A 57,671-nucleotide genomic window follows, 5' to 3' on the forward strand; every position below is an offset into this window, starting at 1 on the left:
TCAGCGACGTAATCAAGCTAAAAAAGATTGTCGGAGTTACTATCGGTAACGTAATCTTAAAAAACTTTTGCAAGGAACCAGCCCCATCTATTTCTGCCGCTTCATAGAAAGATCTCGATATTCCTTGTAATCCAGCTAAGAATATAACTATTGAAGTACCAAGGGAACTCCATATACCTACAATAATTAAAGAAATCATGGCTGTGTTTGAGCTTGTCAGCCAAGCTGGTCCCTGAATACCAACCTGAGCAAGGATTTGATTTATAATTCCGTAGTCTGAGTTATACATCCATTTCCAAATCATAGCGACTGCAGATGTCATCGTAACAGCCGGAAGAAAGTAGATAACCCGGTAAAAAGATACACCCTTTATTTTGTTATTTAAAAGAGTTGCGATTAATAATGAAATGACCATCGAAATAGGTACAGTAAATATAGAATAGATTATGGTGTTTTTCAAAGCTGATAATACTTCTCCATCTCCAATTAGCTTCTTATAATTAGCAAGTCCGGTGAAAGTATTTCCACCGAACATGCCCCATTTTGTAAATGAATAGAAAACGCTTTGAATCATCGGAAAAAGATAGAAAACGAACAATCCAAGAAATAGAGGGCCGATAAAAAATATAGCTGCCAATATATCTCTTCTCTTATATTTCGATCTTTTATAAGGGATTACGTTACCGTCGTTTTTTGCCAAATCAATCATTCCCTACTCGATTATTTTTTCAATAGTTCATCCGCTTGCTTGGCCAATTCTAAACACGCTTCTTCCACTGTTATTTCACCTGTCCATGCTTTTGTTAGTATATCAGCCTCAATTGCAATGGCAGCTGAGTTATTTTTCTTATTCGGAAGCGGTACTGCATACTCGACAGCATCTATGAATACTTTTAGGTTTTTATCTGGATAAGCATTCATCCATCCCTCTTGTGAGCCTTCATAGGCTGATAGAACCTTTCCTGAGTTAGCGGTATGCTCATTCGCTTCTTTAGTAGAAAGGTAAGCAACCCATTTTTTAGCAGCTTCTTCATTTTCTGTTTTGGCAGAAATAGCATTCGCTAAGGCATTTGACGTTGTAGCTCGGATTTCACCTTTTGGCATAGGTGCAACATCAATATTCTCTATCCCGTATTCATCAGTAAAATACGTTGGTACCATATAAGAACCATCCAGAGTCATAGCAATACGTCCATTTAAAAACAATTCGGATACTGTCGTACTAGCCATTTCTTCAACTGTTGGACTGGATCCTTCTTTAACAAAGTCATACCAAAATTGTACGCCAGCTATCGTTTTTGAATCAGAAAAACCAGACTTTGTCCCATCCTCAGCAAACGGAGCTCCTCCACTCTGTAATAACGTTTCATAATATCCACCCTGCCACGTTACTGGCGCAGCCATGCCATAAATATTCTTGTCTTTATTTGTAAGCTTCTTGGCTACTTCTCTCCATGTATCCCAAGTCCATGTGTCATCCGGATAGGCAATGTTTGCTTCATCGAAAATCTTTTTATTATAGTAAAGTGCATGTGAATCGAAATCCTTTGGAATTGCATATAGCTTCCCATTTCTTGTATAGGAATCCAAATATTGTTGAGGGAACTTATCTTTATCAAATTCAATGTCATCTAAGGGAAGGACAACCTCATTATCAATATAATCAGGTACACGCGGGAAATTAATCCAAAAAACATCTGGGGCATTATTTCCTGTTATGGCTGTTTCTAATTTTGTCCAATATTGCGCCCACGGTGTGATTTCAAACTTTACTTTAATACCTGTTTCCTCTTCAAATTCTTTTGCGAGCTCTTCATAAATTGGCGCTTGCTCCTTATCCCATAAAGCATAAGTAATTTCTTTTCCGTCCCCTTTAGCATCGGACTTAGAATCATTCGAACAACCAACCAACATTGCACTGATAATCAAGAAAAAGACTGCTAACCACTTTACTTCCTTTTTCATAAATATCCCCCTTTAATTTGGTCTTACTTGCTTAATATATATTTCATAGCATTGCTGGTGTCATATGCTAGTTGTATCGAGTTTTCTTTGTAAGGACTTAACTCACAAATCACATCCCCGTTGTATCCTATTTCTCTTAGAGCCTCCATAAGAGACGACCATTTCATATCTCCGCTTAAAAGACCCGTAAATCCACGTATATTCCCTATATCCTGGCGAAAATCTTTAATGTGTACCTTCGTGATTCGTTCACCTAAAATGCGCACCCACTGCTCTGGAAAGCCAAATTGCAACACATTTCCTGCGTCAAAATAAGCCTTTACCGAAGGATGATTGATTTCATCAAGGAAACGACGCATCTCAAGTGGGCTAAGTAAAAATTTATTCCAAACATTCTCCACACCTATAACAATTCCGAGTGGTTCTGCATATATAGCTAATTCTTTTAGAGCCGATTGAGCCAAGTCATAGCAGTCATCATAACTATTTGTTTCCGTTACAACACCAGGGACGATTAATACAGTATCTCCACCAAGGACAGCACATACCTCAATCATTTTCTTAGCGATTTCTAATCCCTTTACCCTTACTTTCTCGTCGTATGAGGTCAGAGGGTATGTCCAATGTAAGCTTGTCGCAATACTACTGATTGGTAACTGATAAGTCACTGATAAATTTTTGATTGTCTCAAGCTCTAACTCTGTAGTTTCAAGGGTTAAAGCTGGGTTATCTATTAACCCTAATTCAGAAGTAATGGAATCCTGAGGCATACTTTCAGACATATTCAGTTCAATTGAATCGAATCCAGCTTCCTTTGTTACTTTAAAAGTAGTTTCCAATGATAAATCAGGTGAAAAACACCAGCTATTTATACCTTTTCTCACTTTCCCAACCTCCTTTTAATTAATTACTCTGTATCCTTTTTCAATCGATTGATAGGCCATTCTCGCCATCTTTACAGTGAATAGGCCATCTTCACCTGATACTGGTGAAGGCATATTTTGATCAATGGTGTCTTTAAAAGCTTTTATCATGGCCATATCCATATCTTCTTCGTAATATGTAAAAGCCGGACTTGCTTTTTGATTGTAGAGTAATGCCTTTCTCCCAAATCCATCGGCGTGAATCCACCCTTTATCTGTGACCAATGTAAGTGAGGCATCACCCCATACTGGATACTCTTTAGGTCTGTTCCATGATGTATCCAGACTCATAAATGTCCCATCCGTAAATGTCACATGCAAGAGCCCTGTATCCTCCACAAATGACTCACCGAGTAAATTCTCCCCTCTAGCAAATACGGAATCTATTTGAGGAGCAAAAAACCAATTTACTAGATCTGCCATATGAATCGTATGATCAATGATAGCTCCTCCGCCAGAGAGTTTTTGCTCTACAAACCAACCACCAGGTGATTTTCCATGATTCGTGGCATTAATTGCAATTAGCTTTCCGCATGTCCCTTCGTCTATCAATTGTTTTAAGGACTGCATAGGTTGAGAAAAGCGAACTGGATGAGCAATCATCAATTTAACACCAGCGGCGTAGCAATCCGAAATCATCTTTTCGGCATCTTCAACCGTAAGTGCCATCGGTTTTTCGACAATCACATGCCTCTTATAAGAAGCGGCTGAAACAGTATATTCACAATGAAACGCATTCTCTGAACAGATCAGAACCGTATCAATATCTGTTTGCAAAAGGTCATCCAATTGTTCATATGGGGCAATCCCATACTTTTCACTAAATTGAAACATTTTCTCCTTATCCCGATCATAAATACCGACAATTTCAATTCCAAGTGTCTTTAAACATAATGTGTAGCTATACACGTGCATATGAGCACAACCAATGATTCCTACTTTCATGAAGATCCTCCTTTCTCTACCAAAGCCACTTGCCCTGTCTGAAGACTTTGGATTGCTTTACCCCACCATTTCTCAACACGATCATCCTTCATATATTCAGGATTAATCTCAAGCACTTGCAGAAAATCTGATTGTAAAGCTTGTTCAACTGACGAATCAAACACATACAACCCAGTTGTTCCGGCTATCTCCATTTGTTTTATGTAGATTGATCGACTTAGTGAAAAATCAAAAAAAAGGTTAGCTACCGTCCTATCTGTAAATTGACAAGTGATTAGCCAAACATTTTTTTCATGGTTTGCAGAAGTATTAATATCTTTTAAATCTTGCTTTATATGAATATTGGATATCCAATATAAAGCTTCCTTTATATGCTGGGTGATGATTTCTAATGGTTTTTCTGGAGCATGGAAGTTATATCGAATAAAGGTAACGTTTCCTACATTTCCTTCCCGGACTTCTCTTAGGGCAGCTTGATCTTCTAACTTCACAGAGAACCCTCCATTACAATATATTTGTCCTCTTCAATTGATTGTTGTGCAGCAATGACTAGCTCAGAAACGGTGAAACTACTTTCCAGATTAGAACGCGGTTGAGCCCCTGTTTGAATACAATGAAGAAAATCCAAAATCATTTCAGCATCTCCTCCACCATGGCCAACTGTATTCTCTATTTCGTAGACTAACTTTTCTTTTTTCAAACGATCATGAACTATGATTCTATTGTTCTCATCATCAAAGTATAGCTCACCCTTCGTACCAAAAAACTGAAATTCCCTCCGATAATAAGCTGCAAATTGGCATAATGTATACGTAACTTTCGCTCGATTTTGGTATTGAATTAGCAGAGCCTGATGATCATCTACATTTACCTCAGAATCAAACACACAGTGATCTGGCCAACTTTCTTGCCACTCAATTCCTTTATGCTTCTTGATATTAATTAGGCTCTCCTCACATGTCCATTTATGCTGACATGTTCGACAGTGCAGTTCTTCCTTTAAAGGAGATCCAAATTTTTTGATGGACCCAGGTTCACCAAACACTTCTAAACCTCCAAATGCTGCCACCTTTACCGGCTTGGCTCCAATCATCCAAGATAAAATATCCAGACTATGTGTAGCCTTTTGAAGTAATAAACTGTAGGATTTAGATTTAAGCCTATGCCAATCATGAAAGAATGCGTAACCACCATAGTTAATGTGGTCTGTTCCATTTGCAAGGAATATATCGCCGATAATTCCACTGCTTATTAAGCTTTTTGCTTTAAAATATAATGGTGCGTATCGCAGGACATAACCAACCTGAAAAACTTTTTTATAATCTTTTAAGGCGGAACGAATCATAGAGATTTTTTGCAATGAAATATCTAGAGGTTTTTCGCATAAAATATGTTTGCTAAATTTTATCGCTTCTAAAATAATTTCAGCATGGGTATCATCCGGAGTAGCGATAAAAACTGCATCCACCTCCGTGCTCTTTAGCAAGTTTCGATAATCAGTGGTTGATCGAATTTGTTTTTCTTCAAATAAGTTAAAATTTGTGCCTTGTTGATCACATACATAGACTACTTCTATTTCTGGATGAGGAATTAGGGACTGAAGAGCGAATTTACTGCCTCGATTGCCTAATCCTATAACTCCGAACCTAATCAACTGCTTTCTCCCCTTCTTCTTTCAGCCTCAATTTATGTTCAAATGCTTGAATCGACCTGGCATATTCACTCGGACTTAATCCAGTTTGTTGTTTAAAGCAATTCGAAAAATAATGAACTGAATCAAACCCTAGATTTTGAGCAATAAGTGTAAAGCTCAAGTTATTTTCTCTGATTAAGACTTTTGCCTCTTCCATTCGAAGCGCCTTAAAGAAGGACATCACGGTATATCCCGTTTCTTCTTTAAATATTTTCTTCAAATATGTCTTACTAAGAAAAAAATGGGTACATATATCATCTAAAAATAATTGCTTATGTAATCGTTCATTCATGAAATCGATAATGTCATTCACAATCTTTTTTTCAAACTTTTTCTTAGTTGCTCCGCTGACACGTTGCTGATTGATTTCCGAAGTCTCATCTCTTATCAATCGTATTAAAAACTCACTTAAGTACAAATACATCATCTGTTCCGCTCCAACCCTAGGGTTTGGCAGGCGTATATCGTCTCGATATATCCTTCCTAGACTTGGCTGAAATACATCTTTTGCTTCTTTTAAAACTTTAGCCAACAATTCTCTTTCTCCAGTTGCGACCCTCATGATTTTATTTTCGAAAAAAGACATGATTGGAGATTTACAAACAAAGCTAATGACTAAGACATTAGGAGCACAAATTCCATTCGCCCACAAATTATGAAATTCGTTCGGTTTATGGAAAATAATATCTCCTTCTTTTAATTCGTAGCCTTCTTGATCAGCAGAAACCTCTAACTTCCCCTTATCTACATAGACAAATTCCCAAAAATCATGTTTTTCACCCGTATACCGATAATCCTTAGAGAACTCAAAATAATATAATGTTAAAATCTTCTCAATTTCAATTAGATATTGCGGTGGATAAATATTCTTAAAAAAATCAGCCCTCAGAAGAATCGCCACCTTTATCGGAAATTTCAGAATACTTATTTCCAATTATTACAGTATTTCCCTAATATAGGTACTACTTTTTACTAATTCAGTCCTTTTTTACAAGAAATGGGGCTTTAATTCTAAATATCAAAAGACTTCTTGATAGTTAAGGTTAAAGAAGATTTATATCTTAAATAAAATACTTTTGAAACCGACTGAGGAGGTTGCCCATGTTAAAAGTAGGAATTGTAGGATTAGGTTTTATGGGAAATGCTCATTTACAGAAGTATTTGAGACTGGAAAAGGAAGGATACCCCATTAAATTAGTATCTATTTGTGATGTGGATGAAAAAAAGCGGCATGGTAAAGTAGTGGAGGGGAATTTGGAGACTGGTAAAGAGCAGGTAGATTTCAGACGGTTCACCTTCTATGAAAAAATGGAAGACATGATTAAGGAAGAAAAACTAGATTATGTAGACTTATGCCTTCCAACGTACCTACATGCTCCACTGGCCGTTCAAGCAATGGAATTAGGTGTCCATGTCTTGTGTGAAAAACCGATGGCAATCTCAACAAAGGACTGCTCCTTAATGATTGAAGCCTCTAAGAAATATGACCGGCAATTAATGATAGGCCAGACTCTTCGTTTTTTCCCAAGTTATCAGTACTTAAAAGAAACAATTGATACAAATAGATATGGTCCTGTAATAAGTGCTTCATTCTTCCGAGGCGGTTCAACACCTATATGGTCTTGGGAAAACTGGCTCCTGCAAAAGGAGAAATCAGGTGGATGCTTACTCGATCAACATATCCATGATGTGGACACTATCAATTGGTTATTCGGTAAACCTGTAGCTGTATCTACAAGCGGAAAAGTGATTTTTGAAGGTAATGGATATGACATTGTCTCTACCAACTATCACTATCTCGATGGCAAAGTAGTAAATGCCCAGGATGACTGGACAATTAAAGGTGATTTTGGATTTGAAATGCGCTACAGAGTGAACTTTGAAAAAGGAACCATTATTTTAGAAAACAATGTACTAACTGACTATCCTGCCGAGGGTAAAAAATTTGTGCCTGATATATCAAAAGAAGACGGCTATTATCTCGAAATTAAACATTTCGCTGAAGCAATAAGGCTGAATACCAGTGCCCAAGATGCAATTCCGTTAGAAAGCACAAAAGAAACCATATATATAGCAGAAAAAGAGCAAGAATCCGCAAACCAATATGGAAAATTGCTATATTTATAGGAGGACAAAAGCCATCCCATATAATTACAATATAGAAAGAAGCCATACAGAGTTATTAAAACCTGTGTGGCTTCTATTTACTACTATTAACATACATCATTTTGTATACTTATTTAAAGCTGCCATTTTGGCCGCAATCTTGATTTGCTCTTCCATTAGGCTTTTTAATTGCATAAAGCTTGGGTAAAAGTATGGCCTTGCCAATATAAAGGGCAAACGCTCTTCCACATTAACCGGTTTCCCCTTTAATTCCTTTAGACATGCAGGGAAGCCGCATAAATTTACAGGTACTTGATTCGACCAATACATAAACGAAACATATAGTACAATTCCTTTTAACATATATGGTTTAATTTCCTGCTTTTCTCTGTTAGCGAACATTATTTCCAACTGTCGAACGATTTCCGCCCATTCATTCGTCAGCTGCTCCCTTATAACAGAGAAATCCTCCCAGGGCCTGTACAGATCATTGCCTTTATAATAATAATAATCATATGGAAAACCAAGATTAAAAATATCTTTATTCCATCTCAAAAAATCATTTTTATCAAGTTGATTGTACTCAAAATTAAAAGGTTTAAGATTTAATTCTGGAATATTCATTTTCCTTTTCCTGCTGCTTTCATTCTTTTTTTCCCTTCACGGCACAGTAGAAGCATAGGACACTCCTCACATTTTGGCGATTGAGCTTTGCAATGGTATCTACCAAAGAAAATTAATCGGTGATGGGTAATCGACCATTCTTCCTCTGGGATTCTTCTCATCAGCGTTTTTTCAACCTCTAAGACGGAGTCCTTCCACCTGCATATACCAAGCCTTTTACTTACTCTCTCCACGTGTGTATCCACAGCGATTGCAGGTGTTCCATACGCTACTGAAACAACCACATTCGCTGTCTTTCTCCCTACTCCGGGAAGCTCAACTAATAAATCCCGGTCATTCGGAACTACCCCATTGTATTTTTCCAGAATAATCTGCGATAACTTCTGAATATTTTTCGCTTTATTTCTGTATAAACCAATTGAACGAATATCATTTTCCAATTCACTAAGCGGTACTGAAAGGAAATCCTCTGGTTTTTTATATTTTTGAAAGAGATTTTTCGTTACTTTATTCACCAAAGCATCCGTACATTGTGCCGATAATACTACCGCCACGGTTAATTCGAATGGATTGGAATGATTTAATTCGCAATGGGCCTCAGGAAACATTCTTGCCATTTCGTCGAGACAATATCGAATTTGTGTATTGGTAAGCATCTAAATCCCCCTCCCTTTATTCTTTATTTTTCGCGAATAAAAAGACCGGATAAAAGGATCTATCCTGGTCTATCGATTAAAGTCTATTCTAGCCAATTATATAATGGCAACTCTTTAGCAACGGGAACAGTTTTAGCAGGACTTTTTTTCGTGTAGCTTCTGAAGCGTTCACTATACGCCTTGGCTTGTTCCAACGTTTTGATACTGTGTTTCTTCCAATCGAACAAAATACGATCTATATATCTGAAACTGAGCTTTCCGGAGATAACGGCTTCTTTAAGAGCAGCCTTAACCAAATCAGGTGAATGCTGATCCTCATCCAGCCACATCGTTAATGTTTCACCCTCAAAGGGTGATAAGGGCCGGCCAAATTCCTTTTCAAATACGGTATATAAGGATTCACTCTTAATTACTTTCTCTTCAAAGTCGGTTTGCTTAGCTTCTTTTAAATAATGATAGGCCAATTTTTCAAATAATGGCTTGATTGAATAGCTCTCATAACCTGGTTTTTCATCCTCTGTAATATCTAAGAAACCATGCTGAACCAGTTTTCTGAGCAGGTTAGTACAGTCCATTTCAGTGAGGTTCATTACAGAAGAAATTTCAGCAGGAGTGGGAAATGAATTCCCGTTCATCGAAAAGTTTTCAACATGTAGTAAAAGCATCATCTCTTGTTCATTTAATCCCATCTCTTTGTAACTGCTTAACAAATAAGAGGGTATGACAACATTCGCCTGCTTAATCCAATTCGACAGATTTTTTATAGTCATAATTCGACACCTCACCTTTTAGTATACCATGTATGCTGATTTTGAAGTACGGAAAAACAAAACCTGACAATAAAATAAATTGCCAGGTTTTATTTGACTATTAAGGATATAGACGATTTAAAAGACGAGGGAATGGAATCGTTTCACGAACATGTTCCACACCGCTTATCCAAGCAACCGTTCTCTCTAGCCCAAGACCGAAGCCAGAATGAGGAACGGAACCATATTGACGTAATTCATAATACCATTTGTAAGCATCCATACTTAAATTATGTTCATCAAGTCTTGCTTTTAATAGATCCATATCGTGGATACGTTCTGATCCACCAATGATTTCACCATAGCCTTCCGGTGCAATTAAATCTGCACATAAGACAACATCATCACGGTCAGGAGCAGGCTGCATGTAGAACGGCTTAATTCCTGTAGGATAATGGGTGATAAACACAGGCTTATCATAGCTTTCTGCAATTGCTGTTTCGTGAGGAGCACCGAAATCATCGCCCCACTCGATATCATCAAAGCCCTTCTCATGCAAGAATTTAATTGCATCATCATAGGTAATTCTAGGGAATGGTGCTTTGATATTTTCTAATTTGGAAGTATCTCTTCCTAGCGTTTTCAGCTCAATCACACAATTTTCCAGTACAGATTGAACGATATAGGAAACATATTGCTCTTGAACTTCTAAGTTCTCATTGAACTCAACAAATGCCATCTCTGGTTCAATCATCCAGAATTCGATTAAATGACGTCGCGTTTTGGATTTCTCAGCACGGAATGTTGGACCGAAGGAGAATACTTTCCCAAGTGCCATTGCTGCCGCTTCCATATATAATTGTCCACTTTGAGATAGATAAGCATCTTCATCAAAGTATTTCGTTGCGAACAATTCTGAAGTACCCTCTGGAGCACTTCCTGTAAGAATCGGCGGGTCAACTTTTACAAAGCCCTCTTTATTAAAGAATTCATACGTAGCACGAATGATCTCATTACGAATTTTCATGACAGCATGCTGGCGCTTTGAACGAAGCCATAAATGTCTGTGATCCATAAGGAACTCAGTGCCATGCTGTTTCGGTGTAATCGGATAGTCAACTGCTTCTGCAATTACTTCAAGTCCTGTTACAAGTAGTTCGTAACCAAATGGGGAACGCTCATCCTCCTGAACAATACCTTTCACCCATACGGACGTTTCCTGAGTAATCTTCTTAGCGGTATTGAATAATTCTTCATCAACCTCTGCTTTGACAACTACGCCTTGAATAAAGCCTGTACCATCGCGCAGCTGCAAGAAAGCAATTTTTCCTGAAGAACGTTTATTGGCAATCCAAGCACCTATCTTAACTTCTTCATTAACATATTTATATACTTCATTAATTGTACATTTCACATTTTTTCCCTCCAAAGCTTAAACAAAACCAGGTTATGTACCCTATTCATTATACAAGTACCAAAATGGACAAGCAAATACAAAATTTCACCTGTACATGAAATAATCCATTATTTCATCGATCCTTTGCAGAAAACATCCATTCTCGCTTGCTCGTTTTTTAAATTAATCCTTAACCCCCTCATTTACCATCAGTCAGTAAGGTAATGAAGCGGCTTAAATTAATACCATTCACTCAAAAAACCCCTTTAAGATCATCCAGGAATTTTCCTTAAGGGGTCGTTTCGTTTACCGTCTCCCTGTGAATCCTATTTATTCAGCCTTTGTTGCTGATTTATTTATCACATATTCCTTTATACGCTTAACAGCTTCTTGAAGTGCTTCTAACGATATAGCATACGATAAGCGTATATTATCAGGTGCACCAAAGCCAGAACCGGGAACTACGGCTACCAGAGCATTTTCCAATAGATCTTCTACAAAATCATCTACACTGTTAAATCCACACATCTCTGCCGTTTTTGAGACATTTGGGAACAGGTAGAATGCCCCCTGAGGTTTCAGACAAGTCAATCCCGGTATCTCAAGCAATTGATCGTAAATAGCATCCAATCTTTGTTCAAACGCACTTCGCATAATTTCAACTTGATCTTGCGGTCCTGTATAGGCTTCAATTGTTGCATATTGTGCGGTCGTTGTCGGATTGGACGTACTGTGGCTTGCCAAGTTCGTCATTGCTTTAATTAACGCTTGGTCACCTGCCGCATAACCAATTCTCCATCCTGTCATAGAATGGGATTTGGAAACACCGTTAATGACGATTGTTTGCTGCTTAAGCTCTTCGGAAAGCTCTGCTATCGATACATGTTCATGGTTGTGGTAGACCAATTTCTCATAAATTTCATCTGAAACTATAATAATATCATGTTTTAAACATACCTCACCAATCGCCTGTAATTCTTCAGCTGTGTATATCATACCGGTAGGATTGCTTGGTGAATTGATAATAAGCGCTCTCGTTTTTTCAGTAATTGCTTTTTCAATCTGTAAAGGCGTTACCTTAAATTGATTTTCTTCTTTACCTTCAATATAAACAGGCACTCCATCTGCCAATTTAACTTGTTCCGGATAGCTTACCCAATATGGAGTAGGAATCAGCACTTCATCCTCTTCATCCAAAATTGCCTGAAAAAGTGTATATAAAGCGTGCTTGGCACCTGAAGCGATAAAAATTTGGCCGTTACTGTATGTTAGTCCTTGATCTTTTTGCAGTTTATCTGCGACAACCTTGCGCAGGGATTGCAATCCAGCAGAAGGTGTATATTTTGTGTGGCCATCCCGCATGGACTTTTGCGCTGCTTCGAGTATGTTAGCTGGAGTATTGAAATCTGGTTCTCCTGCTCCAAGTCCAATAATGTCCAGACCTTGGGCTTTAAGCTCTTTTGCTTTGGCTGTTATTGCTAGTGTTGATGATGGTGTTAATGCTGATACTCTTTTTGCTAATTTCATCCGGTTCCATCTCCATCCTACAGATTATCGTAATTACGTATTAAATTGCCTGTTTTGAAATTCAGGTAATAATACCCATAAAGGTCTTTATTATTTTTATAGGTTACTTCCCATAAGGGTTGATTATTTTCCATTCCCAAATGGGCAGACACAATCTTCTTCACATTCTTTTTTTCTTTCACGATTGCAATGGCTTTATTTTTACTAATACCTTCTGAGAGGGCAATAATCTGGCTTTTCTTTTTCTTATCATCCGGCACCCAAACACCGATTTTTTTGCCATCTGCTGTTTTGCCAGTTATTACACTCCATGTCTCATTTCCATTATATAAATAGAAATCATCCACTTCTGTCATTCCAGCTGTTTCTCTGGCAATATCTTCTGCACTCTTTTCAGCGTCTTTCCTGGTGCTGTCACCAGCATAGATAGCCTGAATAAAAAAGCCACTGCCAATCAGGATAATAATCACTATGCTCCAAATTACTTTTTTCATATCTATTTCCTTTCAAGTTATGTACGGTATATTGAAAAAACAGCTGTTTGTTGATCTTGTTTATCTAATGCCAAGCCAAACATTAAATTCTCTTTTTTCAACGTTTTATTTAAAGAATCAACGATTTTATATAAATCATTCGTGTATGTCAATTTAACACTTGATAATAGCTCTACCTTACTCTCCATTGTAAGTCCTCCCAAAACGTAGCGCTCTCGTACACATTATACCAAAATAAAATTGCAAATAGCTTTACTTTACTAAAAAAGCGAGCCAAACATTAAATTCCTTACATATTCCTGTATATTGGCTTTACGTAATTTAGACCATGTTCAAACATACTTCTATCACTCCGAATCAAATCATTCTCGATCAAGACCCATTTGCTGTCTTTTTTATAATTCGGAGAAGTATTAAGCAAGCTTCTTAAATTAATGATTAACTCAGATATTAAATCCTCATCTGGAATCGTGCTGTTCATTTCGACTGGAGGCTCAACCATTAAAATCATTGATCGGCCATTATAAGTATGCCAAACCTGATCCCAGCCAGTGTAATTCATTAAGAGAATTGATTGGTCAACAGCAAGATGATTTCGCAGCATTTTCATGGCAGAACCGGAGGATAGTCCCTGAGCCTGCAACTGTATGTGCGTAAATTCTGCTAATCCCTTCATGTCATTATATCTTGTTTTTAATGATTCTTGTGATTGAAAAAGAAGGATTAAGGGCTTTTGTTGCTTTTTCACAAAATCAATCAGCGTATATCCCGACTTTTCCTTCAATGGAGTCAATATCGTTAAATATTGCTCTTTTACCGGGGGGATCACCAGGCTACTCAACTTGTTTTCCTGAACACCTAATTGTTGTGAAATAAAATGGAAGGATCCACCTACCGTCAAGACATCTGAAATAAATAAAATATGGCTATCCGGCTTTAATAAGTTTCGATTAACCCATTTTGAGACCGATAAGGGCTGGGCATATATTTGGACTGAATTTCTATTTCCCTTTACATTCCAACTCGCCCAAACCTCATCATTTGTATCCAGACTCTTAAAAAACCTATTTAAAGTAACTCGGATTAAATTTATTTCCCCCGATAATTTTGTTAATTCATCAATAATGTTAAATTGACTTCGCTTTAATTTTTCAATTGGTACTTGGTTCAACTCACCAAGGATCTGTTGAAATTGTACTACTAATAAACCGAGAGAGTCATACAGATCATTGGCTTCTTTTAATAATTGATCCATGTATTTTTTATTCTCCAGCTCAGAAAAATCAAGCTTACATTGCACTCTAGGTCCGTCCATATCCTTTTTGCTTTTCATTCCATATGTGAACAATGCCTCAAAAAAACTCTCCACACTGCATGCGATTTCTTCCAATAAAACAGCCAGTTGATTTTCATTATATGGACCGGTTGTTTTTTCCTTTAAAAGTAATATGACAGATCTCAGTAATTGCCGATTATCCAAAGTTCCAATTTTATTCAAGAGATTCCTCACTTCTACATAGCTCAGCTCTTTCGTTAATCCGCTTTCAACAGAGGATGGAAAATAATTAGCTTCCTCAAGTACTATATTAGGGCACTCGCTTAAGAAATCCCCTGTTTGAATATCCGAAATTAGACTGTCATGAGTACTAAGAATAATCTTTGCCTGCTTAGCAGCCAGCATCTGTCTCGAATAGAAATCCCGTTCCGTCCACGGCTTAAGCAAGCGTGGATGCAAATGGGCATGGTGGGCTACTTCCTTCCAATATTCTCTTCCCCCCGAGGATAAATTAAGCTCTTCCAAACAGCCTGTATTTGTCATGGTTAACCAGACTAATATTTGCATTTTTGCGATTGTACTTTCATAATTTTGTTGTTTTTCCCGCATCGATTGCTCGAACTTCGGCAAACTTAAATACTGCTCCTTAGAATGCAATATGCTAACTTGATTTTGAATCATTTTAGAAGAATAATCCCTCTGAAAAATACCCATTAACTGTTCAGCTGTATGTTTAGTATGGGCAGCTATGGTTACCTGTACATGATTTTCATTGGCATATTCATAAAAGGCTTTTATATGTCCGGTAAAATCCCGTGTCCCATCTTCTACTAAACTAACGTTATGACTCTTAAAGCTCTTCTTTAATATGTTATGTAACGCTGATTCATCAAGAGAAATATGTTTTTTTTCATTCTCCTGTTGTGTTAGGCTTTCAATTGATTTCTGCCTAACAATTGCGATACCACGATAAATATCTAGATCTGGTCTCCATGGCTCACTCATCGTTGAATATTCATTTAATATCTCAGCCAATAATTCTTTAAGCTCGCTTTTTAATAAAAATGATAATCTGTATAATGATTTAATGGTAGGTTTCGGCAATTTCTTTAATTGTTTGTAAAACTCGATAAACAAAAGAGCCGTTACATAAGCATCACTGTCTGCTTGATGTGGCCGCTCATGAAGAAAGCCATAGGCTTTTCCTAACTCCTCTAGTTTAAAACTCGACATTCCAGGATTGACGATTTTTGCTAGTTCCACCGTATCTACGGTATATCCAAGAAAACGCTCATACCCTACACGTTCCAATTCAGCCTGTAAAAATGTCAAATCGAATAATACGTTATGAGCAACAAAAACAGCCTCATCCAATACACCAATAATGTAGGGTGCCAACTCTTTAAATGTCGGTGCATTCTCCACGTCTGCATCCGTAATACCGGTTAATTCCTGTATGAATAGAGGGATGGACCTCCCTGGATTTATGTAAGATGAATATTGGTATGTGATTTCACCATTTTCAATGACGTTAGCCGCAATTTGAATGATGCGATCACCATTTTTAGGATTATTACCTGTAGTCTCCAAGTCGATTACTACATACTTACTTTTCATATTTAACACCTGCTCACTTCTTCTCTAACTTGCTTCTGTTTAGCTGATGGAAAAATTCACAATGGCACCTTATTTTCCATTTTATTTTTTGGGTCCCCTATCATACACTCTTCATATCATTTATCGTTACCCATTATCTACTGTTATATCAAAACCAGCCTTATTAATCAAAGAAGAATGAAGACTATTGGTTAATAAAAAACAAACGCTGGTTCCCTTAAAGATTTAAGGGGATCAGCGTTTGTTCATTAACAAAGTCATTAAATGATCGTTGCCTCTGGTTCGGCTCCAAGCATTTCAACAATTGTATTATACTCATCAAGAACAGCCACTTTAGGCCGATGGCTTCTTACATAAGCTTCTTCTATTAATCCATAGGATATAATGATTATTTTATCACCTTCCTGAACTAGACGGGCAGCAGCTCCATTTAGGCAGATTACACCACTGCCTCTCTTACCGGGAATGATATATGTTTCAAAACGTGCACCATTATTATTATTTACAATCTGAACTTTCTCATTTGGAAGCATATCTACCGCATCTAATAAATCTTCATCAATTGTAATACTGCCTACATAGTTTAAGTTTGCCTCAGTAACTGTTGCTCTGTGAAGCTTTGCTTTCATCATATTGCGAAACATAATCTTACCCCCTTATATGACTATAAATTTATGATAATGTTGTCGATTAAACGAACAGACGTATATTGAACCGCCACTGCAAAGATGATTCTTTGATCATGCTCTGTAATCTCACTCAAGTCCGGATAGGATAATCCTTCAAAATAATCGATTTGACCATTGATATGGGATTGCAAATACTCTTTCCCCTTTTCAAGCGCTTCCGCGGGACTGGCACCTTTTTGCAGCTGAGCTTTCACTTTGCAAAGACTTTTATAGATAAATGGAGCTTCTTCTCTTTCCTGCTCTGTTAAATTAATGTTTCTGGAGCTTAATGCAAGACCATCCTCTTCACGCTTAATCTCAACACCAACCAGTTCAATCGGGAAATTAAAGTCATGGATAATCCCTTCTACTACAGCAACCTGTTGAGCATCCTTCAGTCCAAAATAAGTTCGGGTCGGATGGACAATAGTGAACAATTTTGTCAGAACAGTCGCCACTCCATCAAAATGACCCGGTCTGGATTTTCCGCAAAGTACATCGGTGCGCTCATGCACTTTTACCGTCAGGGTTTGCTTATCCCCATACATTTCCTGAACTGTTGGATAAAATAAATAATCCACCCCTGCATTTCGTGCCAGCTCTTCATCCCGTTCCATATCGCGTGGATATTTATCAAAATCCTCATTAGGACCAAATTGAAGCGGATTTACAAATATACTGATAACTACCACATGATTTTTCTCTCTTGCTTCTTGAATAAGTGATAGATGTCCTTCATGCAAATATCCCATAGTTGGGACAAATCCGATGGAATGTTTCTTTTCCCTCTCTAAATCAAGTACTTCACGCAGTTCGTTTATCTGGCTGATAATCTTCATTTTTCTCCTCCATACAATGAGGCTAGTTCTTCTTCCTTCATCGTGAATGAGTGATCACGATCCGGAAAAATTCCCGATTTCACTTCTTTTATATGCTCAGACAAAGCATAGCCAATCACATCATTTAGATTAGCATAGGATTTTACAAACTTGGCCACTCTGCCTACACCATATAATAAAACATCATGATAAACGAGAACCTGACCATCCGTACCGTTACCAGCACCAATCCCGATTGTTGGGATTATTAGTTCATTCGATATATGTTCAGCGACCTGATAAGGTACACATTCAAGCACAACGGCCATTGCCCCGGCTTCTTCACACTTTTTCGCATCCTCCAAAAGTTTAATTGCCGCCTCACTTGTTTTACCCTGGACTTTATAACCTCCAAGTACACCAACTGATTGCGGTGTTAAGCCTAAATGCGCCACTACCGGTATACCTGCATCTGTCATCGCTTTTATTTTGCTAATAACATCTCCGGCACCCTCCATTTTGACCGCATCAGCCCCTGCCTCCTGCATAAGTCTTGCAGCATTTTTTAACGCTTCCTCATTTGTTGTGTGATACGTCAAAAACGGCAGATCCGTCACGATAAATGTGTTAGGTGCGCCTCTTTTAACAGCCTTCGTATGATGAATCATATCCTCGATAGTGACAGGAACAGTAGAATCATATCCTAAAATAACCATTCCAAGAGAGTCACCTACAAGAATCATATCGACCCCCGCTTGTTCTGCCAGTTTAGCAGATGGATAATCATACGCAGTCAGCATTGAAATTTTTTCTCTGTTTTCTTTTAGTTTCAAAAAATCCACAGCAAATTTCATTTTTTCTTTCCTCCTTTTCATTCCGAGGAGAGAAAAACCTATTTACCAAATAAAAAATCCTTCTAATTACAGAAGGATGGATTGGCATAATAGCTTTTATCCCTCTGTCCCGGTCCTTTCTTGGATACAGGCAGAATTATAAATCTATTTAAAATGACTACTATACAAGGTGCAGGTCGTTTCCGCTCCCGCCCTTCTATGAATTATAACATTCAGTCATTTTTATATGCCATATATTAACTCATTTTCAATTAATTTCTTTTTTTAAAAACAACCGCTTAATATTGTCCATTATTGATGCACAGTTATATCTCCGGAATAAACCAAATGGCTTTTTTGCTCATCATCCATGATAATCAATACACCATCATCATTAATTCCGGTTGCCAAGCCAGTTAAAGATCCTCGCAGGCTTTGGACGGTGACCTTCTTCCCAATGGTAATGGTAAGCTTTTCCCAAAGCTGTTTTATTGGTTCAAAACCTTTTTCTAAATAAAGTAGATATATATCTTCAAAATTCTTAAAAAAGCTTTGTAAAAATTCAGATCGATCTACTCTTTGTTTCTTCTCGATTAAGACAGAAGTAGCGATCTCTTTTAACTCATCAGGAAACGATTCAAGGGGCTGGTTTATATTCATGCCAATGCCGATAATCACATGATGAATTTGATCGGACTCCGCATGAAGCTCTGTTAGTATTCCCGCAATCTTCCTTCCTTCTACCAACACATCATTTGGCCATTTGATTCCTGCATTCACACCAAATTTGTTTAGTGTCTGAACAACAGCTACAGCTGTTAACAACGTGAGCTGAGGGGCATGGTAGGGAGGAATATCAGGTCTCATAATCATACTTAACCAGATCCCTCCATTTGAAGGAGAATGCCACTTTCTTTTTAATCGCCCTGTACCTTCCGTTTGTTCATCACTAATCACAGCTGTACCATCTTTAGCACCGCTTCCCGCAAGTTCTCTGGCAACAACTTGAGTGGATGAGACTGTATCATAAGAATATATAGATTGTCCTACAAATTCAGTCTGTAACCCCATTAGAATATCAGTGGCCCTTAGAGAATCTAATTTTTTCAAGAGCCGATACCCCTTTTTCTTTACAGCCTCAATTTCGTAGCCTTCCTGACGCAGCTGGTCAATATGCTTCCATATCGCCACTCTTGAACAGCCAACTAAATCAGCTAATGCCTGTCCTGATATATAATCCTCTCCAGCTTTCGCAAATGCTTTGGCAATCTCATGCTTTAAAGTTTGTTCTCTTGAATGAGCCATTGTTTAATTAACTCCTTTTTATTCGGGACCTTATGATCCAGAATTCCGTTAATCACTTCATGCATAAGCTCCTTAATCCACGGTCCACCTGGTTTATCAGCCCATTTCATCAGGTCGTTTCCGGAAACCTCTATAACAGTTTCCTTATGAATTGGCATACGAGCATGCAGATCAGTGATTGCGTCGTAGTCTGGGTCCGCATGATGATATACTGACCAAACCCTTTCCACGCTCAGGGTGTTTTCAAGGCCAAGCTGATAAATGGTATAGGGAGTAAATGAGGAACTCTCTCTTTTCTTCGTTTCACGGATCAACAGACCTATTTTTTTCATTTGACTTGAAGAAAGCTTCCAGTGACTGTATAGGGATTGATCCTGACCATTAAAGAGGGCAATCAAAGCCATCCATTCTTCAAATGATTCACAACGGTTTAAGGGTAGTGCAAGAAACTGCTCTATATGAGCCGCAAATTGACCAAAACCCGGAAAATAGGCTAGCAAACCTTCGTCTGCAGCAATTTTTAACCCTTTTTCTGGATATTGCCCAAGAACCATTTTTTGAAACTCAGCTGTTTTCCGTTCCTGTGCTATATGTAAGAGTAAATCGGCATTTTTCCGTAATGCCGATCGTGTATTTTCATGCAATGTAAACCCTAGCTGGCTTACAAATCGAACAGCACGAAGAATCCTTAGCGCATCCTCACTAAATCGTTCATCCGCCGGACCAACCGTCTCGATTACCTTTGTATGTATTGCTTTTTCTCCATCAAATGGATCATACAATTTTCCATCCTGGTCCATGGCAATTGCATTCATCGTAAAATCTCTTCTCTTTAAATCCTCATGCAAAGAGGTTACAAAGATGACTGAATCTGGCCGTCGATAATCTTTATATGCAGATTCTGTTCTAAATGTCGTGATCTCAAACGAGTCTCCTTTATAAAGCACTAATACAGTTCCATGATCAATACCAACGTCTACTGTATGGGTGAAAATTTCCTTTACTTGCTCGGGAGTGGCGGAGGTAGCAATATCCACATCATCAATTTCCTTCCCCATTAAAGTATCCCTAACGGCTCCACCAACAAAATAGGCTTCATACCCCTTCGCCGTTAACTGATCCAAAACAGGACGCGCTCTGATAAATTCCTGGTTCATTCATCCTTCTCCCCATTTTTCAATAATGAATAATACAAGTCCTCATATTGATTCACGATATGTTCGGTTTGAAAATGATCTTTAATTTTATGAATAGCGTTATTACCCATATTCATTCTCAGCGAATCATTTTCAAGCAATTCCAACAATCGCATAGAGGCAGCTTCGATATCTCCTAGCTCGATGGTGTATCCGTTAATCCCATCTTCAATAACCTCAGGAATTCCCCCGATTTTGGTTCCAAGACATGGAACGCCATAGATCATCGCCTCAAGAAGTACTAACCCAAAACTTTCTTTTTCTGACATAAGGACACATACATCACTAATGGAATAGAGCTCCTGTAGATTTTCCTGTTTTCCTAACAGAATTATTTTCTCCTGTAAGCCCATTGCTTTAATTTTTTTACTTACAAAAGACATTTCCGGTCCGTCGCCTACTAATAAAAGTTTACTCGGTATTTTGTCTGCCACGGCTCCAAAAGTGTCTATGATATCAGGTACACGCTTCACCTTCCGAAAATTCGAGACGTGAATGACAATTTTTTCATCTTCTTTAATTCCAAGCTCTGCTTTTAAATTAGCCACATTACCAGCATCCGGTTCAGGCGCCGGATAATCGATAAAATTATAAATCGTTTGAATTTCTTGATCCGGTTGAATTAAATCATATGTCTCTTTAACAAGTTCATGAGACACGGCCGTAACCGCATCGGATTTTTCAATAGCGAACTTAATCATGTCCTGCAGAGAAGAATCATACCCTAGTATCGTAATATCCGTACCATGGAGAGTCGTTACTACCTTTAGGCCAGAGGAGGTCATTTGCTTGGCCAAAATTCCGCAAACGGCATGCGGCATCGCATAATGGGCATGAATGATATCAAGCTCTTCCATTTTGACCACCTCGGCTATCTTGCTGGCCAATGACAAGGTATATGGAGGATATTGAAAAACGGCATATTGATTAACTTCAACCTGGTGAAAATATATATTTGAGTATCGCTTTTTTAAGCGGAACGGTACACTGGATGTTATAAAATGAATCTCATGTCCCTTCTCCGCCAGCTTAATTCCTAATTCGGTCGCAACAATCCCTGATCCGCCGACAGTAGGATAACAAACAATTCCAATTTTTAACTTTTTCATTTCTTTCCACCTAACAAATCTTGATCAAGTAAGAGAGGTTTTTTCGTTCTAAATCCTTCTGCAAATAACACGCCTGCCTCTCTTCCATATGCCCGCTCTCTGCCTTCGATTGCTTCGAGATATCCTTCTGTAAGAGGGGTCACAACCCCATCATCCGTTTTAATAAATTGAGAGGAATAGCTTTTTAAACTGGATAATTTACAATGAAAATAGCTGCTGATATCCACACAAAAATCGGGCGGATGAAAGCTATTAATCATGTAATAAAAAACATGCTTCGGCTTATGGGCCTCCAGCTTACTTTCATCCTCATATTTCCTAATACCAGCTGAAAAGACAGCCTCTTCGACCAAAGCTGCACAATGTCCATGATCCGGATGACGGTCAGGAACAGCGGGTACAAAGATGATTTCAGGCTTGTATGTTCTTATAACAGAAACAATCTTTGAGATGTTTTCAGGTGTGGGATATAATTGCCGATCTCCGATATTTAAATTCAAGCGTTCCTTTACACCTAAGATAGCAGCTGCCTGTTTGGCTTCCTTCAATCTGTTTGTGGGAGTACCATTCGATGAAAGCTCCGCCTCGGTTAAGTCACAGATGACAACGGAATGGCCTAATTCTGTATATTTTGCTATTGTGCCCCCCATTCCGATTTCCACATCATCGGAATGGGCGCCAAAACATAGTATGTCTGTCTTCATTGTGGGCATATTACTCCTTTTCCCTAACTATATTTCTCCATTTAAGGTCTCCGCGTTCTAAACCATGTATTAACATTTCAGCCGTTCCCATATTAGTTGCCAATGGAATGGAATAAACATCCGCCAAACGCATTAAAGCGGACACATCCGGTTCATGCGGCTGCGCAGTCAATGGATCTCTGAAGAAAATAATAATATCAATATCATTTACTGCAACCATCGCCCCAATTTGTTGATCTCCCCCGAGTGGTCCGGACTGATAACGATGAACTGACAGGCCTGCTTCATCCTGTATTCGCTTTCCCGTTGTACCGGTAGCAAAAAGCTGATGCTCTTTTAGGATATGTTTATACGCAAGCGTAAATCGAATCATGTCGTCTTTCTTTTTGTCATGTGCAATCAATGCGATTTTCATGGAACAGTGCTCCTTAATCAATAATATTTTCTAATCCATATACTAATTCTTCTATATTCATGACGGTTTCCACCGACAATTTAACTCCGCTCATAAAAGAGTTTCGATCATATGAATCATGTCTTAGAGTAAATGTCTGACCTTCTCCGCCGAACATGACCTGTTGATGCGCAACAAGTCCAGGTAAGCGTACACTATGTATTCTCATTCCTTCATAGTCTGCACCACGTGCACCTTTTATTGTTTCTTTTTCATTTAAATGTCCCTGTTTTTTTATTTGTCTTTCTTCAGAAATTAATTGTGCTGTTTTTATAGCTGTTCCTGAAGGAGCATCAAGTTTTTGATCGTGATGCAATTCAATAATTTCGACATCCGGAAAATATTTAGCTGCCTGCTTGGCAAATTTCATCATTAACACAGCACCAACAGCAAAATTCGGTGCAATAATACACCCAATTCCGTTTTCTTTTGAAATTCTTTTGATTTCATTTAAATCTTCATCTGAAAAGCCGGTCGTTCCAACAACCGGACGGATATGGTGTGATAATGCTGATAATGTATGGATTCTTCCAGACTCCGGAGTGGTCAAATCAATCAGTACATCCGCTTTAACTTCAGAGAAACATTTTTCATGATCTGTATAAATTGGAACATCTATACCGGTAAATCCATCTATTTCACTTAATTTCAACCCATCATTCTTATGATCCAATACAGCTACTAAATGAAAATGTTCTGTATTCATCACTAAATTTACTGCTGCTTTCCCCATTTTACCTCGCGGCCCTGCAATTATGACATTAATCATCAATCATTCTTCCTTTCTTGTCCAACGGTCTTTGTCCCTGGAATTGAATTTCTCCATCACCCTGTCATGTGCATCCTGTAAATCAATATTCAGCGAATTGGCCATACAAATTAGCACAAATAAAACATCTCCTAATTCTTCTTCAATTGCTTTTTCTGTTTCAGATTCTTTTTTGGGTTTTTCACCATAATAATGGTTAATCTCTCTCGCCAATTCTCCAAGCTCTTCAGTAAGTCTCGCTGTCATGGCAAGCGGACTGAAGTATCCCTCTTTAAATTGCCCTATGTATTGATCTACTTCCTGCTGTAAGTCAGCGATTGTTTTCTTATGTTCCATACAGTTACACCCTTTTCTCTTAATGTTAGCGTATTTCTTAGTTATCGAACAATAAATATGATAGAATGCAAAAGGATATCATTCATTATTTTTCCTCAATTGTACACTATAATAATAATTGAGTTAGCAAGAAAGGGGTTAGAATGTGTTTTTCAACTTAAAGCTTAAAAACGTCATACTGATATTATTAGGGGCTGCAATAATGTCTTTTGGCCTTGTTCATTTTAATATGCAAAACGCATTAGGTGAAGGGGGATTTACAGGGATTACCCTTTTAATTTATAACTTAACTGGTATTAGCCCTTCAATTACCAATATTTTATTAAATATACCTCTTTTCTTTGTAGGATATAAACTGTTGGGCAAAAAAACCTTTTTGTATACACTTATCGGTACCATCGCTGTATCTGTATTTATTGCGATTTTCGAAAAATATCAAATACATATTCCTTTAAAGGATGACCTAATGCTCGCGGCTTTATTTGCAGGTGTGTGCATTGGCGTCGGTTTAGGAATTATTTTCCGTTACGGCGGAACGACTGGCGGAGTCGACATCATCGCACGGCTCATGTTCAAATATAAAGGCTGGAGCATGGGAAAAACCATGTTTATGTTTGACTTCTGCGTTATCGTTTTATCACTCGTAACGTATTTGGAATATAAACAAGCCATGTATACACTTGTCCTCGTTTATATTGGCAGCCGTGTAATTGACTTTATCCAAGAGGGTGCATATGCAGCCCGTGGTGTGATGATCATAAGCAACTCCAATTCCGTGATAGCTGAAAAGATTAATCAACAAATGGAACGCGGTGTTACATTACTCAAAGGGGTTGGCTCATATACCAAACAGGAGCGCGATGTGATTTATTGCGTTGTAGGCAGCAATGAAATTGTACGCCTTAAGAGCATTATTACATCCATTGATCCACATGCATTTGTTTCCGTATCTGTCGTACATGATGTACTTGGTGAAGGATTTACGTTGGATGAAAATAAAAATCCGCTTGAAAAATAAGCAATATAGGAAAACCCCCTTCATATACGAAGGGGGTTTCTCTTATTAATCTTCACCATTCATGCCGGTTAGCATAAATACAAATCGTAACAATTCAAGTACAGCAACTGCTGCAGCTGCAACATATGTTAAGGCTGCGGCATCTAAGACTTTTTTCGTTTCTTTTTCTTCATCAGCCCTGATTACACCTAAAGCAACAACCTGTTTCATAGCACGGTTAGAAGCATTGAATTCAACCGGCAGTGTAACGAATTGGAATAACACGGCTGCCCCCATAAACAATACTCCCAGCCATGCTAGATTTAAGCTGCCAAGCAACAGCCCAGCTAAAATTAAAATCCAGGAAAAGTTAGAACCGATATTAGCAACTGGTACTAGCTTATGACGGATTCTCATAAAGGAATAATCTTCTTTATCCTGAATGGCATGGCCAACCTCATGAGCTGCGACAGCGGTGCCGGCGAGTGAATGACCATGATAGTTACTTGATGATAATCTTACCACTTTATTTGTAGGATCATAGTGGTCACTTAATACTCCATGTGTTTCTTCTACTCGTATATTGTACAAACCATTTTCGTCCAACAACTTACGGGCAACTTCCGCACCCGTGTAACCATTCGATGCAGGAACCTGTGAATATTTCTTGTAAGCCCTTTGAACTTTCATTTGTGCATAAATTGGGATAATTAAAAGCAGTATAAAATAAATTAAAAAGCTCATTTATATCCTCCATTTCATTTCTGTTATTTATAGTTGTGTTATGGTAATTGTAATAATGTCGTATTACATCTGTCAATGGATAGATATTATTCAAAATTTTATCAAAAATTCTGTTTTTTCTTTTTTGTATGAAGCTGATCATCTGAAGCTTTATATTTCCTCCATCCAACATAGGATAAGGTCATAATTATAATACTTCCAGTTGAAATGATTACCCACCAAAGGGATGGATCTGCATCATCTTTTTCTGCTTCCTCAAATATATCACGCAGCTGCTCCTCTAAGGAAATCATATCAGTTTGTGATTGATCAGAAAAGACTTGCGGACGATATTGATCAATGAATTGAATATGGGCATCCACTTGCTGAAAACGTTCAGGTGTTACATCTATTTTCAACGATGGATATATAATATTGTAAATCGTTAATAAATGATTTAATTTTTCCTGAAAAGCAATGGAATCCTGTTTCTGGATCGATACCTTTGTTTCCCCTGCAGCAGAGATCATGCTATCCTTTAAACTCGCCCATAATGGTGCGCCATCACTATGAACAGCATCAAGTACTAATCGGAATTTCGTTATTTCATTGATTACTTCATCATCTGTTTTTTCTTTATTTTTCACAGTTTGAATGGCTTCCTCATAGGCAATCGTTATAATATTAATTTCATCCATTGTATAGTTTGAGCTCTCAATTGCCTGATCATAAAATTTATCTGAAAATGCTTCCAATAAACGCTCTGCTTCATCACGTCTATCTACTTTTGCAAATTGAAGGGATTGATCAGCAAGGGTCTCTAACGAATTTTGTTTATCAGGTCCGTTAGCATAGGTCGTAATGAATCCTGATGATATTATAATGGCTATTGAGATAAATAAAGATTTAAACTTCATAAAAATATCCCTCCTCATACTACTTAATCGTATGTGTGAAGGGACAAGACTAGAACCATTTATTGCCTGAGATGAATGGAGTATATTTCCCGATTTTTACGAAGAGTAAACCAATACCCTACTCCAATCGAAAGTACACTCAGCCAAAAAGTGAAATAAGCAATTTGAGGGATATACTGATTCAAAACACTATACGTCGGCATCATCCCATAAACATAATCAATGATTTCATTATGTAACACGACAATCCCAGCCACGGTTAAATGCCATGGTTTAACCCGATAAAATGGAGCATAAAGAATTCCTTCAATTGCCATTGCAGCATGCGATAGAATCAGCATGACAGCGATCAAAGATACATAACCCTCTACAGAGAAAGTTAAAATATTCATGACAACTGCCCAAATACCATATTTAAATAGAGAAACGATTGCTAAGGCTTCAAATAAACCAAAATTGCGCCCTAAAAGCCAGCCAATAACAGCAATACAAAAAAATAAACTGGCAGTTGGACTGTCTGGTACAAAAGCAAGAAAGGCTACTGGTGTTATTTCAAGCTGCCCTTTATACCAATAATATCCGTATATTGTTCCCAAAAGATTAACAGTGAATAAAATCCATAAAAATGTCCGATTTCTTAATACAGCATAAAGCCAGCTATTCATAATATCCTCCATCACAATCTGAATTATTCCAAATAAAGTTGCTCGATTACTTGATTTTCAGCCAAATCATCCCTACTCTAAATTTCTCTCTAAATATGAGCTTTTCAATTCAGGTGGAAGCTCACTGGCCATCCCATATTATTAATAATACAAATAACTACACCTCATTTGTCAACATGATTACGACGACTATGACAATCATCTTAGCAGATAAAAGGGGTACTCATCTGAGTACCCCTCAAAAAAACATTATTCCCCTTTTGAATCTCCGCCTGCATTTGCTCCCTTAATAAATTCTGCCAGAGTTTTTAATTCTTCATCAGAACCTTTAAAAACTGGTGGCATTTTTTTATTTTCGGTACCATTTACAGCGATATGACCGATTTCATCAACCTCTAATTTTGTACCAAGTAATTTAGGACCATTTCCACCCTGTAAGGAGTCCCCATGACAGCTTACACAGCCTTGGCCTTGATATAATTTATATCCCTCTGACTCTTTATCGATTGCTACATCCTCAACAATTTGTCCTTGCAGCTTTGCTGCTGCCCAGTCATGTTGAGAAACAGTTTCCCATGTTAGGTAAAATATAGCTGCAAATGCAAGCAACATAAAACCTACTGGGAAAATCCGTTTAGTTGGTTTGCGTTCCGGTCCGCGATCCAGAAACGGTGCAAGCATTAATGCACCAAAAGCTAGTCCCGGAATAACCAAAGCCCCGATTAAATTATATGGCCCGGAAGCATATGAATATTTAAGCAATTGATACAAAAACATAAAGTACCAGTCAGGTAAAGGCGCATATCCCGTATCTGTTGGGTCAGCAATCCTTTCGAGCGGTGATGGATGGGCAACTGTAAGACATAAAAAACCTACTAAAAATACAGCACCTACCATCCATTCTTTCAGCAAGAAATTGGGCCAAAAGGCTTCTGTTTTTCCTGGATACTCTGAATAATCTTTTGGAATATTCGGTTTTCTATCTGCGCTTATCCTTGAATCCCCTACAAATCTCATTCCTTTACCACGATGCATAAGGATATCCCCTCCTTCGTAACATTTCCATTTTCAACTAATATCTTATAGCGGTCCTGATATTCCCTGTTTGCGTATCATTAAGAAGTGAGCTGCAATTAGTCCAATAAGCGCCGCTGGAAGGAAGAATACATGAATCGCAAAGAAACGCGTTAAGGTTTGCGCCCCGACAATCGTAGGGTCACCAGCAAGCAACGTTTTTAAGTATGGCCCGATGAATGGCACCGAATCGATAATGGTCAACGTTACTTTTGTAGCGAATAACGCTTTCATATCCCAAGGAAGCAGATACCCTGTCAATCCTAGAGCTAGCATTATAAAGAAAATTAATACTCCAACAATCCAGTTTAGTTCACGTGGCTTTTTATAGGCACCCTGGAAGAACACACGAAGAGTATGTAAAAACATCATGACAATGACGACACTTGCTCCCCAGTGATGCATGCCCCGAACAATTTGACCAAAAGCAACTTCATTTTGTAAATAATAAACAGATTCCCATGCATTTTTAATATCCGGCACATAATACATGGTTAAAAACATTCCGGATAAAATTTGAATGACTACGATGAAAAACGTCAATCCCCCAAAACAATAAACAAATGCCGAAAAGTGATGGGCAGGGTTTACATGCTCAGGGACTTCATGATCAGCAATGTCGCGCCATAATGGCGTGATATCCAATCGCTCATCAATCCAATCGTACATTTTATTAAGCATTGATTATGCCTCCCTACACTTCGTTTTCTTTTGCATTGCCCAAGTATAATACTCCATCTTTTTCCTGCTTGTCGTAAACATCGAGCGGCCCGATTGGAGGTGTTTTCGGAATGTTTTTACCATTCTTTTCGTAACGCCCCCCGTGACATGGACAGTAAAATTCATTCTTATGATCTTCTGATCCTTCCCAGTTCACCGTACACCCCAAGTGTTTACATTCCGGAGAAAGGGCAACTATCTTGCCGTTCTCATCTTTGTAAACCCATGCTGTTCTTGTCTCTTCAGCTTCGTACCAACCATCTTTAACCTCAGTTTTATAATCGACACGAGTTGGTGTTTCAGTAATCTCAGATATTTTCATTCCAGTATTAATGAACTCCCCAGATGCATTCGCTTTCAAAGCTGGATCGACTGCAAAACGCAGCATAGGCATAAGTGTTGCCGCTCCCATGAACCCCCCAACGCCCATAAGCGTATAATTCAGAAATTGGCGTCTTGATACTTTTTGGCTGCTCATAAAATTTCTCCCCCCCTTATATCGAAAAAGTCATACAAAATAGAAAATTGCACAAACTCCATAAAACTAGGACATTACAATAATATCCTAATATTTTTAATAGGTCAATAAACTCCCAGTTAAGGAAATACATGTTTTATTTTTCCTGTTTTATACCAATATACTATTTACTTACAAAAACATCATTTATTCCAGGATTCTGTTAGTATATCAACAAGCTGTTTCATTTGATCACTTATAACTGTTTTAATCGCATCAAGAGGCATTTTTTCGATGGGGATTGCCGGTATCCATAAAACATGTCCGCTCTCATCTATACTTGTCCATTTACTGTCAGTAGTGAGAAATTGGATATATTTAAATCCCTGACCTCTATAATAATCTACCCAAACAGACAAGAGATTTAATTTCTCCTCTGTCTTACTATTTTTAATATATGGCAGAGGTAGGGCTAAAAATAGACGGCCCTTTAATTCTTTTTCGAGCTCATGCGTCAGCAATGTCATAAATTCATAGGATGATACCGTCTGGCTAAATGTATCATCAAAATCAACCGGATTTAACGGGATAACTATAGTATCAATATATTTTTTGGATTTACTAAATAATTCTGTATCAACTGACTGATATTTCATAATTTTCCCCCTCGACTTCTTTTTCCATTGTAAAACATAATAAGTAAAATATATACAAATAAGCTTACAATTCAGGGAGAAATCTTTGTTCCTCATCCTGCTGGGATAAGCAACTGCCAAATCAAGCGTGGAAGCATAAAAAAGACCACACATAATCTCTTTCTCTCAAAGAAATATGTGTGGCTGCTATTAGTTAAAAGATTCCTGAGATCGGATTCTTTTCAACTGACTGCTTAATTTATTAAATAATTCTATATCACGGTTATCAATTGCCTCATCAATCATCTGTGCTAACCGTTCCTCTTCGAATCTTGATAGACTGATTTTTAAAATATTTTCTGCAATATATTGATCCTGTTCATTACCGGGGAGGTTTTTTGGCTGATAAGGATTTTCCTCAAGTACGGCTGCATACTGATAGGATGAGTAGGCTGTCCTGAAATTCAATTGTATGTAGATATCCTCGTCCTTATTAAGCCGTATATCATGGAATGACTTCTCTGCGTCAGTTGTCATGATATTACTCTTATAGAATCTAAATGGCACATCTTCCACACAATGAGTGGACATGACCATTCCTTTTGGACAATACTTAGCTCCTTCCACGAAATGAACATTCATCATGAGCTGATCATGACTCATTAAGTAATTTAATATCCATACACATTCTCTGCGCTTTAATTGGTAATGGTTCAGAAACCAGCGTATAAATTCCTTCTTCTCATCGACAGAAACAGGGGTTTTCAAGGTGGAGCCCTCCTCTGTACAAATTAGTTAAATTCGTTCTAAAATATCAATATACTCATCATTGCTTGGGTCTTCGTGGAGTAATGTCTTAAATATCGACCTGGCCTCTTCAAATTTACTGTCTTCCAGCAAGAAATAACCGTATTCATGTAAAAAGTCTCTATTATCTCCAAAAAATTCATGTGCCTCTTTGTAACATGATAATGCTTCACTATACTCCTCAAGCTCTGAATATGCCGTTGCCAGGAGCCAATTAAATTGCGGGTCATCCTCCCCCATCGCTCTAACAGAGGATACCAAATCGATGACATGGTCAAACATTTCTTCGTGTAAATAAAGCTTGCCTAAAGTTAGAATTGCCTCGAGGTAACCCGGATCAATCGCAATAGCCTCCGATAGCCATTTAATAGCTTTCTCTGTATTTCCAAGCTTAGTTGCTAGCTCAGCACCATACAGGAATATTTCCTTATTGAAAGGATCTTCCTTAATCCCTTCTTCTGCAACATCCAGTGCTTTTTCCAAATCAAGGGACTCTTCATAGGCCATGGCTAAATACAAATAAAGTGAATGATAGGCAGGGTCTATTTCCTTAAGCTCTGTAAACTTAGCTATTGCCGTTGGAAATTCTCCTGCATGATACGCAGCAAATCCATATTCAAACAATAAATTTACGTCATCATCCTCCCTGCCAGCTTTCTTGAAATAAGGGAGCGACTCTTCAAATTCGCCCAATGATACAAGTGATAAGGCTAATCTCTTATAAATTGAAACGCCATTTATTACAGTCTCATTCTTTAAGATACTGCTATATAATTCTACAGCCGAACGGAAATGTCCTTGTTGATAATAAAGTTCTGCAAGAGCAAATTTTACAATAGGTTCATCCGGTAAAATTCGATTGGCCTCTTTCAGCTTTTGAACACTGACCTCCTCCATACCCATTCCCTGATATAAATCCCCTAATAATAGGAGTGCTCCTGGGTACATCGGATCTTCCTGATCAATTTTCTCTAAATACAACAATGCTTCCTCTTCCTGCCCCAATTCAGTTGATACTTCAGCCAATGAAAATAAAATCTCTCCTTCATCGGGATAACGCTTCAGCAATTCTTCAAAAAGCTCCTTTGCCTCTTCCATAAACCCAAGTGAAGCGATTTCTTCCGCCAAGGTATAAACATCGTCATCATTGTTGGATTGCTTAATCTGATTTATATGTTTTTTAGCTTCTTCAAATTCACCTTGCATCAGTTTTTTTATAATTGATTCAATTTTCATCATTGGTATTCCTTTCTGTTTCCCTAAATCTATAACAAATCTGCTGGTCATTCGGCAAAATAATGTTCGTCCAATCCGGAGCCTCTAAAATTTTGTTATTACCCCTATTATACTCACTTTTTTTAACCTGTATAAAGAGCTAATGGAAACTCCAGAAAAAAATATTTATCTGATAAGGAAATTAAATGATTTTTTTGTGGTATAGAGCTTGGAGTCTTAATTTTAAGGTTATATAAGTATACTTTATCATTTAACAAAAAGCGACCGAATCGTACTCTTCCATTTCATTCTATCTATCCATTTAATTGATTACATTTTCACCGCCCTATCAACCATTTTTACATGTGTAAAGGCAAGGGTTTCATTGACTTTCTTTTAGACATGCTATGAAACTATCAGAAATTTTAGTACCAAAAAAGAGAGGTTCCCCTCTCTTTTATTTCTGAATGGATACAAGCTTAATTAAATCATCAAAGAAACCTGGATAGGATACTGAAATGGCATCAGCATTGTTTAATACTACAGAGTCTTTGGAAAGCAGTGAAGCAATCGCCAATGTCATTCCGATACGGTGGTCCCCCAGGCTGTCCACCGTACCTCCATGCAAGGTTTGTTCTCCCTCAATGATTAAACCATCGTCTGTTGGAGTTATATCAACACCAAGCGCACCCAATTGAGTAGCGATGGCATCAATTCGATTTGTTTCTTTAACCTTTAACTCAGCAGCATCTTTAATGACGGTTTTTCCCTTAGCCTGTGAAGCTAACAGGGCAATAACAGGCAGCTCATCAATTAACCTTGGAATGATATCTCCGGCAATTGTTATCCCCTTTAAAGAGGAAGTTTTTACTGTAACCGTACCGGATTCTTCCGCAAGTTCTCCGAGTTTGTCTAACTGAATTTCAATATTTGCTCCCATTTCTTTCAAAACATCAATAATCCCCGTTCTTGTTTGATTCAGCCCAACGTTCTTTAATATAATCTCACTGTTTGGTACAATGGTACCGGCAACCATCCAAAACGCTGCAGAGGAGATATCTCCGGGAACATGAACATCCTTTCCGCTCAGCACCTGATTTCCTGTAACTCTGATCATATTGCCGTCGATATGGATGCTCCCCCCAAACGATTCAATCATCCGTTCAGTATGATCCCTCGTGGCTGCTTTTTCAATGACCGTTGTGGTTCCTTTCGCATGTAATCCAGCTAAAAGAATAGCTGATTTCACCTGGGCACTTGCTACCGGAAGCTCATATTCAATACCTGACAGCTCACCTTGGTTCATTTCAAGCGGTATAAAGTTACCATCCTCTTTTCCGGATATTCTTGCTCCCATTTTCCTCAGCGGATCTACCACTCTTCTCATTGGCCTTTTTGCAATGGATTCATCACCAGTGAAAGTGATAGAAAAGGGCTGGTTGGCGAGTAACCCCATAAGAAGTCGGATGGTTGTCCCTGAATTGCCGACATCAAGCAAGCCAATCGGCTCCTTTAAACCGCCATATCCATTACCCTGGATGGTGACCTTATCGCCTTCTCTTTGTATATCCACACCCATTTTTTGAAAACACTCAATAGTACTTAAGCAATCCTGACCCTCTAAGAAATGATATACCGTCGTTTTCCCTTCCGCTATTGCCCCAAACATGACCGCTCTGTGCGAAATAGATTTATCTCCCGGCACTTCAATCGTGCCTTTCAACTGGGGGTTTTTGAATAATAGGATTTTTCCCATGCCTTTCCTCCTTTTTATCTCAGTCATAATAAGTATCGTAATTAGTTGCATCACGTAAACATTCCACCGCTAGTTTGCGATCTTCACCTGATTGGAAGGAGATCACCAATACACCGTAAACTTCTTCACGCGTCTCAATGATTCTTATATTAGTAATACTTATATTAGATTTTGCTAAATAACCGGTAATCTCCGAAATGACTCCTGGATAATCCGGGACATCCACATATAAATCATAAAAGGAAGGAATTGCACCCTTTTTACGGGCCGGCATCTCATCACGAAACATTTTTGCACTTTGGAAAAAGGAATATAATCTTTCCTCATCCTTCGTACGAATCCATTCTCTCACCTCTGACATTTCATCTATCCAGGAGTCCAAAAGATCGATTAATACTTGATCATTTTGAATCAGAATATCCTTCCACATTTGAGGACTGGATGAAGCTATTCGGGTAATATCCCTGAATCCTCCGGCAGCAAGTCTTGCAACTAAATCATGTTTCGCTTCAGCCTGTTCAGCCTGATTAACAATCGAGGCTGCCATAATATGCGGCAAATGACTGATGACACCTGTCATTAAATCGTGCTCATGAGCATCCACTTCAATGAATTTGGCTTTCGTCCCCTTCAGCCACATCTTCAGCTCAGCAACCTCTTTAACACCTGCATGAGCAGAAGGTGTCAATATATAAAAAGCATTTTCAAAAAGATGCACTTTTGCCGCAGCTACTCCGCTTTTATGAGATCCAGCCATTGGGTGACCGCCTATAAACGTATAATTCATGCTAAACAAACGCTCTGCTTCTTTCATGATCTTTGCCTTTGTACTTCCTACATCCGTAATTATAACGCTTTTTTTCAGCGTACATGCTGACAGGCTTTCCATAACGGTTGATGTAGCTTGCACCGGGACTCCGATAATGATAACATCTGCTCTTCCAGCTGCCTCTTTATAATCCAAAGTCTCTTCATCTATTACTTTTAATGCTTTTGCCAGCTGCACCTGTTTTCGATCCACATCATACCCTAGTATCAATGCCTTCGGATGTTCCTTTTTAATAGATAAAGCAATGGATCCTCCAATTAAACCAAGACCTATCATTAATACATTCCCACGCATGGAGGCACCTCACCTACTATCTATTTGGTTTCTTTATTTTCTTTCATCAAAAGGAAATTTTTCAGCTCTTTCAAAACAGCTTCATTCTGCTGGTCAGAACCAACTGTAATCCTAATGGATGTCGGGAAACCCAAAGCCTGGCCGGAACGAACGATAAAGCCTTTTCTCATTAAATACTGAAAGACTTCATCCCCATCATGACCTGTATCGATTAAGATGAAATTTGCCTGTGATGGATAGTAACTTAAGTTATGAATCTTACAAAATTCATAATATTGCTGAAGGCCATCTCTATTTTTTTGTTTGCATTCCTCAATAAATTGTTGATCACTTATAGCAGCAATCGCAGCCTTTTGAGCTAATGCATTGACGTTAAACGGCTCTCTTGCAGGCTCAAGCATACGGATAATATCGGAATTAGCCACTCCATAACCAATACGCAAAGCCGCCATCCCGTAAATCTTGGAAAAAGTATGCAATAGGATTAAATTATCAAACTGATTAATTAACGGCAAGATTTCAGGATAATCTATAGCTGTGACGTACTCATAATAAGCTGCATCAAATACAACTAATACATCGTTAGGAACCTGACTCAAAAATGGGAGAAGCTCCTCACCTCTTATGTATTCGCCTGTCGGATTATTAGGAGAACAAATCCACACAATCCCCGTGTCAGCATCAATCTGACGAAGCATGCCGTCAAGATCATGTCTGCCATTTATATGCGGCACCTCCCTGATCTCTGCCTGCTCCAAAATGGCATTATGGCTGTACTGACTAAAGGTACCCGTAGACATAACCGTATTCACACCTGGAGCAAGAATCGCCTTTGCTATCATTTGGATGATATTATCTGAACCATTTCCAAAGATAAGCTGATTTTTTTCAACTCCTAAATAGTTAGATAAGACTTCACGCAAATTAACGGCTCCGCCATCCGGATACAAGGGAAGTGACCATTCTGTTTCCTTCAGCGTTTTTGCGACTTCGGATGAATATCCGTATGGGTTTTCATTTGATGCCAGTTTGATGATCTCCTCCAACCCAAACTCCCTTTTTACTTCCTCAATTGGTTTGCCTGGCTTATAAGGCTCTAATGTATATAAATGATTCTTCCATTTCAAAGCTCCAGTTCCCCCTTTTTTATTGTCTATTTCTCTGTTAAATCAGGTCTAAGGACCGTAGCCCCCTCCAGATAAATATGCTTGATATTCTTTTGGGCTGTATCCAAATTGGCATGAATCATAATCCGTATGGCCAATGATAAGGAACCCGGTACTGGAATTTCACGCATGCACATAACGGGAACATATGTAAATCCATCTATTTTTCTAACAACAGCAGCTGGAAACCCTGCATCTATATCATCTGTGACAGATATGAATATAGATGCAATAGACTCTGCCTGAAGATGATTCTGTTCGATCATTTCTCGAAGTAAGATTTCTGTTTTATTTTCAATGAGTTCTTTTTTATTTGCTTCTATGGTAATGGCTCCTCGGATGCCTCTCATCATAATGAATAACCATTCTCCCTTCCGACTATATTGTTTAAGAAATAGGTTAATTCGTCTTGTATTTCCGTATCAGAATAGGAATGTAAGGCTGGGCTGCCATAATCATTTAAAAGGACCGTCGCTATTGTCCCTTGTTTATTTTTCTTATCAAGTTTCATAAATGGCAGCAATAATTCTGCTGATAAAATTTCTTTTGGTATTTGTAGATAGCCTAAATTGGTTAACCAATCCTTAAATGCAGTTAGATTAAAAGAAAAATCAGCATACTTTTGGCTCAAATATAGGTCAAATAACATACCAAAGGCTACAGCTTCCCCGTGGGTTACCACTCCATATCCAGCTGCCCCTTCAATCGCATGAGCTAATGTATGACCAAAATTAAGAAAAGCACGCGAGCCTTTCTCCTTTTCATCCTCCGATACAATAGTAGCTTTAACAGAAATCCCTTTTTTTATATACGAAGCCAATGATTTGGATTGCAGGTCAGAAATACTGCAATACTGATTTCTTAAATCGTCATAAAAGGATTTACTGCATAGTAGGGCATGCTTAATTAACTCGGCAAATCCTGAGCGCCATTCCTTCTCTGGTAAAGTGGATAAAAAGGAACTATCATAGAAGACTGCCTCCGGTTGATAGAAACAGCCTACTAGATTTTTACCCAGTTGATGATTAATAGCCACTTTTCCTCCAACTGCACTGTCATGAGCCAGCAAGGTTGTTGGCAGTTGAATATAGGGAATACCTCTCATATAGGTCGCTGCTACAAATCCAGCTAAATCTCCAACCACTCCCCCGCCCAGAGCTAACACGAGGCTGTCACGATCAAGTTTATTTTCAAATCCTACCGTTAAACATTCTTCGTATACAGAGAATGATTTTGCTCTTTCTCCTGTTGGTACGGCATGGATGATTACTTCATAGCCACGTTTGGACAACAACGTTTTAATCAGCTCAGAATAAAGAGACGATACCAGTTCATCCGATATCATATATACTTTTGGTTTTCCTTTGAAATTTTTCTCCAAAAATATGGGGAGCTCTTCAATCACTCCATCACCTATAAAAATCGGATACTCCTTTGAAGAAGTTTTAATTTGAATAGTTTCCATTAGAATTCCCTCGCATACATTCTTTGCTGATTAACGGATTCAACCAATGTCTCCATCCGATCAGAATAAAACTGTTCAATGATTGCATTGGCAAGCTCCCATGCTACCACATGCTCAGCAACGACTGCCGCTGCCGGAACAGCACATGCATCAGAGCGTTCTATCGAGGCTGTAAATGACTCTTTAGTATCAATATCCACACTTTTGAGCGGCTTATACAAGGTAGGGATTGGTTTCATGACTCCACGCACTACTACAGGCATTCCAGTTGTCATTCCGCCTTCAAAACCGCCTAGGCGATTCGTTTTACGGCTATATCCCTGTCCTTCCTCCCAAATGATTTCATCATGCACCTGACTGCCTGGAATTCTGGCCGCTTCAAAGCCAATCCCGAATTCGACACCCTTAAATGCATTAATACTAAGGATTGCACCTGCAATTTTTGCATCTAGTTTACGATCATAATGAACATAGCTCCCGACACCAGCAGGCATTCCAGTCGCCACTACTTCAACGACACCACCTAATGTATCGCCATTCTTTTTAGCCAAATCAATGGCTTCCATCATCTTCTCAGCAGCTTTTTCATCAAGACAGCGAACTGGAGAATCCTCTGCCAGCTGTTGGATCTCTTTAATATCCTTAACCTCTGTTTCAGCTGCTTTAATGCCACCGATTTCAACAACATGCGAAACAATTTCTATACCAAGCAGACTAAGCAGTTTCACCGCAACAGCTCCCGCTGCCACTCGGACAGTTGTTTCTCTTGCAGACGAGCGCTCTAAAACATTGCGCAAATCCCTATGTCCATATTTCATACCGCCATTCAGGTCAGCATGCCCTGGGCGCGGTCTTGTGATTTTACGTTTAATTTCGTCTTCTGCCTTTTCATCTATTGGCTCAATTCCCATGACATGGGTCCAATGAGTCCAGTCCCGGTTTTTAACTTGCAGAGCAACAGGTGATCCTAATGTCCTGCCATGACGAATTCCTGCTGTAATCTCTACTGTATCTTTTTCAATTTGCATTCTTCTACCGCGTCCATATCCCTTTTGTCTCCTGGCAAGATGCTTGTTGATATCTTCCTCAGACAACGGCATTCCTGCAGGTAATCCTTCTATTAAAGTTGTTAATTGGGGGCCGTGGGATTCCCCAGCAGTTATATATCTCATAAGGCTCCTCCTTCATCACTTTAAAGCATTTATGTAATAATATATCATATACTGTTATTCTTATGGTAATTTTCTTGCTTATATTGTACATCAGATTAACAAGGTACTACCATTCACTCTCTGCCGACGTCTCCTGATTATCTTTCATTTCAGTATGTCTATTAGCTATGTACCCTATGATGATTTCTCTTTTTATAAAAAAACGTATTTGTACTGATAAAATCATATACAGTTGGGTTGAAGATCTGTTCAGTACTGCCCACAAACAAAACTCCGCCAGGACGAAGTGATTGGGAAAATTTCTTATATAATAAACCCTTTGCTTCATCCGTAAAATAAATCAAAACATTACGGCATATGATTAAATCGTATGATTGGCCATACGAATCAGCCAGTAAATTATGTTTCTTGAACGTGACCGCATTTTTTATTTGTTGATTAATATGATAAAATCCATCCACGAATTCGAAATGCTTATTCTTTAACTCTACTGGTACTTCCCCCAAAGATTTTTCTGAATAAATGCCTCTCCTGCAAATTTCTAAGGCATTCTGATCTATATCGGTTGCCAGGATAGAGACACGATTCAGGGCATTTAAGCGGGTTAGCACCATGGCAAGTGAATAGGGTTCATCACCAGTTGAACAAGCGGCGCTCCAAATTTTCAAAGTCTTTTTTTCAGACAATAATTCTGGCAGAATCTCCTTCTCCAAAACCTCCCACCTTCTATAATTCCGAAAGAAGTTCGAAACATTAATCGTCATACGGTCCAGAAGCTCATTTAATAAATACTGGTCTTTACGAAGATGATTGTAATAATCCTGAAACCCATTAAAACCTTGTTTTTCATATAAGGAGGTAATTCTTCTTTTCATTTGCGCTTCCTTATATAAAGATAAATTGATTCCTGTTAAATAGTTAATCCCTTTAACAAACCCCTGATAGTCATCATTAATTTTTATCATATACCCCTACGACTCCAATAAATTCTTTTACTATAAGTATACAAAATTAGCAGATTCAATGATATAACCACACTTATTACGTATGCCCATAACGATCACATGATCTATTCTATAAACCCCCATAAACCGGTAAGATATGCAATTAAAAAAGCCGCCAACCTTGTTGACAGCCCTTAATCTTTATCTATCTACTTAATAAATCCACTCATTCGCTAATTTTGTATATTCAGCAAGCTCTTCTTCTTTAAAGAAGATTCCAAGTTCTCTCTCGGCACTTGCAGGTGAATCAGAGCCATGGATAATGTTTTTGCCTACCGTTACACCATAATCTCCGCGAATTGTACCAGGAGCAGCATCTTTTGGATTGGTAGATCCCATCATTTGACGAGCAGTCGCAATCACATTTTCCCCTTGCCATGCCATTGCAAAAACTGGTCCTGATGTAATAAAGTCAACCAATTCACCAAAGAAAGGACGCTCTTTATGTTCCTCGTAATGCTTTTCAGCCGCCTCTGTTGGAATCATCATCAATTTCGCTCCAACAAGCTGAAAGCCCTTTCTTTCTAAACGTGATACAATTTCCCCGATTAAATTTCTTTGTACACCATCTGGTTTAACCATTAAAAATGTTTTTTCCATAATTACACCTCTGTTCGTATGTATGGGCTTTCAGAAAGAATAATACCATTATTTACATGTATAAAGCAAACAAAAAAGGAAATAGCATTTTAGTATTTCCTTTTTCCGATAAATCTTGCTATTTCATATAAATAATCCGTATTCTTCGACTCTGGCAATAATTCTAGAATATCAAATGCTTTATCCAGGTAAGCATTGCTTAAGTCGATGGATTTCTCGATTGCTCCTGATTGCTTGATAGATTCGAGTATAGGCTGCAACTCTTCTAACCTCATATCTTCGTGAACAGTTCGGATAAGCTTGGCCAATTGCGGTTGCTGTAAGGCATACAAAACAGGTAAGGTAATATTCCCCTGCCACAAATCACTACCCGCAGGTTTCCCCAAATCTTTTTCAGAGGCCGTGAAATCAAGTATGTCATCCATTATTTGAAAGGACATGCCCACATAGTATCCATACAAGAATAATTTTTTGTGTATATCCTCCGATACCCCTGCACTGATCGCACCTAATTGGCAGCTGGCCGCAATTAAGACAGCCGTTTTTCGTTTAATACGCTTTAAATAGTTACGTAGATTTTGATCAAAATTGTATTTATCACGTATTTGTTCTATTTCGCCAATGCTGACTTCCATGATGGTTTTAGCTACTACCTGATGTGCCAATGGATCTTTAATATGAGTCATAAGCTCCTGAGCCCTGGCAAATATGTAATCTCCTGTATAAGTAGCCATTTTATTATCCCATTTGGAACGAACCGTCAGTGATCCCCTACGCAGTTTGGCTTCGTCAATGATATCATCATGTACTAATGATGCTGAGTGAATAAGTTCCAGAGCAACTGCAGCATGCTTAATTTGATTAATATCATACTCTCCAAATTTTGCGGTGAGCAGTACAAAAACAGGGCGTATGCGTTTGCCTCCAGCTTTCAGAGTGTGCATAGATGCTTCCTGAAGTGGTCTGCATTCAGTTTGTATCGATGAACGCAGCTCTTTTTCGATTAATTGGATATCCTGTCTGAAAATTGAATACAATTTTGGTAATTTCATAGTTCCACTTCCCGTTAAACTAATATGCGCCCTTTATTTTGATTGTTTGAATCCAAAATGAGACGCAGCTGCACCACCGGAATAAGGTTTATATTTAACCTTCACAAAACCGGCTTCTTCAAAGAGTCTTTTCAATGCCGGTGCACTTGGAAAATCAGATGCAGATTCCTGCAGCCAGGAATACTCCTTGTAACTCTTAGCCAATAATTTACCCAAGAGAGGCATAATATGCTTAAAATAAAAATAATATAGCTGTCTGTAAACCGGTAACGTCGGTTGAGAAGTATCTAAACAAACAGCCATGCCACCCGGTTTCAGAACACGGTTCATTTCTTTCAATACCGTTAAGTAGTCAGGGACATTCCGAAGACCAAATCCAATTGTGACAAAGTCAAATGTATTATCTTCAAAGGGAAGCTCCATTGCATTCCCATGAAGCAGTTCCACATTATTTAACTGCTCCTTTTTAACCTTTTGTTCGCCAATCTTGAGCATATTTTTACTGAAGTCCAAACCCGTTACCTTACCAGAGTCGCCAATCTGTCTCGCCAGCGCTATCGTCCAGTCAGCTGTACCGCAGCATACATCCAGTGCCTGATCTCCCTGTTTAACATCCATTTTTTTCATCGTATCGGCACGCCAACGCTTATGTAACTGGAAACTGATTACTGAATTCATAGAATCATAATTATCAGAAATCTTTTCAAAGACACCGTGTACACGTTCCTCTTTTGTTTGTTGTTTCATTATGAATTCCCTTTCCCCACATCGTCTTTTTATATGTTTTCAAGATTACCTTATACTTGTCTCAATCCGTAAAACCATTTCATCCTTAAAATTGTATTGCAACATAGCTGATCTTAATCTATCACTTACCTTTGTAATTTCCCTTTTAAGTAAATCTGATATTTTATCAGCAGTTTCATCATTTACACTATGTATTGATTGTAAGGCTTGAATAAATTTAGAGTTACACTTATTTTGATAACCGTCCAATTCTGCCATTAATCTATTCCATAATAAAAAGTCTATAAACAAATCCTTTTGTTCAATTACGTTAAAATACTCAGCTGTTTTTTCGACCAGTATGGTTTCAATCTGTTTAAGATACTTTACTAATGTATCTATATCAGCATCCTTATCCATATATAAGTGTACCTTAGCCTCATTCACTTCCTGAACTCCCCTGGACATTAGGTTAATAAACTCGATATCTTTTGTTTTCGCCAATATATGATAATACATACTGCTATAATAATCTCCAGCCAAAATCGATAACTGCCGTTTCCTTAATTTTGCCGGACTTTCGGATTCCTCTGTGTTTGAAACTCCCTCATGGGTATCCAGGGCAATTTGCATAAGCATGACAGATACTATGTAATATGGCATCAACTTTTGATCCACATTAGCATCACGCAGAATTTTAACCATAACCGCTATCATATCATCATTTATGACTGGCCGATCAATATGATCTAATATTAAAGAATGATAGATAAGTTTCTTTATCTCACTATTAAATTGTATGACTTCATTATTGATGCTATCCAATGGTAATCACCCATGCTTCCACTTCTGATTCCGTACCATAATCGGCACATTACGTATTCATCATACTCATCTTACTATCCTTTTAAATTGCTGTCGAATGGTTTAAAAGGAGAGAATAGATAATCGGTTATTCCTTTTCACTTTCTATTTCACCGTATGGCGTGTACATAACCGCTTTTCCTCTGATTTTCATAGCTGATGTGTGTTCTGTAAATTGAACAAATAACACTTCACCTTTATCAAGCTTTTCTGAATGATGGAATTTAGTATCCTCACCTCTGGTTAATCCAATAACACTCACTCCATCTTCCAATGCTTTTATAACTACAAAATCATTTGATTGAAGGTTCTCCATTCTCTTACTCCTTTTCAACTTTTATCTCATGATTATTTATTAATTAAGCTTAATACTTCCTGACGGGAGATTGAGTCTGTCGCCAATGTTCCTCTTACTGCGGAAGTAATTGTCTTCGATCCTGGTTTTTTAACACCTCTCATAGTCATGCACATATGCTCAGCTTCAACTACGACCATCACTCCATGAGGAGCCAGTGTGTCCATAATAGAATCTGCAACAGTTGATGTAATCCGTTCCTGTAATTGCGGCCTTCTGCTCACTGCTTCGACCGCTCTGGCTAATTTACTCAAACCTGTAACACGTCCGCCTTTTGGTATGTAGGCCACATGTGCCACTCCAAAGAATGGCACGAGATGGTGCTCACACATAGAATAAAAAGGGATATCCTTAACAAGGACTAATTCTTCATGATCTTCACCGAATACCGTTTCAAAATATTCTTTAGGATCCTGTCTCAATCCGGAAAATACCTCTTCATACATTTTTGCTACACGTTTAGGTGTGTCCAGGAGCCCTTCCCTTGTTGGATCTTCCCCAAGAGCCTCCAAAATCATTGTCACTGCTTCTTCTATTTTACCGCGATTGATTTCACTCATTTTATGTCTTCCTCCCATTGCTATACCTAATTTCAACTATTTCCATAGTAGCACATTTTATTCTTAGAGCCATAGATTATGGACTTCATAATAGAAAAAGAGTCATTACCAAAGAAATTGGTAATGACTCTAATCGCGTATAGCGCTTATTCAAGTAAAATCGTATGTAAAAATTACTTAACAGCGTCTTTAAGTGCTTTCCCTGGTTTGAATGCAGGTACTTTGCTGGCACTGATTTCGATTTCCTCACCAGTTTGCGGGTTACGTCCTTTACGAGCAGCACGCTCACGAACTTCAAAGTTACCGAAACCAATCAATTGTACTTTATCTCCATTTTTAAGAGCTTCTAAAATGGATTCGAACACTGCGTCTACTGCTTTAGTTGCGTCTTTTTTAGAAAGCTCGCTAGCTTCAGCAACAGCGTTGATTAATTCTGTTTTGTTCATGCCATTCACCTCCTCCCAAAGTATGCTTCCATTCTACTTCAATACTTTTTAAGTTGTAATGAAATATTTTCATCAGTCAAAACAAAAACTTGAAATATTTTGTCATTAATCATTTTTAACATAAAAAACCATTGATAAACATTGATATATAAGGGTTTTTGCTTTGAACTTGATTTCTGATAAAAGATTATCATAATCCATAGACCATATCAAGTAAATTGGCGAATTTACAGGCATTTATTCGAATAATGTAGGTTATTTTTCTATTTTTATTGCCATATCTTCTTATTTGAGGTATTTTGAAAGTTAAAGCATTTATAAAAACACTTGATTTTTGCAAAAAAATACAGAGGATTACGGATCCGTTACGGTCCGTAAAACCCTCTGTATCTGTTAAAGAATAATGGCAATTAATCCGCCAGATCCTTCATTAATGATTCTTTCAAGCGTTTCCTTTAATTTATATCGTGCATTCTCCGGCATCAAACTTAATTTAGCTTGGATTCCCTCACGAACTACAGTAGACAAACTGCGGCCAAATATATCTGAATTCCAGATGCTCAGAGGATTATCTTCAAAATCCGCCATTAAATAACGAACCAATTCTTCACTTTGTTTCTCTGTTCCGATTATAGGGGCAAATTCTGATTCAACATCTACTTTTATCATATGAATGGATGGCGCCACAGCTTTCAGCCTAACTCCAAACCTGGATCCCTGTCTAATGATTTCCGGTTCATCCAGACTCATATCCGCCAGAGAAGGAGAAGCAACACCATAACCCGTTTGTTTAACCATTTTAAGGGCATCCGCGACCTGGTCATACTCCGCTTTCGCGTAAGCAAAATCCTGCATTAATTCAAGCAAATGATCCTTCCCTCGTATCTCAACACCCACAATCTCTTTTAGAACCAGGTCATACAATTCATCAGGTGCTGATAAATCTATTTCGGCTACTCCCTGGCCCATTTCAATCCCAGCCAATGAAGCATGACCAACAAACTCATACTCTTCAAAAAGATGGACGAGTCTATCAACATCTCTAAGCCTTTTAATATCCTGAACCGTTTCTCTTATAGCATCCTGATAGCTGACCCTCAGCCAATGATTTTCATTAAGCACCATAACCCATCTAGGTAGATTCACATTCACTTCCAGAACAGGGAACTCAAACAATGCTTCCCGCAGGACATTTAACACATCCCCTTCCCGCATGCTCTCAACACTTATGGCAAGCACCGGGATATCATATTTTTCCTGAAGCTTAGCACGCAGAATCTCTGTATCCGGGTGATAAGGGCTGACTGTATTAATAATCATGATAAAAGGCTTTCCAACCTCTTTTAGCTCTTCTACGACCCTTTCCTCAGCATCTACATAGTCTAACCTTGGTATCTCTCCTATTGACCCATCTGTCGTCACTACAACGCCAATTGTAGAATGGTCCTGTATGACCTTACGAGTGCCAATTTCAGCTGCTTCATGAAACGGAATTGGCTCTTCATACCAAGGCGTATGAATCATCCTTGGCCCATTCTCATCCTCATATCCTTTCGCACCAGGAACGGTATATCCTACACAGTCAACCATACGAATATTGACCTCTAACCCTTCGTCTACCTGAACCTGTGCTGCCTGGTTCGGCACAAATTTAGGTTCCGTAGTCATGATCGTTCTTCCTGCTGCACTTTGTGGTAATTCATCAATCGTACGTGCTTTTTCAGCTTCACTTTTCATACCAGGAAGAACAACCAACTCCATAAATTTCTTAATAAATGTAGATTTACCCGTCCGAACGGCTCCAACTACTCCTAAATATATATCGCCGCCGGTTCTCTCGGCTATATCCTTAAATATATCGACCCTTTCCAAGAGATCCCCTCCCGATTCCTCCATATATGAGTACATATACGTAATTATTGATAGTCTTATAAACTTGGACACTATATATTTATGCTATAGCCCATTAAACTTATGACTAGTTTTTTCTCTCCTCTCCTTTTATGTAAACAACCGACTGCTATTTTGATTAAAAATGAACCAATTATTCGGAGTATCATGATAAAGCACCGAATTATTCAGGAGATGTCAAAATTTAAAATACAATCTGGAATAAAAAAAACCTTTCTTTTACAATATATTTTGTAAAAGAAAGGTTATTCCTCAATTGCCATAAAGACAGGTTTATTTGCTATTTGATCCCATGTATAAGGTAATGAATAGGCAGGAACAAAGAGGCTGTCTTTCACTAACTCTGCTCTTATATCTTCACCCTTTTTAAATCCCGCCGAACGATCAATAAGTAAATCATATAAATCCGGTGTATAGTCAATGTACAATTCGCCATCTTCGCCTAAAACAAGGTGTAACGATTTACCTGTGAAGGGACTTTTCACGGTAGGTTCCTTGTCAAATCCCATATTTTTATAGTTGAGCGCATAGACATTGGTACCAATTTTTTCTTCAAACGCAGGATAGCCCTGTGATTGAATTTGCAGCTTGGTATCCCGTATTGTCTCGGCTAAACGTAAATCAATCAGCCTAACAGTTGGATTTGTTTCTTCATTAACGAGTGTGTATTCAAAAATCCCGCCATTTTCATAGGCATTTCCCGGAATTTCAGACATATATTTTGGAACCAATTTCTGAAAATCAATTATGTATTTCATATAATACGGTGTATCTTGATCCTTTGTCACAATCGGCAACAGGTTGCCGCCATTATCTTTTCTATATTCCAAAACAGCTTTCTGAACGGATTCGACCTGATCTTCATAGGGTACCTGGTTTTGCTGTAAATTCTCCTGCGGATACATACACCCGGATAGAAAAAGAATTGTACACAACAAGAATGTCATTCCAGATATGTTATGTAGTTTCTTATTCAACACTTTATCCATTTGTAGGACCACTCACAATAATAATGACCATAATAATGGCTGCTATAAACATAGATACATAGGCTATCGTGGCTAAAAGATATTTTAATATACCCTTTAATTTATATCTGCTTAGATATATAGCCAGCACTGCGATTGCCATTAAGCCCATCCCAGCAATCGAAATCCACATTTTTTGCATTGCTATGCTCAATATTCGGCACCCCTTTTTCATCAATTCTTTTTACCATATTTTTAAAAAGAATAATATTTTTTCAACCTTCGCTATTATAACCCAAAATATACCTAAAAGAAAACAAAAACGGAAGCTCGGGTTTTATATACCCAAACTTCCGTCCTGGACTAAATATATAGACTTAGACTAAGTTTATGCTGGCTCAGTCTTTTATAAAGTATACTATGTTTAAATGACCATCTCAGCAAGTAACAAATGCCTATTTTTTGACAAAATCATTAATTAATGATTATTAATCATGCTATCCATCAAATCTTCCATTTCATGCTTCTTGCTTCTAGTCATAAGATCATCTACTTCTGTCTTAATATCCTTGTCATTAAACAGGACATCGTACAAGGCAGTCGTAATTGGCATCTTCACTTGGTATTTCTCCGACAACTGATAAGCTGCCTTCGTTGTTCTCACGCCTTCAACAACCATTCCCATGCTTTCAAGAACCTCTTCAAGATTCTTTCCTTTTCCAAGCATATTACCGGCACGCCAGTTTCTTGAATGGACGCTTGTACATGTTACAATAAGGTCACCGATACCTGTTAATCCAAGGAATGTTAACGGGTTTGCTCCCATCTTCACACCCAGACGAGTGATTTCTGCAAGACCGCGAGTCATCAAAGCGGCTTTGGCATTATCTCCGTATCCAAGTCCATCCGTAATCCCAGCTGCTAAGGCAATAATGTTTTTCAAGGCACCCCCAATTTCCACACCAACTAAGTCTTGGTTTGTATACACGCGGAAATTTTGGTTCATAAATAAATCCTGAATACGCACTGCTGCTTCCATATTTTTAGAAGCAACCGTAACGGTTGTAGGAATCCTTCTGCTTACCTCTTCAGCATGGCTTGGGCCGGAGAGAACAATGATATCTTTTGCTATATCCAAAATTTCTTCTTCTATCATTTCAGATATACGCAGCAAGCTATCTGGCTCTATCCCTTTGCTTACATGGACGATTGTCACTTTATCCTGGACAATCGCTTTAACCTTGCGGGCCACTTCACGAATTGCTTTAGTCGGTACAGCAAAAACAATAACCTCTGAGCCAGACAATGCCTCTTCCAAATCATAGTATGCCTTAATAGCGGAAGGGAGCTTGACATCAGGTAAATAACGAATATTTGCCTGTTCACGATTTATCTCATTGACATGTTCTAACTCATGCCCCCAGATTTTTACCGCATGTCCGTTATCTGCAAGGACAATTCCAAGTGCAGTTCCCCACGAACCTGCTCCCAAAATGGTGACTGATTGTTGCATAGACTCCACTCCTCAAAAAAATTATTTACGTAGTCGAGAAAATATTTTTATAGGCGTTCCTTCAAATCCAAATGCATCTCTAATTTTATTCTCCAGGAAGCGTTCATAGGAGAAGTGCATTAATTCTGGATCATTTACAAAGACAACAAAGGATGGCGGCTTAACGGCCACTTGTGTAGCATAATATATTTTCAACCTTTTGCCGTGATGGGTTGGCGTTGGATTCATTGCTACTGCATCCATTATAACATCATTCAGGACATTCGTTTGGATACGCTGTGCATGGTTTTCACTTGCCAAATTAATCATTGGAAGCAAAGTATGGATACGTGCTTTCGTTTTAGCAGACAAGAACACAATTGGAGCATAGTCAAGGAACTGGAATTCAGCCCTGATTTTCTCTTCAAACTTCTTCATCGTTTTATCATCTTTTTCAACTGCATCCCATTTGTTCACTACAATAACGATAGCTCGTCCTGCCTGATGGGCATACCCAGCAATCTTTTTATCCTGTTCAATAATGCCTTCTTCCCCGTCGAGGACCACTAGGACAACATCTGAACGTTCAATAGCTCGTAATGCACGTAAAACACTGTACTTTTCAGTACTTTCGTATACCTTACCTTTTTTCCTCATTCCAGCGGTATCAATGATGACATAATCATCGCCATTATATTTATATGGAGAATCGACCGCATCTCTTGTTGTTCCTGCGATATTACTTACAATAACGCGCTCTTCACCCAAAATCGCATTAACTAATGAGGATTTTCCAACATTCGGTCTACCGATCAAGCTGAACTTAATCACATCTTCGTCATAGTCAGGTGCTTGGTGATCAGGGAAGCTTTGTACAACAGCATCTAGCAAATCCCCAATTCCAATTCCGTGAGAGCCAGAGATTCCTATTGGTTCACCAAAGCCCAATGCATAGAAATCATAGATCTGATCGCGCATCTCAAAGTTATCCACTTTATTTACAGCAACGACTACTGGTTTCTTTGAACGATAAAGAATTTTTGCCACTTCTTCATCAGCAGAAGTCAATCCCTCTCTGCCACTCGTCATAAAAATAATAACATCCGCTTCATCAATAGCAATCTCTGCCTGTTGACGAATCTGTTCTAAAAACGGTTCATCCCCTATATCAATACCGCCTGTATCAATAATATTGAATTCATGGTTTAACCATTCTCCAGAACTATAAATCCTGTCTCTGGTTACTCCGGCTACGTCTTCTACAATTGATATTCTTTCTCCTACAATCCGATTGAATATTGTAGATTTCCCTACATTCGGCCTGCCTACTATGGCTACAACTGGTTTTGGCATGGTCGTTCATCCTTTCAACTATCCTAGCTAAATTCCTGTTTATTTTCACTGAATTGTTAGCATGTTTAATGTATTTATATTTTATGAAAAAAGAACCCTTCTTAATCATAAAGAAGGGTCTAACTATATTATGATAGCAAACGTTTCGCAAAGTAACAACTCTTCTGCTATATTTCCTTACTATTTTTGACGTGAAATTTAAACTCCCTTGGAGTTTTCCTTTCAATATTCTCGGTAAAAAGTAAACTAAATTACTTTTCTTAATGGAATTTATCCAACAGGTTTTTATCTAACGCCCTTACCTTTTAACCCTACATGCTGCTGATGATAAATCCTTCGCCTCGGTATTCTTTTTGTCCATAGATTATTGGTTTTATTTAAAAGGATAGTAATGGTTATCGCCAGTAACAAAAGGTCCAATGATTCAAATGTACCTATCGCTTTAACTGGAAACCCGTAAACATATAAAATCCCTGAATAAACTGCTTCACCAAGTATAATGGCAACACTAAGTATACTGACCCTTTTAGTTGATTCTAAAAAGATTATACTCAGTACAACCAGCATACCGGCCGCAATATAAATCCAGTTTACAATAAACCATACTGGATATAGAACTGAATAAATTCTAATACATATAAAGGCAATAGTAATAAAAAAAATAGCGACTGTCATTCTAATTAATTCTTTATTCGTCCAATGTCTCCATTGATAAAAAGACCAAAGCAGGGCCGCAATAAAAAACAGATTTAAATGTATACTGAATATATGGATGGACAGACCGGCAAAGCAAATCCCTGCCAATAGTCTGATCATTCCTCTCCGTCTTATCTTAACCGATTCATCTGATATAAAAATAAAATACCAACACCCAAGCCACATTAAACTGAAAAATAAATAACCTTCATGCATAAAAACCTCCCTTAGCAGTATGCCAACTTTCAATTTTTTTAAACATTTCAAATGTAATAGGAAATTGATTTATTAACACATCTTCGGTAAGCAGGGCATTCGATTCTTTTCTATAAATTCAGTAGATACCCAAAGACACCCTCACTTTCATAAACAGATATTCTACATAACAGATTTTTTCAGCCACGCTAATTCTGGCCCTTTAATCGCAATCACGACCAAGTTACACTCTAATCCTCGGGTCATTTCACAAAACTAAATAATACAGAGTGAAGCATAACGCTGATTGGTAACTTTATTCGATTTTTTGTTTATACATAGAAACAGCCCTTCTCTATACCTGAGAAGGGCTGATTTTTACTTAATATTAAACCTAAAGCATGCAAGCCTGTAAGGGCATCTAACACATTACTTTATTTTTTTAAATTCTTTAACTGCTCTCCAATCATTTCACCTAATTGGAAGCCTCTTGTTTCTTCAGGGAGTTCATAGTTATCCATTTCAGCAGCTGGATTTTCTTGCAATTCTTTAATACTTAGAGATAATCTGTGCTCATCCTCATTCACGTCAAGCACTTTAACTTTAATAACATCTCCCTCAGACATAACCTCATGAGGAGTGCCGATATGTTTATGTGAAATTTGAGAAATATGCACCAAACCTTCTACACCAGGGAATACTTCCACAAAAGCACCATAGGATACAAGACGTTTAACCGTCCCTTCCAAAACACTGCCTTTTTTTGCTTTATCAGTAATATCTGACCAAGGTCCAGGCAGGGTCTCTTTTATGGATAATGAAACTCTTTCAGTATCACGGTCAATAGATAAAATCTTGACTCGGACGTTGTCTCCCTCTGAGACAACATCTGAAGGTCTGTCCACATGTTCATGAGAAAGCTGAGATACATGAACTAAACCATCAATACCTCCAATATCAACAAATGCGCCGAAATCAGTTATTCGCTGAACCGTTCCTTCAAGGACTTGGCCAGCCTGTAAAGATTCCAGAACGCCAATTTTTTTCTTTTCTTTCTCTTCACGCACAACATCTCTGTGTGAAAGGATTAAGCGGTTTTTTTCTTGGTCCAGCTCTACAATCTTAAACGCTAGCTCTTTCCCTTTGTAGTCAGAGAAATCTTCAACGAAATAATCTTCGACAAGCGAGGCAGGTACAAATCCACGTACTCCCAAGTCAACAACTAGACCGCCTTTTACAACGTCTTTAACCTCAGTTTCAATTATTTCACCATTTTCAAATGAAACAACCAGGTCTCCCCACGCTTTTTCTGCATCTACTTTTCTTTTCGATAGAATCAGAGCTTCATCTTCGACTTTGATAATCTCAAACTCAAGCTCGTCCCCTTCCTTCACCACATCTGAAGCTTTTTCAACGTGCAGACTGGAGAGCTCACTGATAGGGACAATGCCATCATGCTTACTATTTTCAACTTCAATTACGACTTGTTTTTCTTCAACTTTAGTTACAGTCCCACGCACTCTTTGGCCTACATTAAACTCGGTTACATTAATATTGTTCATATCCTCTGTCATATGTACTCCTCCTAACGATCACGGGTTCAATTACCTTTCAATTTATATTTAATACCACTAATCCGCCAGTATTAAACAATATTCTAAATAATCTCTTTTTTCTAACTTCTTATAATTTGTACTATTTGTCAAGCAGGATGTTTAGCGGTTTTGATCAATCAATTGCTTTATATGAGCCATTATGACTTTCGTCACTTCCTCAGGGGAGGCTTTTTGACTACGGTATTCTTCCATGTCAATTGGAGGACCGTATATAACTTTTGTTTTAGAAAATGGTTTATAGGAACCAATCACGGCACAGGGAATAACTTTAGCGTCCGTTCTCAACGCAAAGAAGCCTGCACCCGCAAGACCCTCTCCCAATTCACCTGTCTTACTGCGAGTTCCTTCAGGAAACAGACCTAAGACATGTCCATCTTTTAAAGCACCCAATCCCTTTCGCAAGGCATTCCGGTCACTCATACCTCTTTTAATAGGAATGGCATGAACACGCGGTAAAATAGTTTTAAGAACAGGTACATTAAACAGTTCTTCTTTAGCGATAAAATGAACATCCCGCGGGCACGTCATCCCTACAACTGGCGGGTCTAATTCACTGATATGATTGGAGCATAATAAAACACCGCCTGTCTCAGGAAAATGTTCTCTTCCTGAAACTGAGACACGGTATAAGGGAGTTAGAGCTATCTTTACTACGCCCCTGGCAAATCTATAAAAGCTCATCCATATACTCCTTTCTCATTCGCTATCTTCATAATAGCATCCACCACTTCATCAATTGAAAGACTTGTTGTATCAAGTTCAATTGCATCTGCTGCTTTTTTCAAAGGAGATACTTCTCTTTCTGAATCAAATTTATCACGGGCCGCAATATCTTGTTTTAATTGTTCAATATCCGAGTCAAACCCTTTTAAGATATTTTCTTCATGTCTTCTTTTGGCACGCTCATCTACACTTGCAAGCATAAAGATTTTGACTTCAGCATTTGGCATAACTTGAGTACCTATATCTCTGCCATCCATTACAACGCCGCCTTGTTCAGACAGGAGCTGTTGTCGTCGAACCATTTCTTCACGGACCAGTTTATGCTGAGAGACAGCGGAAACATTTTTAGTTACATTCGGCGTTCTTATCTCTTCAGATACAATAACTCCATCAACCAGTACATCTTGTCCTTGTTCACTATTCTGCAATTTTATATCCGTAGACATTAATAGATCATAAAGAGCTGCTTCGTTATTCGGATCTATTCCATTATTTAATGCCTTATAAGTTAAAGCCCTGTACATTGCACCTGTATCAATATATATGTATGTTAGCCTTCTAGCAATAATTTTCGCTACTGTGCTTTTACCTGCAGCAGCAGGACCATCAATAGCAATCGATAATTTCTTTTTCATTTGTTCCTCCTTGTTGTACACAAAAATTAATCATGACTATTTTAACACAGCTTTACAGGATATAAATCAATATGAATGTAAAAAAATGAGACAAAGTACTTTACTTTGTCTTTAGAAAACCTAAATATTCATTTATTGGAAATTGCATCCATAATCGCTGTATAATTATTTTCGATGACGCCTTCATATCTTGCGAGTGTTTTCCATTTAGTAAAGGTATGTTCACGATGAAAAACAAGCTGAAAAAATAATAAAAATAAAAGTTGAATGATAGCCATTTTCTTGATAAATCGCTCTACCGCATTCATATGGAACAATCCTCCTCTTACTTATGAGTTTGTCCATACAGATATGTATTTAATCCCCAAAACCTCTGTTTCTTTCCTCCAATTGCCTTTCAAAACAATAACGCAGCAAAATTTGCCGTTCTGCTTCAGTGATTTCGGTAAATTCGACAGATACTTTTTTTCTATTATTCAAAACTTCGACAATTCTTTTCACTTGTACCTGAATGGGTAGTTCACACACTTCCCTATTTCTCATCTCAAATGTAAACTGCAGTATTAGATTAGTATGAGTATCAATCTTTAAATTTTGAGGAACAATGATTGCTGCTCCTCCTGCGCTAATATCCGTTGTTAATGCCGTAAAGGGGGGGAATTCATTATTAATGGGCTGTACATTTACTTTTGTGGACAAGCTTACACGCACATATTCTCTTCGCTGAATTTTTTCCAGATATTCATCACCAGGATAATCTAAAAGCAGCAAAGGTATATTTTCCCTTACTCTTCCCTGGATTTCCGTATTAAACAGATAGGTATTTTGATCCTTTCCAACAAATGTTCCCCTGAAATTCGTTCCATTTATTAAGTAATCTATTCTGTTCGTATATATATTAACTGGATAATCAATATAAAGAATCCCATCTCTAACATCCATTAACTTGCATCTATATGTTTCAGGCTGATCTAATTGGCTCTTCTCAAGTATGATGGTCATTCCGATTGTTAACATAGTTAAACCATTTCCCCTCTGACATGTGTAAGAATATTCCAAAACAAGGACTTATGTACTATTATGACAGAGAATACAAAAAAGGAAAAGACCGTTTCCAGCCTTTTCCTTAGATTATTTTTTATGAGACATCATCATACACTTTTCTTGCTTCATGCATGATTTCTACTTTTTCTTCATGCCCGTTTTCAGCATTAATAAAAATTCGGTAGGTATCATCGCCTACTGTTCCCATAAATTCATAACAGAGTACATCTTCATATAAATTATTTGTGATAACGGCTAATCTTTTTTCCATAATCATTACTTTTCCACTGATTTGCTTTTCAGCTTCTTTTTCAGTGATAGCCGGTTTATTAATTTTTCTTTCCTTATCATGATTTTGAAGATAATCGTCTGCTCCCAATCCGATGATATCTCCATTATCTAGTGCTACTTTGATACGGATTGCTTCAGGATAGATCCTCACTTGATCTTTAACCGTTACAAACGTATAAACACCAACATTATTATATTGAGTACTTTCAAATAACTCCATATTCTGATAGCCCATGTTATTCAGATATTGCCGAGCTTTCTTATATCCATCGTTTAACCCGATCTTAGCATCGGATACTTGACGATCATTAATAATATAAATTGGATGTCCACCTTTTTTAGTCAAATCGATTCCAATCATATTACCTGTAGAAGCACTCTTCAAATTCACATGATAGAACTCGTATTTTGAACCATCCTTATTTGCAGTTACGCTGACAGTTTTAGCATTAGAGACACCTGTATATTTTTTTGCCAGTTCAATTGCTTCCTTACGGGTTATTTCTTTTCCGGACAAATTTTTATAATCTATGTTTTTTTCCTCCACAGATGTAAATGTAGGTCCATATTCACTTTTTTGTCCAATTGACTTTACATTTTTATCTATCGTTTTAAGTCCATCAATAACTTGGTTGTCCCGTTGGCTGTCCCCCTTCGTATCCGCCAAAGCTGTTTCCACATCCATCCAACGTAAATCATTGTCGCTGATTTTCCTTTGAACACTCCTTAGCTCATCTCTTATTTCCGTTGCGTCACTATACAGAGCTTTTAATGTATTATATTCTTCATCAGATAGCGGACTTTTATCTAAATCTCGCACAGATGTCTTATAGGCGAAATCACCGATATTAGTTAAAAATTTCTCCGTTTCATGAAATGGCATTAATGTTAGGGGCAAATGACCAACATTATTATGTGCTTCACTTGTTAATCTCCAAACCTCAGCCAATGCCGGAGATAGAGAATCCTTTGTATTCATAGCCAATGTCGTCCCGATTTTATCATTTAACACATCAATTTGATAGTTCAGATCATTAAAGGCACGCTGATAATTATTCTCGGTTTGATTCATGATAGCTATTTTTTCTTGATGATCCTGATATGCCCAGTACGCTGTTCCAACTAAACCGATTAGCAATACAGCAATCACGATATTTCTTATCATTACATTCACCTCAGTTGCAGAATATATGCTTGCCGATTTTTTTTATTTGCGGACGACTCCATATCCATGAACTTGTCGCTGTTTCCGGGTTAAAATAATATTCAGCTTCACCGGTCGGATCCCAACCATTGATAGCATCTATAACTGCGTTTCTTGAACTCTCATTAGGTTCAAGCCAGATTTGTCCGTCAGCTACCGCAGTAAATGCTCCCGACTGAAATATAACCCCTGAAACTGTATTTGGAAACGATGAACTTTGGACCCTATTCAAAATAACCGCAGCAACTGCTACCTGACCCTCGTATGGTTCACCTCTCGCTTCACCATGAACTGCGTTCGCCATTAACTTTATATCACTTTCCGAAAATCCAGCTGGTATATTTGCAGCTGTACCGGTCGTCTTTGTGGATGTGTTCTTTTTCGCCGTATTTGTTGATTTTGTCGTTTTATTCGATGATGATTTTGGCTTAACTTGATGCTCAATTGGAGTTCCCTGATAATAAGTAAACTCATTTCCTGAATTGATTTGTTTTTTCACCCAGGAAGCATTGTAATTAGAGGCGCTAACCAGTTTACTTTTAGTCTTTGCTCCACCTAACCCATCAATAGGTAAGCCGAATTGTTCCTGAAAATTACGCAATGCCCAGTATGTTCCCCATCCAAAGACCCCATCTATTTTTCCATGATAAAAGCCTATATTTTGAAGACGCGCCTGTAATTCGATGACATCATCTCCGACAGCTCCCCTTTGAATCACTTGATTGGTAAATGCTTCAGTCTGGATATCAAAAATGGGTGAGAGGAATAAAAAACAACCAATTATTGAAAAGGATACTAACTTCCTTACTAAACCCTTCATTTCATGCCCTCCTGTAGAATTAATGACAGTAAGGGTAGTTTTTGCAAACACATATAAAATA

63 protein-coding genes (1 of these 63 only partly in view) are annotated in these 57,671 nt (G+C 38.1%); 2 read left to right on the plus strand and 61 right to left on the minus strand.

All coding sequences use genetic code 11. From position 1 onward, the window contains the following. The 7 genes in view from AC4BHA_RS02660 to AC4BHA_RS02690 are tightly spaced (at most 23 nt apart) and all read right to left on the minus strand, a layout consistent with a single transcriptional unit that may run on beyond the window. Nucleotides 1–709 carry the 5' portion of a carbohydrate ABC transporter permease gene (locus AC4BHA_RS02660; RefSeq protein WP_139891754.1) on the minus strand. Its footprint begins 221 nt before the window's first position, so only the first 709 of its 930 coding nucleotides appear in the window; it begins with the start codon at nucleotides 707–709; its stop codon lies beyond the left edge, outside the window. Nucleotides 710–720: 11 nt separating this feature from the next. Continuing rightward, nucleotides 721–1,965, minus strand: a complete 1,245-nt coding sequence (locus tag AC4BHA_RS02665; protein ID WP_139891753.1) for an ABC transporter substrate-binding protein — start codon at nucleotides 1,963–1,965, stop codon at nucleotides 721–723. A gap of 23 nt (nucleotides 1,966–1,988) precedes the next feature. After that, nucleotides 1,989–2,849, minus strand: a complete 861-nt coding sequence (locus AC4BHA_RS02670) for a sugar phosphate isomerase/epimerase family protein (RefSeq protein ID WP_139891752.1) — start codon at nucleotides 2,847–2,849, stop codon at nucleotides 1,989–1,991. 15 nt (nucleotides 2,850–2,864) lie between these two features. After that, entirely contained in the window at nucleotides 2,865–3,833 is a 969-nt protein-coding gene (locus AC4BHA_RS02675; protein WP_490558120.1) for a Gfo/Idh/MocA family protein, read from the minus strand. After that, nucleotides 3,830–4,324, minus strand: a complete 495-nt coding sequence (locus tag AC4BHA_RS02680) for a hypothetical protein (protein WP_490558121.1) — start codon at nucleotides 4,322–4,324, stop codon at nucleotides 3,830–3,832. The genes AC4BHA_RS02675 and AC4BHA_RS02680 overlap by 4 nt, the downstream gene beginning before the upstream one ends. Next, a complete protein-coding gene (locus AC4BHA_RS02685) occupies nucleotides 4,321–5,487 on the minus strand; it encodes a Gfo/Idh/MocA family protein (protein ID WP_490558122.1) in 1,167 nt (388 codons plus the stop codon). The genes AC4BHA_RS02680 and AC4BHA_RS02685 overlap by 4 nt, the downstream gene beginning before the upstream one ends. Beyond that, entirely contained in the window at nucleotides 5,480–6,460 is a 981-nt protein-coding gene (locus AC4BHA_RS02690; RefSeq protein ID WP_490551329.1) for a helix-turn-helix domain-containing protein, read from the minus strand. Before AC4BHA_RS02690 ends, AC4BHA_RS02685 begins: the two co-directional genes overlap by 8 nt. Before the next feature lie 167 nt (nucleotides 6,461–6,627). Between AC4BHA_RS02690 and AC4BHA_RS02695 the strand changes: the two genes are divergently transcribed. Further along, complete coding sequence (locus AC4BHA_RS02695; RefSeq protein ID WP_490551328.1) at nucleotides 6,628–7,653, plus strand: Gfo/Idh/MocA family protein; 1,026 nt, start codon at nucleotides 6,628–6,630, stop codon at nucleotides 7,651–7,653. Nucleotides 7,654–7,749: 96 nt separating this feature from the next. Here the strand turns inward: AC4BHA_RS02695 and AC4BHA_RS02700 are convergent, their stop codons facing one another. From AC4BHA_RS02700 to AC4BHA_RS02785, 18 genes are all read right to left on the minus strand, one after another. After that, nucleotides 7,750–8,256, minus strand: a complete 507-nt coding sequence (locus AC4BHA_RS02700; RefSeq protein ID WP_490558123.1) for a YpoC family protein — start codon at nucleotides 8,254–8,256, stop codon at nucleotides 7,750–7,752. After that, a complete protein-coding gene (gene nth / locus AC4BHA_RS02705) occupies nucleotides 8,253–8,912 on the minus strand; it encodes an endonuclease III (RefSeq protein WP_066107366.1) in 660 nt (219 codons plus the stop codon). The genes AC4BHA_RS02700 and nth overlap by 4 nt, the downstream gene beginning before the upstream one ends. An 83-nt stretch (nucleotides 8,913–8,995) precedes the next feature. Then, the gene (locus AC4BHA_RS02710; protein WP_066107369.1) at nucleotides 8,996–9,682 is read right to left on the minus strand and encodes a DnaD domain-containing protein; all 687 of its coding nucleotides are present in this window, start codon (nucleotides 9,680–9,682) and stop codon (nucleotides 8,996–8,998) included. 100 nt (nucleotides 9,683–9,782) lie between these two features. Continuing rightward, on the minus strand, nucleotides 9,783–11,075 hold the full coding sequence (asnS, locus tag AC4BHA_RS02715) for an asparagine--tRNA ligase (RefSeq protein ID WP_066107371.1): 1,293 nt from the start codon (nucleotides 11,073–11,075) through the stop codon (nucleotides 9,783–9,785). Nucleotides 11,076–11,387: 312 nt separating this feature from the next. Next, on the minus strand, nucleotides 11,388–12,584 hold the full coding sequence (locus AC4BHA_RS02720) for a pyridoxal phosphate-dependent aminotransferase (RefSeq protein WP_140461588.1): 1,197 nt from the start codon (nucleotides 12,582–12,584) through the stop codon (nucleotides 11,388–11,390). A gap of 17 nt (nucleotides 12,585–12,601) precedes the next feature. Continuing rightward, nucleotides 12,602–13,078 carry a cell wall elongation regulator TseB-like domain-containing protein gene (locus AC4BHA_RS02725; RefSeq protein ID WP_066107378.1) on the minus strand — a complete coding sequence of 159 codons (477 nt, stop codon included), beginning with the start codon at nucleotides 13,076–13,078 and terminating at the stop codon, nucleotides 12,602–12,604. A gap of 17 nt (nucleotides 13,079–13,095) precedes the next feature. Beyond that, nucleotides 13,096–13,266, minus strand: a complete 171-nt coding sequence (locus tag AC4BHA_RS02730; RefSeq protein ID WP_066107380.1) for a YpmA family protein — start codon at nucleotides 13,264–13,266, stop codon at nucleotides 13,096–13,098. A gap of 101 nt (nucleotides 13,267–13,367) precedes the next feature. Then, the gene (locus AC4BHA_RS02735; RefSeq protein WP_490558124.1) at nucleotides 13,368–15,971 is read right to left on the minus strand and encodes an exonuclease domain-containing protein; all 2,604 of its coding nucleotides are present in this window, start codon (nucleotides 15,969–15,971) and stop codon (nucleotides 13,368–13,370) included. Between the two features lie 260 nt (nucleotides 15,972–16,231). Then, nucleotides 16,232–16,615 (minus strand): aspartate 1-decarboxylase, encoded by a 384-nt coding sequence (gene panD, locus AC4BHA_RS02740; protein ID WP_066107385.1) that lies wholly within the window; start codon nucleotides 16,613–16,615, stop codon nucleotides 16,232–16,234. 20 nt (nucleotides 16,616–16,635) lie between these two features. Then, nucleotides 16,636–17,478, minus strand: a complete 843-nt coding sequence (gene panC / locus AC4BHA_RS02745; RefSeq protein WP_139891743.1) for a pantoate--beta-alanine ligase — start codon at nucleotides 17,476–17,478, stop codon at nucleotides 16,636–16,638. Beyond that, nucleotides 17,475–18,311, minus strand: a complete 837-nt coding sequence (gene panB, locus AC4BHA_RS02750) for a 3-methyl-2-oxobutanoate hydroxymethyltransferase (protein ID WP_066107390.1) — start codon at nucleotides 18,309–18,311, stop codon at nucleotides 17,475–17,477. The genes panC and panB overlap by 4 nt, the downstream gene beginning before the upstream one ends. 291 nt (nucleotides 18,312–18,602) lie before the next feature. Then, nucleotides 18,603–19,595 (minus strand): biotin--[acetyl-CoA-carboxylase] ligase, encoded by a 993-nt coding sequence (locus tag AC4BHA_RS02755; protein ID WP_066107394.1) that lies wholly within the window; start codon nucleotides 19,593–19,595, stop codon nucleotides 18,603–18,605. Next, nucleotides 19,568–20,752 (minus strand): CCA tRNA nucleotidyltransferase, encoded by a 1,185-nt coding sequence (locus AC4BHA_RS02760; protein WP_066107396.1) that lies wholly within the window; start codon nucleotides 20,750–20,752, stop codon nucleotides 19,568–19,570. Before AC4BHA_RS02760 ends, AC4BHA_RS02755 begins: the two co-directional genes overlap by 28 nt. Continuing rightward, nucleotides 20,749–21,900, minus strand: a complete 1,152-nt coding sequence (gene bshA / locus AC4BHA_RS02765; protein WP_139891742.1) for an N-acetyl-alpha-D-glucosaminyl L-malate synthase BshA — start codon at nucleotides 21,898–21,900, stop codon at nucleotides 20,749–20,751. Before bshA ends, AC4BHA_RS02760 begins: the two co-directional genes overlap by 4 nt. Then, nucleotides 21,897–22,604 carry a bacillithiol biosynthesis deacetylase BshB1 gene (bshB1, locus tag AC4BHA_RS02770; protein WP_139891741.1) on the minus strand — a complete coding sequence of 236 codons (708 nt, stop codon included), beginning with the start codon at nucleotides 22,602–22,604 and terminating at the stop codon, nucleotides 21,897–21,899. Before bshB1 ends, bshA begins: the two co-directional genes overlap by 4 nt. Before the next feature lie 10 nt (nucleotides 22,605–22,614). Further along, the gene (gene mgsA / locus AC4BHA_RS02775; RefSeq protein ID WP_066107405.1) at nucleotides 22,615–23,019 is read right to left on the minus strand and encodes a methylglyoxal synthase; all 405 of its coding nucleotides are present in this window, start codon (nucleotides 23,017–23,019) and stop codon (nucleotides 22,615–22,617) included. A 13-nt stretch (nucleotides 23,020–23,032) separates the two neighbouring features. After that, nucleotides 23,033–23,827 carry a 4-hydroxy-tetrahydrodipicolinate reductase gene (gene dapB / locus AC4BHA_RS02780; protein ID WP_066107408.1) on the minus strand — a complete coding sequence of 265 codons (795 nt, stop codon included), beginning with the start codon at nucleotides 23,825–23,827 and terminating at the stop codon, nucleotides 23,033–23,035. Between the two features lie 3 nt (nucleotides 23,828–23,830). Then, nucleotides 23,831–24,163 (minus strand): nucleotide pyrophosphohydrolase, encoded by a 333-nt coding sequence (locus AC4BHA_RS02785; RefSeq protein WP_066107409.1) that lies wholly within the window; start codon nucleotides 24,161–24,163, stop codon nucleotides 23,831–23,833. A gap of 145 nt (nucleotides 24,164–24,308) precedes the next feature. Between AC4BHA_RS02785 and AC4BHA_RS02790 the strand changes: the two genes are divergently transcribed. Beyond that, nucleotides 24,309–25,181, plus strand: coding sequence for a YitT family protein (locus AC4BHA_RS02790; RefSeq protein ID WP_066107413.1), 873 nt, complete (start codon nucleotides 24,309–24,311; stop codon nucleotides 25,179–25,181). Nucleotides 25,182–25,226: 45 nt separating this feature from the next. Here AC4BHA_RS02790 and AC4BHA_RS02795 read toward each other — a convergent pair whose 3' ends face one another. The 36 genes from AC4BHA_RS02795 to sleB form a co-directional block, all read right to left on the minus strand. Further along, a complete protein-coding gene (locus AC4BHA_RS02795) occupies nucleotides 25,227–25,904 on the minus strand; it encodes a zinc metallopeptidase (RefSeq protein ID WP_066107416.1) in 678 nt (225 codons plus the stop codon). A 101-nt stretch (nucleotides 25,905–26,005) separates the two neighbouring features. Then, the gene (locus AC4BHA_RS02800) at nucleotides 26,006–26,800 is read right to left on the minus strand and encodes a sporulation protein YpjB (RefSeq protein WP_066107420.1); all 795 of its coding nucleotides are present in this window, start codon (nucleotides 26,798–26,800) and stop codon (nucleotides 26,006–26,008) included. A 59-nt stretch (nucleotides 26,801–26,859) separates the two neighbouring features. After that, on the minus strand, nucleotides 26,860–27,465 hold the full coding sequence (gene lhaT, locus AC4BHA_RS02805) for a lipoprotein heptaprenylglyceryl N-acetyltransferase LhaT (protein WP_139891740.1): 606 nt from the start codon (nucleotides 27,463–27,465) through the stop codon (nucleotides 26,860–26,862). Nucleotides 27,466–27,714: 249 nt separating this feature from the next. Next, nucleotides 27,715–28,500, minus strand: coding sequence for a menaquinol-cytochrome c reductase cytochrome b/c subunit (locus tag AC4BHA_RS02810; RefSeq protein WP_066107424.1), 786 nt, complete (start codon nucleotides 28,498–28,500; stop codon nucleotides 27,715–27,717). A 45-nt stretch (nucleotides 28,501–28,545) separates the two neighbouring features. After that, complete coding sequence (gene qcrB / locus AC4BHA_RS02815) at nucleotides 28,546–29,220, minus strand: menaquinol-cytochrome c reductase cytochrome b subunit (protein ID WP_066107427.1); 675 nt, start codon at nucleotides 29,218–29,220, stop codon at nucleotides 28,546–28,548. Nucleotides 29,221–29,233: 13 nt separating this feature from the next. Next, a complete protein-coding gene (locus AC4BHA_RS02820; protein WP_139891739.1) occupies nucleotides 29,234–29,737 on the minus strand; it encodes a Rieske (2Fe-2S) protein in 504 nt (167 codons plus the stop codon). 182 nt (nucleotides 29,738–29,919) lie between these two features. After that, nucleotides 29,920–30,372 (minus strand): DUF2487 family protein, encoded by a 453-nt coding sequence (locus tag AC4BHA_RS02825; protein WP_490558125.1) that lies wholly within the window; start codon nucleotides 30,370–30,372, stop codon nucleotides 29,920–29,922. A 189-nt stretch (nucleotides 30,373–30,561) separates the two neighbouring features. Continuing rightward, a complete protein-coding gene (locus AC4BHA_RS02830; RefSeq protein ID WP_066107436.1) occupies nucleotides 30,562–31,119 on the minus strand; it encodes a ReoY family proteolytic degradation factor in 558 nt (185 codons plus the stop codon). 27 nt (nucleotides 31,120–31,146) lie between these two features. Then, the gene (locus AC4BHA_RS02835) at nucleotides 31,147–32,397 is read right to left on the minus strand and encodes a tetratricopeptide repeat protein (RefSeq protein WP_077248162.1); all 1,251 of its coding nucleotides are present in this window, start codon (nucleotides 32,395–32,397) and stop codon (nucleotides 31,147–31,149) included. Between the two features lie 433 nt (nucleotides 32,398–32,830). Then, entirely contained in the window at nucleotides 32,831–34,129 is a 1,299-nt protein-coding gene (gene aroA, locus AC4BHA_RS02840; protein WP_066107439.1) for a 3-phosphoshikimate 1-carboxyvinyltransferase, read from the minus strand. Nucleotides 34,130–34,148: 19 nt separating this feature from the next. Continuing rightward, entirely contained in the window at nucleotides 34,149–35,252 is a 1,104-nt protein-coding gene (locus AC4BHA_RS02845; RefSeq protein ID WP_139891737.1) for a prephenate dehydrogenase, read from the minus strand. Between the two features lie 20 nt (nucleotides 35,253–35,272). Continuing rightward, entirely contained in the window at nucleotides 35,273–36,379 is a 1,107-nt protein-coding gene (hisC, locus tag AC4BHA_RS02850) for a histidinol-phosphate transaminase (protein WP_139891736.1), read from the minus strand. 26 nt (nucleotides 36,380–36,405) lie between these two features. Next, complete coding sequence (gene aroH, locus AC4BHA_RS02855; protein WP_139891735.1) at nucleotides 36,406–36,771, minus strand: chorismate mutase; 366 nt, start codon at nucleotides 36,769–36,771, stop codon at nucleotides 36,406–36,408. Beyond that, entirely contained in the window at nucleotides 36,768–37,883 is a 1,116-nt protein-coding gene (gene aroB, locus AC4BHA_RS02860; protein ID WP_490558126.1) for a 3-dehydroquinate synthase, read from the minus strand. Before aroB ends, aroH begins: the two co-directional genes overlap by 4 nt. Beyond that, a complete protein-coding gene (aroC, locus tag AC4BHA_RS02865) occupies nucleotides 37,883–39,055 on the minus strand; it encodes a chorismate synthase (protein WP_140461596.1) in 1,173 nt (390 codons plus the stop codon). Before aroC ends, aroB begins: the two co-directional genes overlap by 1 nt. Before the next feature lie 161 nt (nucleotides 39,056–39,216). Beyond that, a complete protein-coding gene (locus tag AC4BHA_RS02870) occupies nucleotides 39,217–40,020 on the minus strand; it encodes a CheR family methyltransferase (protein WP_066107456.1) in 804 nt (267 codons plus the stop codon). Between the two features lie 192 nt (nucleotides 40,021–40,212). Next, complete coding sequence (gene ndk / locus AC4BHA_RS02875) at nucleotides 40,213–40,659, minus strand: nucleoside-diphosphate kinase (RefSeq protein ID WP_139891732.1); 447 nt, start codon at nucleotides 40,657–40,659, stop codon at nucleotides 40,213–40,215. Between the two features lie 89 nt (nucleotides 40,660–40,748). Further along, complete coding sequence (gene hepT / locus AC4BHA_RS02880) at nucleotides 40,749–41,711, minus strand: heptaprenyl diphosphate synthase component II (RefSeq protein ID WP_139891731.1); 963 nt, start codon at nucleotides 41,709–41,711, stop codon at nucleotides 40,749–40,751. 33 nt (nucleotides 41,712–41,744) lie between these two features. Next, the gene (locus AC4BHA_RS02885; RefSeq protein WP_139891730.1) at nucleotides 41,745–42,458 is read right to left on the minus strand and encodes a demethylmenaquinone methyltransferase; all 714 of its coding nucleotides are present in this window, start codon (nucleotides 42,456–42,458) and stop codon (nucleotides 41,745–41,747) included. A gap of 45 nt (nucleotides 42,459–42,503) precedes the next feature. Further along, complete coding sequence (locus AC4BHA_RS02890) at nucleotides 42,504–43,262, minus strand: heptaprenyl diphosphate synthase component 1 (RefSeq protein WP_490558127.1); 759 nt, start codon at nucleotides 43,260–43,262, stop codon at nucleotides 42,504–42,506. Nucleotides 43,263–43,389: 127 nt separating this feature from the next. Beyond that, nucleotides 43,390–43,617: a trp RNA-binding attenuation protein MtrB gene (mtrB, locus tag AC4BHA_RS02895; protein WP_066107475.1), complete on the minus strand. Its 228-nt coding sequence runs from the start codon at nucleotides 43,615–43,617 to the stop codon at nucleotides 43,390–43,392. A 32-nt stretch (nucleotides 43,618–43,649) separates the two neighbouring features. Beyond that, the gene (gene folE / locus AC4BHA_RS02900) at nucleotides 43,650–44,216 is read right to left on the minus strand and encodes a GTP cyclohydrolase I FolE (protein WP_066107479.1); all 567 of its coding nucleotides are present in this window, start codon (nucleotides 44,214–44,216) and stop codon (nucleotides 43,650–43,652) included. A gap of 173 nt (nucleotides 44,217–44,389) precedes the next feature. After that, nucleotides 44,390–44,662, minus strand: a complete 273-nt coding sequence (locus AC4BHA_RS02905; RefSeq protein ID WP_049670554.1) for an HU family DNA-binding protein — start codon at nucleotides 44,660–44,662, stop codon at nucleotides 44,390–44,392. 393 nt (nucleotides 44,663–45,055) lie between these two features. Continuing rightward, a complete protein-coding gene (gene spoIVA, locus AC4BHA_RS02910; protein WP_066107482.1) occupies nucleotides 45,056–46,534 on the minus strand; it encodes a stage IV sporulation protein A in 1,479 nt (492 codons plus the stop codon). Between the two features lie 284 nt (nucleotides 46,535–46,818). After that, nucleotides 46,819–47,562 carry a YphF family lipoprotein gene (locus AC4BHA_RS02915; RefSeq protein WP_490558128.1) on the minus strand — a complete coding sequence of 248 codons (744 nt, stop codon included), beginning with the start codon at nucleotides 47,560–47,562 and terminating at the stop codon, nucleotides 46,819–46,821. After that, nucleotides 47,555–47,755, minus strand: a complete 201-nt coding sequence (locus AC4BHA_RS02920) for a DUF2768 domain-containing protein (protein ID WP_066107485.1) — start codon at nucleotides 47,753–47,755, stop codon at nucleotides 47,555–47,557. Before AC4BHA_RS02920 ends, AC4BHA_RS02915 begins: the two co-directional genes overlap by 8 nt. Nucleotides 47,756–48,019: 264 nt before the next feature. Continuing rightward, nucleotides 48,020–49,054 (minus strand): NAD(P)H-dependent glycerol-3-phosphate dehydrogenase, encoded by a 1,035-nt coding sequence (locus AC4BHA_RS02925; RefSeq protein WP_066107488.1) that lies wholly within the window; start codon nucleotides 49,052–49,054, stop codon nucleotides 48,020–48,022. A 21-nt stretch (nucleotides 49,055–49,075) separates the two neighbouring features. After that, the gene (der, locus tag AC4BHA_RS02930) at nucleotides 49,076–50,386 is read right to left on the minus strand and encodes a ribosome biogenesis GTPase Der (protein WP_066107491.1); all 1,311 of its coding nucleotides are present in this window, start codon (nucleotides 50,384–50,386) and stop codon (nucleotides 49,076–49,078) included. 285 nt (nucleotides 50,387–50,671) lie between these two features. Beyond that, a complete protein-coding gene (locus AC4BHA_RS02935; RefSeq protein ID WP_066107492.1) occupies nucleotides 50,672–51,298 on the minus strand; it encodes a YphA family membrane protein in 627 nt (208 codons plus the stop codon). A gap of 413 nt (nucleotides 51,299–51,711) precedes the next feature. After that, entirely contained in the window at nucleotides 51,712–52,851 is a 1,140-nt protein-coding gene (gene rpsA / locus AC4BHA_RS02940) for a 30S ribosomal protein S1 (RefSeq protein WP_066107495.1), read from the minus strand. 141 nt (nucleotides 52,852–52,992) lie between these two features. Beyond that, complete coding sequence (locus AC4BHA_RS02945; RefSeq protein ID WP_066107498.1) at nucleotides 52,993–53,574, minus strand: lysophospholipid acyltransferase family protein; 582 nt, start codon at nucleotides 53,572–53,574, stop codon at nucleotides 52,993–52,995. After that, nucleotides 53,571–54,251, minus strand: a complete 681-nt coding sequence (gene cmk / locus AC4BHA_RS02950; RefSeq protein ID WP_066107501.1) for a (d)CMP kinase — start codon at nucleotides 54,249–54,251, stop codon at nucleotides 53,571–53,573. Before cmk ends, AC4BHA_RS02945 begins: the two co-directional genes overlap by 4 nt. A gap of 128 nt (nucleotides 54,252–54,379) precedes the next feature. After that, nucleotides 54,380–54,559 carry a DUF5359 family protein gene (locus AC4BHA_RS02955; protein WP_139891728.1) on the minus strand — a complete coding sequence of 60 codons (180 nt, stop codon included), beginning with the start codon at nucleotides 54,557–54,559 and terminating at the stop codon, nucleotides 54,380–54,382. 49 nt (nucleotides 54,560–54,608) lie between these two features. Next, a complete protein-coding gene (locus AC4BHA_RS02960; RefSeq protein WP_066107509.1) occupies nucleotides 54,609–55,268 on the minus strand; it encodes a flagellar brake protein in 660 nt (219 codons plus the stop codon). Between the two features lie 121 nt (nucleotides 55,269–55,389). Beyond that, complete coding sequence (gene ypeB, locus AC4BHA_RS02965; RefSeq protein ID WP_066107512.1) at nucleotides 55,390–56,751, minus strand: germination protein YpeB; 1,362 nt, start codon at nucleotides 56,749–56,751, stop codon at nucleotides 55,390–55,392. 10 nt (nucleotides 56,752–56,761) lie between these two features. After that, the gene (sleB, locus tag AC4BHA_RS02970; protein ID WP_066107513.1) at nucleotides 56,762–57,610 is read right to left on the minus strand and encodes a spore cortex-lytic enzyme; all 849 of its coding nucleotides are present in this window, start codon (nucleotides 57,608–57,610) and stop codon (nucleotides 56,762–56,764) included. Nucleotides 57,611–57,671: the final 61 nt, after the last annotated feature.

The sequence above is a fragment of the Pradoshia sp. Z3_51 genome (genome assembly GCF_058215915.1).

Excerpts from the sequence above, each read along its gene's own strand:
- AC4BHA_RS02665 (WP_139891753.1), bottom strand. The coding sequence starts at position 1,965 with ATGAAAAAGGAAGTAAAGTGGTTAGCAGTCTTTTTCTTGATTATCAGT.
- AC4BHA_RS02675 (WP_490558120.1), bottom strand. The coding sequence starts at position 3,833 with ATGAAAGTAGGAATCATTGGTTGTGCTCATATGCACGTGTATAGCTAC.
- AC4BHA_RS02695 (WP_490551328.1), top strand. The coding sequence starts at position 6,628 with ATGTTAAAAGTAGGAATTGTAGGATTAGGTTTTATGGGAAATGCTCAT.
- AC4BHA_RS02700 (WP_490558123.1), bottom strand. The coding sequence starts at position 8,256 with ATGAATATTCCAGAATTAAATCTTAAACCTTTTAATTTTGAGTACAAT.
- nth (WP_066107366.1), bottom strand. The coding sequence starts at position 8,912 with ATGCTTACCAATACACAAATTCGATATTGTCTCGACGAAATGGCAAGA.
- AC4BHA_RS02710 (WP_066107369.1), bottom strand. The coding sequence starts at position 9,682 with ATGACTATAAAAAATCTGTCGAATTGGATTAAGCAGGCGAATGTTGTC.
- AC4BHA_RS02720 (WP_140461588.1), bottom strand. The coding sequence starts at position 12,584 with ATGAAATTAGCAAAAAGAGTATCAGCATTAACACCATCATCAACACTA.
- AC4BHA_RS02725 (WP_066107378.1), bottom strand. The coding sequence starts at position 13,078 with ATGAAAAAAGTAATTTGGAGCATAGTGATTATTATCCTGATTGGCAGT.
- AC4BHA_RS02730 (WP_066107380.1), bottom strand. The coding sequence starts at position 13,266 with ATGGAGAGTAAGGTAGAGCTATTATCAAGTGTTAAATTGACATACACG.
- AC4BHA_RS02735 (WP_490558124.1), bottom strand. The coding sequence starts at position 15,971 with ATGAAAAGTAAGTATGTAGTAATCGACTTGGAGACTACAGGTAATAAT.
- panD (WP_066107385.1), bottom strand. The coding sequence starts at position 16,615 with ATGTTTCGCAATATGATGAAAGCAAAGCTTCACAGAGCAACAGTTACT.
- panC (WP_139891743.1), bottom strand. The coding sequence starts at position 17,478 with ATGAAGATTATCAGCCAGATAAACGAACTGCGTGAAGTACTTGATTTA.
- panB (WP_066107390.1), bottom strand. The coding sequence starts at position 18,311 with ATGAAATTTGCTGTGGATTTTTTGAAACTAAAAGAAAACAGAGAAAAA.
- AC4BHA_RS02755 (WP_066107394.1), bottom strand. The coding sequence starts at position 19,595 with ATGGCTCATTCAAGAGAACAAACTTTAAAGCATGAGATTGCCAAAGCA.
- AC4BHA_RS02760 (WP_066107396.1), bottom strand. The coding sequence starts at position 20,752 with ATGAACCAGGAATTTATCAGAGCGCGTCCTGTTTTGGATCAGTTAACG.
- bshA (WP_139891742.1), bottom strand. The coding sequence starts at position 21,900 with ATGAAAAAGTTAAAAATTGGAATTGTTTGTTATCCTACTGTCGGCGGA.
- bshB1 (WP_139891741.1), bottom strand. The coding sequence starts at position 22,604 with ATGAAGACAGACATACTATGTTTTGGCGCCCATTCCGATGATGTGGAA.
- mgsA (WP_066107405.1), bottom strand. The coding sequence starts at position 23,019 with ATGAAAATCGCATTGATTGCACATGACAAAAAGAAAGACGACATGATT.
- dapB (WP_066107408.1), bottom strand. The coding sequence starts at position 23,827 with ATGATTAATGTCATAATTGCAGGGCCGCGAGGTAAAATGGGGAAAGCA.
- AC4BHA_RS02785 (WP_066107409.1), bottom strand. The coding sequence starts at position 24,163 with ATGGAACATAAGAAAACAATCGCTGACTTACAGCAGGAAGTAGATCAA.
- AC4BHA_RS02795 (WP_066107416.1), bottom strand. The coding sequence starts at position 25,904 with ATGAGCTTTTTAATTTATTTTATACTGCTTTTAATTATCCCAATTTAT.
- AC4BHA_RS02800 (WP_066107420.1), bottom strand. The coding sequence starts at position 26,800 with ATGAAGTTTAAATCTTTATTTATCTCAATAGCCATTATAATATCATCA.
- lhaT (WP_139891740.1), bottom strand. The coding sequence starts at position 27,465 with ATGAATAGCTGGCTTTATGCTGTATTAAGAAATCGGACATTTTTATGG.
- AC4BHA_RS02810 (WP_066107424.1), bottom strand. The coding sequence starts at position 28,500 with ATGCATCGTGGTAAAGGAATGAGATTTGTAGGGGATTCAAGGATAAGC.
- qcrB (WP_066107427.1), bottom strand. The coding sequence starts at position 29,220 with ATGCTTAATAAAATGTACGATTGGATTGATGAGCGATTGGATATCACG.
- AC4BHA_RS02820 (WP_139891739.1), bottom strand. The coding sequence starts at position 29,737 with ATGAGCAGCCAAAAAGTATCAAGACGCCAATTTCTGAATTATACGCTT.
- AC4BHA_RS02825 (WP_490558125.1), bottom strand. The coding sequence starts at position 30,372 with ATGAAATATCAGTCAGTTGATACAGAATTATTTAGTAAATCCAAAAAA.
- AC4BHA_RS02835 (WP_077248162.1), bottom strand. The coding sequence starts at position 32,397 with ATGATGAAAATTGAATCAATTATAAAAAAACTGATGCAAGGTGAATTT.
- aroA (WP_066107439.1), bottom strand. The coding sequence starts at position 34,129 with ATGGGAAAAATCCTATTATTCAAAAACCCCCAGTTGAAAGGCACGATT.
- AC4BHA_RS02845 (WP_139891737.1), bottom strand. The coding sequence starts at position 35,252 with ATGCGTGGGAATGTATTAATGATAGGTCTTGGTTTAATTGGAGGATCC.
- aroH (WP_139891735.1), bottom strand. The coding sequence starts at position 36,771 with ATGATGAGAGGCATCCGAGGAGCCATTACCATAGAAGCAAATAAAAAA.
- aroB (WP_490558126.1), bottom strand. The coding sequence starts at position 37,883 with ATGGAAACTATTCAAATTAAAACTTCTTCAAAGGAGTATCCGATTTTT.
- aroC (WP_140461596.1), bottom strand. The coding sequence starts at position 39,055 with ATGAGATATATAACTGCTGGGGAATCCCACGGCCCCCAATTAACAACT.
- AC4BHA_RS02870 (WP_066107456.1), bottom strand. The coding sequence starts at position 40,020 with ATGATAAAAATTAATGATGACTATCAGGGGTTTGTTAAAGGGATTAAC.
- ndk (WP_139891732.1), bottom strand. The coding sequence starts at position 40,659 with ATGGAAAAAACATTTTTAATGGTTAAACCAGATGGTGTACAAAGAAAT.
- hepT (WP_139891731.1), bottom strand. The coding sequence starts at position 41,711 with ATGAAATTACCAAAATTGTATTCAATTTTCAGACAGGATATCCAATTA.
- AC4BHA_RS02885 (WP_139891730.1), bottom strand. The coding sequence starts at position 42,458 with ATGAAACAACAAACAAAAGAGGAACGTGTACACGGTGTCTTTGAAAAG.
- mtrB (WP_066107475.1), bottom strand. The coding sequence starts at position 43,617 with ATGGAGAACCTTCAATCAAATGATTTTGTAGTTATAAAAGCATTGGAA.
- folE (WP_066107479.1), bottom strand. The coding sequence starts at position 44,216 with ATGAGTGAAATCAATCGCGGTAAAATAGAAGAAGCAGTGACAATGATT.
- AC4BHA_RS02905 (WP_049670554.1), bottom strand. The coding sequence starts at position 44,662 with ATGAACAAAACAGAATTAATCAACGCTGTTGCTGAAGCTAGCGAGCTT.
- AC4BHA_RS02915 (WP_490558128.1), bottom strand. The coding sequence starts at position 47,562 with ATGGATAAAGTGTTGAATAAGAAACTACATAACATATCTGGAATGACA.
- AC4BHA_RS02925 (WP_066107488.1), bottom strand. The coding sequence starts at position 49,054 with ATGCAACAATCAGTCACCATTTTGGGAGCAGGTTCGTGGGGAACTGCA.
- der (WP_066107491.1), bottom strand. The coding sequence starts at position 50,386 with ATGCCAAAACCAGTTGTAGCCATAGTAGGCAGGCCGAATGTAGGGAAA.
- AC4BHA_RS02935 (WP_066107492.1), bottom strand. The coding sequence starts at position 51,298 with ATGCATGAAGGTTATTTATTTTTCAGTTTAATGTGGCTTGGGTGTTGG.
- rpsA (WP_066107495.1), bottom strand. The coding sequence starts at position 52,851 with ATGACAGAGGATATGAACAATATTAATGTAACCGAGTTTAATGTAGGC.
- AC4BHA_RS02945 (WP_066107498.1), bottom strand. The coding sequence starts at position 53,574 with ATGAGCTTTTATAGATTTGCCAGGGGCGTAGTAAAGATAGCTCTAACT.
- cmk (WP_066107501.1), bottom strand. The coding sequence starts at position 54,251 with ATGAAAAAGAAATTATCGATTGCTATTGATGGTCCTGCTGCTGCAGGT.
- AC4BHA_RS02955 (WP_139891728.1), bottom strand. The coding sequence starts at position 54,559 with ATGAATGCGGTAGAGCGATTTATCAAGAAAATGGCTATCATTCAACTT.
- AC4BHA_RS02960 (WP_066107509.1), bottom strand. The coding sequence starts at position 55,268 with ATGTTAACAATCGGAATGACCATCATACTTGAGAAGAGCCAATTAGAT.
- ypeB (WP_066107512.1), bottom strand. The coding sequence starts at position 56,751 with ATGATAAGAAATATCGTGATTGCTGTATTGCTAATCGGTTTAGTTGGA.
- sleB (WP_066107513.1), bottom strand. The coding sequence starts at position 57,610 with ATGAAGGGTTTAGTAAGGAAGTTAGTATCCTTTTCAATAATTGGTTGT.